The sequence below is a fragment of the Blautia fusiformis genome (assembly GCF_020686995.1).
In the GTDB taxonomy this organism is placed as follows: domain Bacteria; phylum Bacillota; class Clostridia; order Lachnospirales; family Lachnospiraceae; genus Blautia_A; species Blautia_A fusiformis.
This window is the reverse complement of sequence record NZ_JAJEPT010000001.1, coordinates 56,805-114,475: the sequence shown is the minus strand read 5'-3', so window position 1 is coordinate 114,475 and position 57,671 is coordinate 56,805. Positions and strand designations below refer to the sequence as shown.

The 57,671-nt window shown below is 36.4% G+C and carries 51 protein-coding genes (1 of these 51 only partly in view); 24 read left to right on the top strand and 27 right to left on the bottom strand.

Annotated features, from left to right (window positions below):
- Positions 1–287: 287 nt before the first annotated feature.
- From LKD46_RS00590 to LKD46_RS00560, 7 genes are all read right to left on the bottom strand, one after another.
- Positions 288–806 carry a ClbS/DfsB family four-helix bundle protein gene (locus tag LKD46_RS00590; protein WP_054338129.1) on the bottom strand — a complete coding sequence of 173 codons (519 nt, stop codon included), beginning with the start codon at positions 804–806 and terminating at the stop codon, positions 288–290.
- Between the two features lie 53 nt (positions 807–859).
- Positions 860–1,276 carry a DUF3788 domain-containing protein gene (locus tag LKD46_RS00585; protein WP_054338130.1) on the bottom strand — a complete coding sequence of 139 codons (417 nt, stop codon included), beginning with the start codon at positions 1,274–1,276 and terminating at the stop codon, positions 860–862.
- A 50-nt stretch (positions 1,277–1,326) separates the two neighbouring features.
- On the bottom strand, positions 1,327–1,656 hold the full coding sequence (locus LKD46_RS00580) for a DUF1648 domain-containing protein (protein ID WP_054338147.1): 330 nt from the start codon (positions 1,654–1,656) through the stop codon (positions 1,327–1,329).
- A 181-nt stretch (positions 1,657–1,837) separates the two neighbouring features.
- Positions 1,838–2,605 carry a hypothetical protein gene (locus LKD46_RS00575; protein WP_114002467.1) on the bottom strand — a complete coding sequence of 256 codons (768 nt, stop codon included), beginning with the start codon at positions 2,603–2,605 and terminating at the stop codon, positions 1,838–1,840.
- Positions 2,606–2,753: 148 nt separating this feature from the next.
- A complete protein-coding gene (locus tag LKD46_RS00570; RefSeq protein WP_054338131.1) occupies positions 2,754–3,296 on the bottom strand; it encodes a hypothetical protein in 543 nt (180 codons plus the stop codon).
- Positions 3,277–6,387 carry a type 2 lanthipeptide synthetase LanM family protein gene (locus LKD46_RS00565; protein WP_117843977.1) on the bottom strand — a complete coding sequence of 1,037 codons (3,111 nt, stop codon included), beginning with the start codon at positions 6,385–6,387 and terminating at the stop codon, positions 3,277–3,279. The genes LKD46_RS00570 and LKD46_RS00565 overlap by 20 nt, the downstream gene beginning before the upstream one ends.
- A gap of 54 nt (positions 6,388–6,441) precedes the next feature.
- Positions 6,442–6,615, bottom strand: coding sequence for a plantaricin C family lantibiotic (locus tag LKD46_RS00560; protein ID WP_114002469.1), 174 nt, complete (start codon positions 6,613–6,615; stop codon positions 6,442–6,444).
- A gap of 400 nt (positions 6,616–7,015) precedes the next feature.
- On the opposite strand from LKD46_RS00560, the gene LKD46_RS00555 reads away from it, so the two are divergent.
- The 5 genes from LKD46_RS00555 (at position 7,016) to LKD46_RS00535 (ending at position 12,416) form a co-directional block, all read left to right on the top strand.
- Positions 7,016–7,546 carry a DUF5697 family protein gene (locus LKD46_RS00555; RefSeq protein ID WP_054338136.1) on the top strand — a complete coding sequence of 177 codons (531 nt, stop codon included), beginning with the start codon at positions 7,016–7,018 and terminating at the stop codon, positions 7,544–7,546.
- 7 nt (positions 7,547–7,553) lie between these two features.
- Entirely contained in the window at positions 7,554–8,219 is a 666-nt protein-coding gene (locus LKD46_RS00550) for a DUF6100 family protein (RefSeq protein ID WP_227573664.1), read from the top strand.
- A 139-nt stretch (positions 8,220–8,358) separates the two neighbouring features.
- Positions 8,359–9,465: a hypothetical protein gene (locus LKD46_RS00545; protein ID WP_226854332.1), complete on the top strand. Its 1,107-nt coding sequence runs from the start codon at positions 8,359–8,361 to the stop codon at positions 9,463–9,465.
- Positions 9,455–11,461, top strand: a complete 2,007-nt coding sequence (locus LKD46_RS00540) for a VirD4-like conjugal transfer protein, CD1115 family (protein ID WP_025579348.1) — start codon at positions 9,455–9,457, stop codon at positions 11,459–11,461. Before LKD46_RS00545 ends, LKD46_RS00540 begins: the two co-directional genes overlap by 11 nt.
- Before the next feature lie 25 nt (positions 11,462–11,486).
- Positions 11,487–12,416: a hypothetical protein gene (locus LKD46_RS00535; protein WP_059085305.1), complete on the top strand. Its 930-nt coding sequence runs from the start codon at positions 11,487–11,489 to the stop codon at positions 12,414–12,416.
- A 680-nt stretch (positions 12,417–13,096) separates the two neighbouring features.
- Here LKD46_RS00535 and LKD46_RS00530 read toward each other — a convergent pair.
- The 9 genes from LKD46_RS00530 to LKD46_RS00490 all read right to left on the bottom strand — a co-directional run bounded on the left by LKD46_RS00530 (position 13,097) and on the right by LKD46_RS00490 (position 23,953).
- Positions 13,097–13,762: a DUF6973 domain-containing protein gene (locus LKD46_RS00530; protein WP_025580954.1), complete on the bottom strand. Its 666-nt coding sequence runs from the start codon at positions 13,760–13,762 to the stop codon at positions 13,097–13,099.
- A gap of 54 nt (positions 13,763–13,816) precedes the next feature.
- Positions 13,817–15,913: a peptidase domain-containing ABC transporter gene (locus LKD46_RS00525; protein WP_025580955.1), complete on the bottom strand. Its 2,097-nt coding sequence runs from the start codon at positions 15,911–15,913 to the stop codon at positions 13,817–13,819.
- Between the two features lie 42 nt (positions 15,914–15,955).
- Positions 15,956–19,093: a type 2 lanthipeptide synthetase LanM family protein gene (locus LKD46_RS00520; RefSeq protein WP_173684412.1), complete on the bottom strand. Its 3,138-nt coding sequence runs from the start codon at positions 19,091–19,093 to the stop codon at positions 15,956–15,958.
- A 116-nt stretch (positions 19,094–19,209) separates the two neighbouring features.
- The gene (locus tag LKD46_RS00515; RefSeq protein WP_025580957.1) at positions 19,210–19,410 is read right to left on the bottom strand and encodes a plantaricin C family lantibiotic; all 201 of its coding nucleotides are present in this window, start codon (positions 19,408–19,410) and stop codon (positions 19,210–19,212) included.
- 274 nt (positions 19,411–19,684) lie between these two features.
- Positions 19,685–20,470: an ABC transporter permease gene (locus tag LKD46_RS00510; RefSeq protein WP_117843975.1), complete on the bottom strand. Its 786-nt coding sequence runs from the start codon at positions 20,468–20,470 to the stop codon at positions 19,685–19,687.
- A gap of 5 nt (positions 20,471–20,475) precedes the next feature.
- On the bottom strand, positions 20,476–21,285 hold the full coding sequence (locus tag LKD46_RS00505) for an ABC transporter permease (RefSeq protein ID WP_117843974.1): 810 nt from the start codon (positions 21,283–21,285) through the stop codon (positions 20,476–20,478).
- Complete coding sequence (locus LKD46_RS00500; protein ID WP_055151469.1) at positions 21,278–22,201, bottom strand: ABC transporter ATP-binding protein; 924 nt, start codon at positions 22,199–22,201, stop codon at positions 21,278–21,280. The genes LKD46_RS00505 and LKD46_RS00500 overlap by 8 nt, the downstream gene beginning before the upstream one ends.
- Positions 22,202–22,340: 139 nt before the next feature.
- Positions 22,341–23,258 (bottom strand): sensor histidine kinase, encoded by a 918-nt coding sequence (locus LKD46_RS00495; RefSeq protein WP_117843973.1) that lies wholly within the window; start codon positions 23,256–23,258, stop codon positions 22,341–22,343.
- Between the two features lie 5 nt (positions 23,259–23,263).
- Positions 23,264–23,953 (bottom strand): response regulator transcription factor, encoded by a 690-nt coding sequence (locus LKD46_RS00490; RefSeq protein WP_025580962.1) that lies wholly within the window; start codon positions 23,951–23,953, stop codon positions 23,264–23,266.
- 317 nt (positions 23,954–24,270) lie between these two features.
- Between LKD46_RS00490 and LKD46_RS00485 the strand changes: the two genes are divergently transcribed.
- Positions 24,271–24,525, top strand: coding sequence for a hypothetical protein (locus LKD46_RS00485; RefSeq protein ID WP_226824571.1), 255 nt, complete (start codon positions 24,271–24,273; stop codon positions 24,523–24,525).
- A 176-nt stretch (positions 24,526–24,701) separates the two neighbouring features.
- Here LKD46_RS00485 and LKD46_RS00480 read toward each other — a convergent pair whose 3' ends face one another.
- The 5 genes from LKD46_RS00480 to LKD46_RS00460 form a co-directional block, all read right to left on the bottom strand.
- Positions 24,702–27,068, bottom strand: a complete 2,367-nt coding sequence (locus tag LKD46_RS00480; protein ID WP_161276371.1) for an ABC transporter permease — start codon at positions 27,066–27,068, stop codon at positions 24,702–24,704.
- A gap of 90 nt (positions 27,069–27,158) precedes the next feature.
- Positions 27,159–27,302, bottom strand: coding sequence for a hypothetical protein (locus tag LKD46_RS00475; RefSeq protein ID WP_173684410.1), 144 nt, complete (start codon positions 27,300–27,302; stop codon positions 27,159–27,161).
- A 58-nt stretch (positions 27,303–27,360) separates the two neighbouring features.
- Complete coding sequence (locus LKD46_RS00470) at positions 27,361–28,596, bottom strand: radical SAM/SPASM domain-containing protein (RefSeq protein ID WP_025580259.1); 1,236 nt, start codon at positions 28,594–28,596, stop codon at positions 27,361–27,363.
- A 1-nt stretch (position 28,597) separates the two neighbouring features.
- Complete coding sequence (locus tag LKD46_RS00465) at positions 28,598–29,698, bottom strand: radical SAM protein (RefSeq protein ID WP_117843972.1); 1,101 nt, start codon at positions 29,696–29,698, stop codon at positions 28,598–28,600.
- 18 nt (positions 29,699–29,716) lie between these two features.
- Positions 29,717–30,703, bottom strand: coding sequence for a S8 family serine peptidase (locus tag LKD46_RS00460; protein ID WP_025580261.1), 987 nt, complete (start codon positions 30,701–30,703; stop codon positions 29,717–29,719).
- A 525-nt stretch (positions 30,704–31,228) separates the two neighbouring features.
- Between LKD46_RS00460 and LKD46_RS00455 the strand changes: the two genes are divergently transcribed.
- From LKD46_RS00455 to LKD46_RS00400, 12 genes are all read left to right on the top strand, one after another.
- Entirely contained in the window at positions 31,229–31,609 is a 381-nt protein-coding gene (locus LKD46_RS00455) for a hypothetical protein (protein ID WP_025580263.1), read from the top strand.
- 24 nt (positions 31,610–31,633) lie between these two features.
- On the top strand, positions 31,634–32,344 hold the full coding sequence (locus LKD46_RS00450; RefSeq protein WP_004223652.1) for a conjugal transfer protein TrbL family protein: 711 nt from the start codon (positions 31,634–31,636) through the stop codon (positions 32,342–32,344).
- Positions 32,345–32,357: 13 nt separating this feature from the next.
- Positions 32,358–33,281 (top strand): hypothetical protein, encoded by a 924-nt coding sequence (locus LKD46_RS00445; RefSeq protein WP_025580265.1) that lies wholly within the window; start codon positions 32,358–32,360, stop codon positions 33,279–33,281.
- A gap of 2 nt (positions 33,282–33,283) precedes the next feature.
- Positions 33,284–35,107 carry a lysozyme family protein gene (locus LKD46_RS00440; protein ID WP_025580267.1) on the top strand — a complete coding sequence of 608 codons (1,824 nt, stop codon included), beginning with the start codon at positions 33,284–33,286 and terminating at the stop codon, positions 35,105–35,107.
- A gap of 11 nt (positions 35,108–35,118) precedes the next feature.
- Complete coding sequence (locus LKD46_RS00435) at positions 35,119–35,742, top strand: DUF5038 domain-containing protein (protein WP_025580269.1); 624 nt, start codon at positions 35,119–35,121, stop codon at positions 35,740–35,742.
- Positions 35,739–38,921 (top strand): TraG/VirB4 family ATPase, encoded by a 3,183-nt coding sequence (locus LKD46_RS00430; RefSeq protein ID WP_117843971.1) that lies wholly within the window; start codon positions 35,739–35,741, stop codon positions 38,919–38,921. Before LKD46_RS00435 ends, LKD46_RS00430 begins: the two co-directional genes overlap by 4 nt.
- 54 nt (positions 38,922–38,975) lie before the next feature.
- On the top strand, positions 38,976–42,959 hold the full coding sequence (locus LKD46_RS00425; protein WP_117843970.1) for a VaFE repeat-containing surface-anchored protein: 3,984 nt from the start codon (positions 38,976–38,978) through the stop codon (positions 42,957–42,959).
- Positions 42,960–43,019: 60 nt separating this feature from the next.
- Positions 43,020–43,382 (top strand): hypothetical protein, encoded by a 363-nt coding sequence (locus LKD46_RS00420; protein WP_054351054.1) that lies wholly within the window; start codon positions 43,020–43,022, stop codon positions 43,380–43,382.
- 446 nt (positions 43,383–43,828) lie between these two features.
- Positions 43,829–44,239 (top strand): zinc-finger-containing protein, encoded by a 411-nt coding sequence (locus LKD46_RS00415; protein WP_004223692.1) that lies wholly within the window; start codon positions 43,829–43,831, stop codon positions 44,237–44,239.
- A gap of 14 nt (positions 44,240–44,253) precedes the next feature.
- On the top strand, positions 44,254–44,823 hold the full coding sequence (locus LKD46_RS00410; protein WP_054337558.1) for a sigma-70 family RNA polymerase sigma factor: 570 nt from the start codon (positions 44,254–44,256) through the stop codon (positions 44,821–44,823).
- Positions 44,824–44,836: 13 nt separating this feature from the next.
- The gene (locus LKD46_RS00405) at positions 44,837–45,523 is read left to right on the top strand and encodes a hypothetical protein (protein ID WP_004223695.1); all 687 of its coding nucleotides are present in this window, start codon (positions 44,837–44,839) and stop codon (positions 45,521–45,523) included.
- Between the two features lie 13 nt (positions 45,524–45,536).
- Positions 45,537–45,977: a hypothetical protein gene (locus LKD46_RS00400; RefSeq protein WP_025580278.1), complete on the top strand. Its 441-nt coding sequence runs from the start codon at positions 45,537–45,539 to the stop codon at positions 45,975–45,977.
- 277 nt (positions 45,978–46,254) lie between these two features.
- Here the strand turns inward: LKD46_RS00400 and LKD46_RS00395 are convergent, their stop codons facing one another.
- The 5 genes from LKD46_RS00395 to LKD46_RS00375 form a co-directional block, all read right to left on the bottom strand.
- Positions 46,255–47,136, bottom strand: coding sequence for a sensor histidine kinase (locus LKD46_RS00395; RefSeq protein WP_227573663.1), 882 nt, complete (start codon positions 47,134–47,136; stop codon positions 46,255–46,257).
- Between the two features lie 13 nt (positions 47,137–47,149).
- Positions 47,150–48,751: an ATP-binding cassette domain-containing protein gene (locus LKD46_RS00390; protein WP_117843968.1), complete on the bottom strand. Its 1,602-nt coding sequence runs from the start codon at positions 48,749–48,751 to the stop codon at positions 47,150–47,152.
- A gap of 19 nt (positions 48,752–48,770) precedes the next feature.
- Positions 48,771–50,021 carry a radical SAM/SPASM domain-containing protein gene (locus LKD46_RS00385; RefSeq protein ID WP_025580532.1) on the bottom strand — a complete coding sequence of 417 codons (1,251 nt, stop codon included), beginning with the start codon at positions 50,019–50,021 and terminating at the stop codon, positions 48,771–48,773.
- 280 nt (positions 50,022–50,301) lie between these two features.
- Positions 50,302–51,111, bottom strand: a complete 810-nt coding sequence (locus LKD46_RS00380) for an ABC transporter permease (RefSeq protein WP_054337552.1) — start codon at positions 51,109–51,111, stop codon at positions 50,302–50,304.
- The gene (locus LKD46_RS00375; protein ID WP_015526838.1) at positions 51,098–52,027 is read right to left on the bottom strand and encodes an ABC transporter ATP-binding protein; all 930 of its coding nucleotides are present in this window, start codon (positions 52,025–52,027) and stop codon (positions 51,098–51,100) included. Before LKD46_RS00375 ends, LKD46_RS00380 begins: the two co-directional genes overlap by 14 nt.
- A gap of 221 nt (positions 52,028–52,248) precedes the next feature.
- Here LKD46_RS00375 and LKD46_RS00370 point away from each other — a divergent pair, with 221 nt between their 5' ends.
- The gene (locus LKD46_RS00370; protein ID WP_226824569.1) at positions 52,249–52,923 is read left to right on the top strand and encodes a response regulator transcription factor; all 675 of its coding nucleotides are present in this window, start codon (positions 52,249–52,251) and stop codon (positions 52,921–52,923) included.
- Between the two features lie 374 nt (positions 52,924–53,297).
- Here the strand turns inward: LKD46_RS00370 and LKD46_RS00365 are convergent, their stop codons facing one another.
- Positions 53,298–53,537, bottom strand: a complete 240-nt coding sequence (locus LKD46_RS00365) for a hypothetical protein (RefSeq protein ID WP_025580526.1) — start codon at positions 53,535–53,537, stop codon at positions 53,298–53,300.
- 390 nt (positions 53,538–53,927) lie between these two features.
- Here LKD46_RS00365 and LKD46_RS00360 point away from each other — a divergent pair, with 390 nt between their 5' ends.
- The 5 genes from LKD46_RS00360 to LKD46_RS00340 all read left to right on the top strand — a co-directional run.
- Entirely contained in the window at positions 53,928–54,566 is a 639-nt protein-coding gene (locus tag LKD46_RS00360) for a single-stranded DNA-binding protein (protein WP_015526835.1), read from the top strand.
- 99 nt (positions 54,567–54,665) lie between these two features.
- Positions 54,666–55,451, top strand: coding sequence for a hypothetical protein (locus LKD46_RS00355; protein ID WP_055151549.1), 786 nt, complete (start codon positions 54,666–54,668; stop codon positions 55,449–55,451).
- Positions 55,452–55,464: 13 nt separating this feature from the next.
- Complete coding sequence (locus LKD46_RS00350) at positions 55,465–57,282, top strand: AAA family ATPase (RefSeq protein WP_015526834.1); 1,818 nt, start codon at positions 55,465–55,467, stop codon at positions 57,280–57,282.
- Complete coding sequence (locus LKD46_RS00345; RefSeq protein ID WP_225084396.1) at positions 57,170–57,547, top strand: helix-turn-helix domain-containing protein; 378 nt, start codon at positions 57,170–57,172, stop codon at positions 57,545–57,547. Before LKD46_RS00350 ends, LKD46_RS00345 begins: the two co-directional genes overlap by 113 nt.
- A protein-coding gene (locus LKD46_RS00340; RefSeq protein WP_117843966.1) for a vWA domain-containing protein crosses the window boundary here: on the top strand, positions 57,544–57,671 show its beginning. The gene runs 2,002 nt beyond the window's last position; the window shows 128 of its 2,130 coding nt (coding positions 1–128); the start codon lies at positions 57,544–57,546; the stop codon falls past the right edge of the window. Before LKD46_RS00345 ends, LKD46_RS00340 begins: the two co-directional genes overlap by 4 nt.

Genomic DNA, 57,671 nt, shown 5'->3' with positions numbered 1-57,671 from the left:
AATTGAAAAAAACAAAGGAGGGTGCCTATTATGGATCAATTATCAAATTTTATATCCGAATATCTCAAAACATGTGAAACCATAAAAAAGTTAAATTCCAAAACCATTAAAGCATACCGTATAGATTTATCACAATTTCTTACCCTTTGAATCTGAATAATGTTTGTCTCTTTTATTTTATTAAAAAAGTGCATATCCTGAAACTGAATATGCACTCCAAATAGCATTATATATTTATTTTCTTTTGCACAAAAAAGCACGATATTTTCTAAAACTCTATCTGTGTGTCAAAGTAAAAGCTTCTTCCACTTCCTAATCTTTGTCCGAAATGTTCCAAAAGGGGCTACTGTATTTACATGAATAAACTTATAAACTTCCCATACTGCTGTTTTGGTAGCTTCATCTGCCCACTTTCTTTTATGTGGTAAAAATAGCTCCTCTTCCGTCATAGAATCAATCATTGTAAAAATTTTCTGTATATTATCATCCAGCATGCCCATTAGTTCTTTTAGAGATAAATGGGCATAGGTATCGGTAAACCACTGATACAATTCCCCCAATTGATTCCACTTAAAACCATCCGATGGTGTTTTCACTGGAAGTCCAGCCTGTTCATCATTTTCCCATTTCAATACTAATGCGGTCCACCCAACCTGATATGCAAGATTTTCTGCAGGTGTTCGATCTACCTCCATACATTGTTTGTCCTTCAAGGATTCCGGGATATCCTTAAACTCTGCAATATATTTGTCGTAAGCCCTCTTGATTTCTGCCTTTAGTTCCTCTTTATTTTCATACGTCTTCATCGTTTACCTCGCAGTCTTCCGTCTTTACTCCTTGTTCCACACTCCAAAATTGATTATCCCCTGCGAATTTCAATAAGCTGAAGTACATCCGCAAACATTTCTCCTTGATCTTCTAAATCAATCATAAGCCATTTTTGTCCATTTCCCCATCTTGTTTTTTCATAAAGTTCTCTTAATTCTGGGGCACAGTCGCATAAAATATTCTCAACTGCTTCTTTTACTTTTGAACCAATCACAACCAGCACTGTGAAATACCCTTCTCTTGGATATATCGTACACAGGCTTTTCCCAGACTTTTTAAATTTTACATTCCAACCACGTTCTAAACTACAACGGCTAAATTCTATTTTTTCATGGCACCTGTACTTCTTTTTAATCTCGGAACAAAATTTCATAAATACTGGATTTCTAATATATGCCGCAAAATCCTCTAAGATCGGAATTTCCTCTTGATTCTGCATATCAATCATGACCATTCTCCTTTGCTCTTTATAGAAACTGGAATTTTTTGTTGAAACACTTAAACAAATGAAGCATAAATAACATAAATTTCTGCAATCAAAACAATTCCGAGAACGCCATCTATCATCAAATTATACTGTATATCTGTCAAAAATGTTTTTGAATGTGTCAGGAAATATTTAATGTTTTCTTTTCCAGTCAAAAGTGTAATTATGATTAACAAAATAGGAAATAAAAAAATCTCTACCTTATTTCCAAAATCATCTGCTATCCCATTTGCAAAATGAACAGGAATAATCTGAGGTAAGAAAAACACGCTTACTATTGCTAATAAAACACCAATACTGCAAATTCCCCATGTTAATTTTCTGCTTCCTACAAGTTTCATAAAAATGCCTTCTTTCTGCAAAATTTAATTTTATATTTTTTCTCTTGGCTATCCCTATTTCTCCACAAATCTAATAATATGGACTTCAGTATATCATATCATTTATATCGCATCAACATCCAATCTTGTGAGGTACATTTGAAATAATTCCGGCTAAATACTCCTTGCTGTCTTGCCCCTTCTACTCTGTATCGGATTTCTCTTGATCTGCGTCTTCTCTTTTATTCCTCCTTTTCGTTAACCTGTTTTTCACTTCAACCAACCCTACAAAGGCAACAACCACTGTAGCCATCCCCATTCCTATCCCTGAAGCAATATCATTGATGATATTTTGAGCAGGAGATAACGCCCCTACCAGTAAAACGCCATATACCATCGCAAATAGTAGAGCAGAAAGAATGTCTTTGACCTTACGTTCACGAAATGTCTTCTTATACTTTTCCTCCCATTCTTCTTTCATACTTTGCAATTCTACTTTCCCTTTTTTCCCATCCTCTAATAATAATGTAAAAGGTACATAAGCTCCGATCAAAACGCTAATTGTTATATTTGGAATTTCTAAAGCCATTTTCGAAGCATCACGACTTGCAATAATAAATCCCGATATGCAGGCTCCCACATACGCCATAAAAATATAGCGTTTTTTTTCACTTATCCCCAAATCATTTTTTTTAAAACATAAAGAAAACAGATAGTCCATAGCCCAAATCAAAAGAAGTAATAGCACCGCACATATCACAGCATTAAAATCAGCCTTTATGAGTAACGAAAAGCATATATAGGCATACGATGATAGGAGCATAAGAAAAACATAAACAAGTTGCTGTATCGGCTTCTTTATTCTGTTTACAAATTCAAAAACCCAATATTTCTCTCTATAAATACAATAAATAAAGCCTGCCGTAAGTATCATACTGATAATATAAGATATTATTAAAACTCTCTCCATGTATTTCTCCTTTGTAAAATCTGTTTGATATAACCTATTTCTTATTTAGATAGATTCGTTAACTATGGAGGGACAAAACATTGCAGCTAAATATATTTTCTACCCTATATATCTCAAGGAATATGAAAAATCATATTCCCCAATTATTCTACCATCCAACACACCTACCACTTAGGTCGTAACTGTGCATTGGTAATTTCATCAATGATTCTTCACCATGTTCTGAGAACACAACCACTGCTCCTCTTAGTGAAAATTCAACTAAAATTTCCTCTATAGTATGATTCCAAACATTTTCAAACATTTCATGCAAAATAATAATGTCTGCTTCTTGAAGAAATGCCACTAATATTTCTAAGCAGTATCTCTTAGATATATCCAATCTGCTAACCATTTCGTCTTTACAATCGGACAACTTCCCCATTCCCAGAAAGCCTTCAATCACATAATCTTTGTTTATAATTGAACCTACATTTCTCTCTATATACCGAGATACTGTAACATTATCCTCTGGCTTCATGTTTTTCAGTTCAACTTCTTTTATGCTTTTTGTTGTTCCATAGCATTTTATAATGTCTGTTATCTTACGCTCTTGTTTACTACTACAATTATAAAATCCAACTATGTCTCTCGAACTTATGCGGAACAACCCATCTTCTTCATCATTTTTACTAAACTTCATTTCTATCATATATTCCCTCAACTCCTATAAGCAATGGTAATTTGGGCATCTTATATTTTAACAAAGCATAAGCGATTCCTGATAAACCAGTCATAAAACCTGGATTGTATAATTCTGTTGGTAATATATTTTCCTCATTAAGGAATTCCAAAATCTGTTCAAATCGAGAATCACAAATGCTTCTTACCTGCTTATCATCAAAAATTTCTGCATATCTTTTTAAAATCAATAAATTTCCCATGTTTCCATGGCATAGGCAGAAACCTGCATGTAACCCGTCTTCAATTAATTTATTTTTAGCAAGGCTTATATCTTTAATAGCTTGCTGAAGCAATGCAGTTTCTCCTAAATTCTTGATGGCATTATATAAGGTTAATCTGGATAACAGAATACCCGCAGCTCCATGGCACCACGCTATTGGTTGACTCTTATGCTGATCAACCTCTGAAAACTTTCTTAAATCAATCCAATTATTATCCTTTTCTGAGTATAAAGAATTTTCATATTCTACTAAACTTGAAAGGATATCTAAATATTTTGTTTGTGGATATACCTCATATAATCTTGAAAATAGTTCTATAAAACCACTGTTTCCATGTGCAAATCCCGCCAATACTTCAGGAACCACCTCTGATTTCCAACCAACTTTTCCATTTTCAGTAATCATATTCTCTATCAATTGTTCTGCTATTTGTATAGCTTTTTGTAGATAAATAGGCTTTTTTGTTTTTCTATACATATTAATCAGAACCAAAACTATTCCCGAATTTCCCGAAATCATATCGAACAAACGATCTTCTAAGATAAGTGTTTCCATACAATTTAGCCACTTATCGAAATATTCCTTATACTTGATATCATCATATATTTCATATAAAATACCCAACGTATATAAAATCGAACCTTCGCCGCTAAAGATTCCTGTATTAAAGTCTTCGATATTCTGTTCCCCTTCACTTATAGTATCAATATACCTCAACAAACGATTATCTAAAACCTCACAAATCTTATGATATTTTCTGTCATGGTATATCCATTCATATAAATGGAATACCAAATTAATCCCAACCGTACCATCATATAATGTATTCGGTAATGCCTGGATCATCCACTGATTTTCTTTTATACCAAATAATTTTACGCCAATCCAATTAACGTCTGCTCCATCTTCGCTATAAATCGCATTTGTTCCTATTTTATCTAGCAGCTCTTTTGCCAATTCTTCTGCCGTTTTGGCCATATTACTATAAAGATCTAGTTTTAACCTTTTATTCTTTATTTTCCTTGTTCCTGCATTCTCCATATTAAAAGTAATTTTAATATATTGCGTCTGTTGTTCTAAATTCTTATAGGACAAATTCTGTATATTTTCCTCAATTTGCTGCAAAGCTGGCTTACTAAAGAAATCCTTTACTTCTCTGCCATCCCAAGTATAAATGTTTTTTTTACTTCCACGAAAATAAAAATACGGTATATCACCACTTAATAAATCTTCAATTTCATACTCAATAAGAGATCTACTCCTTTGATTTTGAAGATTTCCATTTGCCAATGAATAAAAAAATAAATTTCGTGCTCCTCCATCCACTAATAATTCAGGATGATATGAACTACTCAACACAATTGCATACTGTTGTGTATTTCTAATCAGATATCTCACCTCTAATTCACCATATTGTTGTATGATTCTTAATAGTGTTTCTGTATTTTCCATTGCACCTAAGTATGCACTTTCAAATCCCTGGATAATTTTATCTGCAAATTCGGAGGGTTGAATAAACCTTCCTTTTAGCATTGCCAAATTGTGATTTCCTTTCGATACTGGATAATCATAGACAACCCTCATGTTAACCGACTTCGGATTGATAATAAAGGGGATTTTTATCGGGAATTTTTGTCCTTCTTCTCCACTAATGGCACTCATATTGATTCCTGTATCTCCTGCGTTATTCCATGAATAAAAGGGGAGTATTCCTGAATACAACACCGATTTTCTTAAAAGACTAGCCACTTTTTCTGCTGCACTTTTCCCATTATTCTCTTCTATATTTCCTATAAATGTTTCCGCATCAATAATAACTGGATATTCATTGCATGCAATGAGATTTTCAAAATGAATATCTCCTCCTTCCAAAAGATAATTTATAAACAAAATAATCCCTATTCTTTGATAATATCTTGAAAGTTCTTCTATAGACTTACAATCTCTTTGTATTACAATTTCGCACCAACCATACATTTCTTTATCAAGTATAGAATACTCATAACTTCCCAAATTACATATTCTATAGAAATAATTTGTAATCTCTTGTAGCTTAATCTCATTTTGCAAACTTCGTGGTTTATATAAAATTTTATCTCCCGATACAAATTCCACACAAAATACTCTTCTCCCTTTTTTATGCGAATCAGAAAAATCTGTCGAAAGATGGTTTACGACAAATCCTTTTTCAGTGATATTAAATTTTTTCATTAAAACATCTGCATCTTTCTCAATGCGCTCTATCACTTCTTTGTAAATATCTATCGCATTTTGTATAATTTCATTTATCCTTCTTTCTAACACTGGATAAAGCGAAAATAAATCATTCAAATATTGTTTATCCTTTAAAAAATGGTCGATATAATATTGATACTGTTCAGATTCATTTCCCCTTAACACGCCTTCTTGTCCACATATATGCATTTCATAAATTAAAGTTCGGATACAAAGATTATTAAGCGAATTAAACAAAAATTGCTGAAAATCAAATAGAATCGATTCATTGATATATCGTCTTTGTATAACTATTTCTCTAAGCTGTCTATTTGCCTCTTGCACAAAAGGATCATAAAATGCTCCGAAAACCATTTTCTCACCCTCATGCCTAAACGCCTTTTTGTTCAAAGACAATTTCACAAAATTTCGTGGTTGACTCTTCTCGTGGCTACTAAAAGCACAATTATTTATAAAACCAAAAAAATACTCAAGGTGGTTTTTCTTTACATATTGTAATCCTTCCTCCTTCAGTATTTTCTTCCAATACTCTAAAGACTCCATATTTATTTCAGACGGAATAGCATCATACACTCTTTCAGATAAATAACTAGATTTTTTCATGTTATCTCCCTTTCTCTTAATCCAGGCCCTAGTTCTAAAATCATCTTTGGTTAATTAGCAACAAGCAAGTGTAAAAATACTTCCGCATTCAACAGAAATTGTGCAAACCACACCTGATGAAGCTAAACTATCAACTTTGTTACTTGTCAAATCTGCTGCTTCTAATTCTGTCAAAAGATCTCCAGCCGGGTTGTTATATTTCATATTTGTTCTGTCAAATTTTCTCATAATATCCACCATTCCTTTCTTCAGAACTAGGGCCTTTTGATACCTAAGTATCTTGATTTTTATTATATCCTATCTCCGAATTTCGTCTTTATTTTTGGTATAGATTGACATTTTTTCTTCCTAATTGGTTTTCAACTGTCTTTATCATTTCCTAAATATGCCACAACTTGGCACACTTCTGCGATTGAAGGGTAATTTTACCCATGTTACAATAGGTATTGCTTATAGTATTCCTATTTTCCCCAGCACCTTAATCGGTGCTTTTTTTGTACCCGTAAACCTTTCGCTGACAGTAGCCAATACTTACACAGTACGTACAGCGTACTTCCCCTAAAATAAAACGTATTCTGTGCGTACAGTGTAAGTAAAACTTCCTATTATATAATGAAGGGAGATTACCATGAAAACAAGAAATGAAATCTATCAAGGGGAAGGTGCCCAACTGCTCCGGTTCATTACAACTTACCATTCGTTGCAATATGAACAGGTCTTACGGCTCTTTTCCAAAAACAGAGAGTCTATCAAATCTCTGATCACAAGTCTGGTAAAACAAAAACGCATTATCTATGATAAGGAGAACGGGCTTCTCTTCGACAGCCAGGAATCTGCAAACAATCCTGATTATGGCATGATTGCATCCTTTTGGGTGCTTTTGGACTTCAAAACAGCCATTGTGTACCATACTGACGGTGAATTTCCTGTGAAACTGAACTTTTTCTCTAAAGATGAGTGGTATGAAGTCCTCTATGTCCCCCAGGAACAAGAATATCTTATCAATCATGTCATGGAAAGCCAGACAAAAAGCGATGCGAAACGGCTGGTTGTATTAGAAACAGAAGAACAGGCTGCAAAAATTCATATCACAGGCGTGATTGCCTTTTGCCTTGTAGACTCCTCTACCGGATCTGTCAGCTATTATGCAAAGAAATGAGGTATGTATGAACACCAAAACTGTTTTTGACCGTTTACAGAGCATTGATGATGAAGTCCAAAAACTTCACAACACTATTTTTGCATTGAAAACAACAGATATTCAAGCGTATGCCGACAAATACGAAGAGCTGAGTATCAGTGCTGCCCTACGTTCTGAAAGGATTGCCTGCCAGCTCAGAAATCTGGTATATACCACAACTGACACTGGAAAGAAAGACTATCTGAAACAGGCTGCGGCTGTGCAGGGAATCAAAATCTCTTTTTCAAATAGTGTTCTTTCCATTACCATGCCAGGACTACTGCCCAAACGTAAATTGCGAACCAACACCGCTTTTCTACATGAGCCATTAAACCTTGCCTTGCAGACTTATGTGACAGAACATTCTATTCCGTTATATAAAAGATGTGTGGTCTGTTTTAGTCAAATTTATGACCAGAGCCTTTCTTTACAACGGATATGTGATTACGATAATTTGGAGTTCAAACAGATTTTAGATACTATCGCTTCCTATGTTCTGGTTGATGATACGGGACTCTTTTGCGACTCCTATCACACTACGGAACTGGGGAATTACGATCACACCGTTATCTTTGTAATGGAACCGGAAATCTTTCCTGGCTGGCTGAAAGATAGAAAAGAGTCTATCAAAACCATATCGGAAATTTCCTGATATTTTTCTTTCTTTTTCCGATATGGGTAATTTTTCTGCAAAGAAGCCATATTCTTTGCATTTTTTATGCTTAATACCGCCCTTACTTTACCCAAGTATAGGCTGTCATAGGTAAAAATCGAACTGAGGTGATGCTTATTTGATAAAAACCGATTCTATAAAATATCAGCTTTTGGAAATGGTTGGGCTATGTGGGGAATTCCCTTCCGGACAGCTTAACAGATTGATTGAGAGTGATTCCTATGCAGAGAAGGTGGTTACAGATTTAAAGCAGAGTAAGCTTATAAGAACACACTATAAAGATGGCCTACGAGGTTATCGCCTTACCAAACGGGCAAAAGAACTGCTGCTTTCGCAAAATCCCTGTCGTTTTCAAAACTATTTAACCGGAAATGCAGAAACCAACCTCATACGTAGTGAATTACCAAGACGGCTGCGACTTCATCAAAAAGCAGAAACCTATTTAACGCTTTCACATGCCGGAATCCCATTCTTTCCAGATGAAAAGCCGCTGCTTTTTTCTGAATCCAGCGAAGCGGCTACGTTTCCTGTGCGAAGCCTTCCTCTGTTTTACTCTTCCAGAGAAATAAAAAATCTTGGAGCATCCACTACCAAAATTAAAAATTCCCGTTGTATAGGAATCCTGATGGCTCCTCACTGTGTCTATGCTGTTTATAATACCGGAAATACACTTCTAAAATGGGAATACAAAACGGAAGTCCGACTCAATGCTTTTTTGCAGCACTATCTTCAGGGACTTCCTTACCATGGGCCACCTACCGTTTATGCCATCATGACTGGCAGTGATATGGATATGGCTTTCCGGCTCCTTACCAGTACCGGTGGATACAAAAAAACACTGTTCATGCTGGATACTTCGTATGAACACTTCTATTTCCTGCCCAATAACAGCTACGGAGAATACCTGCTCCGTTTATTGGTACAACCCCAGCGTATGATGCAGCTCAATCAGCTACTACTGTCCGACTGTTTTCCCCAGCGTGAGGATCTGCCAATTGAACATGATGGAATAGACAGCCAGGAAAATCCTATTTTGCTTGCGTATGATTTTGACATGCAGCGTATCAACCGCTTCAATACTGGATTAAATGTATATGGGCTATCCGGGAACCTGATTTGCTTTGACTTTCAGCTTCCCTGCCTGAAAAAATACCTAACTGCAGATATACACTTCTCCAGCATTGATTTTCAAAAGTTTAAAAGGAGGTTTTTCAATGAACCGTAAATGGTGGAAGTTCCTGTTTTTGCTTCCCATAAGCGTCTGCACTCTGTATGCCGGAGGATACGCAGCACAATTTATTAAAAACTATCAGGAATGGACTTCTGCCGGAAACTTTGCCGGCAACGGAACCTATCCGCAAGCAGCTTCTTTACACCCATTGGTCTGCTTTCATACCGCCCTTACCGATTTCCCATACAATTTGTATGGGATTTTTCTTTGCCTGGTTCTCTTTGGGCTTCTTACTTTTTTACTTATGCGTATGGGATATGACAGAAACGGGGAAATTAGTGACCATGACCGGAACTTAAATTACTCTACAAAAGGAACCTACGGTACATCCGGATTCATGACTCCAGATGAAATGATGAAAGTTTTGGAACTGACCGGAGATGTCAAGAAAAATAAAGGAACCATTTTAGGAAAATTAAATGGCAAAGCCGTATGTCTTCCATATCAAACACGAATGAATAAAAATATCGCCGTGTATGGTGCCAGCGGTTCCATGAAATCCAGGGCATTTGCCAGGAATATGATTTTCCAGTGTGTCGCCAGAGGGCAGGAAGGCAACAACGCTTCCGGGGAAAGTTTAATCATTACCGATCCCAAAAGCGAACTCTATGAAAGCATGTCTGCTTATCTGGAAAATGAGGGCTATGTAGTAAAAGCATTTAATCTGGTCAATCCGGAAAACTCGGATAGTTGGAATTGTCTGGGTGAAATCAATGGACAAGAAACGATGGCTCAGGTATTTGCAGATGTCATTATCCAGAATACAGGTTCCGGAAAAGGAGATCATTTCTGGGATAATGCGGAGATGAACCTGCTAAAAGCCCTGGTTCTCTATGTAGATCAGGGCTTTCCGCCGGAAGCCAGAAATATTGGACAGGTTTATAAGCTGCTGACCATGAGTTCCGAAAAGGAGCTGAACAGTCTTTTTGATCTGCTCCCAGTGTCCCATCCAGCAAAAGTTCCTTACTGCATCTACAAACAAGCCAGTGATACCGTGCGAAGCGGAGTTATTATCGGATTGGGTGCCAGACTTCAGGTATTTCAGAATAAACTCATTCGGCAGATTACCTCTTATGATGAGATTGATCTGACACTTCCAGGGAAACAGAAATGTGCTTACTTTTGCATTACCTCAGACCAGGACAGCACCTTCGATTTTTTATCTTCCCTGTTTATGACCTTCATCTTCATCAAACTGGTCCGTTATGCAGATAAGTATGGAGAAGAAGGAAAACTTCCTGTTGCTGTACATATACTGGCTGATGAGCTTGCCAACACCGGAGCTATCCTGGAACTGAATAAGAAAATCAGTGTAATCCGAAGCCGGAATCTCAGCATTTCCTGCATCTTTCAGAATTTGCCCCAGATGCAGAACCGCTATCCTTATAACCAATGGCAGGAAATCATTGGCAACTGTGATACCCAGCTCTTTTTGGGCTGCACAGATGAAGTTACTGCTACCTTTATCAGCAACCGCAGCGGCGATGTGACCGTAGGGGTAAGCAGCGAAGCCAAGCAGCTCAATAGCTGGCGGGTATCCGACTATACACCGGAATACCGGCAGACAAAATCTATCGGCAAACGAAAACTCTTAACACCAGATGAAATCTTGCGGCTCCCGCTTGATACTGCTTTGGTTATCCTACGTGGGCAAAAAGTCCTAAAAGTAGAAAAGTACGATTATACCCTGCATCCAGATGCCAAAAAGCTGACACCAAGAAAAGCATCGGAACACATACCTGAATGGCGCAAAAATGGGTCTTCGGAAGAAACAGAGTATCGACCACAGCCCTCACCCGGATCAGCCAAAAGGAAACGCCGTTCATCTTCTGCGTCAATAGCAAAACAGAAACCACATTTTACATCCGAACCCGTTTATCAGGAACCTACTCCCGATGATTTTATGGAGGATTTCTTTCAGGAAAATTTTATAGAAGATTCCCCCGACTCTGGCATGGTTCCTTTAGATAAAGATTCCATCATGTCATAACACATTTTGAAAGGAGATAACATTTATGGCAAACGAAACAATGAACCTGAACACCCCTATTTTAACCCTTGACTCCGATACTGTATTAGAAACTGCTCAATCAAAAGCGGATTTAATCTGGCATGACATCCAAAATGCCTATCGTACCCGGAAAATTCTCACCGGCATTCTGGGAGGTATTGAAAAGACCGAAGCCGGCAGCTTAATAGCAATTATTTACTATAAAGATTATCGGGCAGTCATCCCTATCTCGGAAATGATGATCAATCTGATCCAAGATGAAACTCATGATTACGGAGATTTCTCTCTTAGACAGAACAAAGTCCTTAATAACATGCTTGGTAGTGAAATCGACTTTGTAATCAAAGGACTGGATACCAAATCCAGAAGCATCGTTGCCAGCCGGAAAGATGCTATGCTGAAGAAACGTCAGATTTTCTATTTTGATCAGGACTCTTCCGGACAGAATAAAATCCACGAAGACCGTATTGTGCAGGCCAGAGTCATTGCCGTTGCTGAAAAAGTAGTCCGGGCAGAAATCTTTGGTGTAGAAACTTCCATCCTTGCAAGAGATCTGTCTTTTGACTGGCTGGGTGATGCCAGGGAACGATTCCAGGTAGGGGAACATATTCTGGTCCGGATCTTAGCTATCCAGGGAGATTCCCCGGAAACGCTCTCTATCCATGCAGATGTAAAAAGCGTGGAAGGCAACACCAGCAAAGAAAATCTGAAAAATTGTCGGGTACAAGGAAAATATGCCGGTACGGTGGAAGACATCCACAAAGGAACTGTTTTTGTCCGGTTAGAATTGGGTGTCAACGCCATTGCTCACAGTTGCTACGACAGCCGCACCGTTGGGAAGAAAGATAAGGTGTCCTTTGTTGTGACACATATTGATGAAGAACGGAATGTTGCTGTTGGCATCATTACAAGGATTATCAAACAAAATATCTGATTACCAAAAGCAATATGAAAAGGAGCTCACTACATCCATTTCTTATTGCGATACAAGATATTCCATGCTATACTGAGCGAGTATAGCTAATCGAGAAAGAGATGCGGATGCAATTTCGACCAGCCCTCTAGTTTTTAAAGGAGGGTGATGCCCATGAACACAATGGAAGTACTCACATTGCTTTTAGTAGTTTTTGCGGCTCTGACTTACATAGATAATCGACATGATAAGAAATAGCATCCACGATAAACCCTGAGAAAGTTTGATGGATGCTATGTCTTAACATAGAAAAAAATTAAATTTTACTGAGGGCATCAGATCTTGCATCTGATTACCTTTCTTAATTAGATTATACACTGGGGGATATGAGAAATCAAGTCCCCCTTTATTATTGTTATTGTCATTACTTAAACTAAATCGACAAATAATATGTTGATAAATATTTTTCTACAGCCCCCTCATTCTCATTTGACCATCATTTAACAGATTTCACATCTAATTCATGGCTATACATTAGTACTTGGTTCTCATTCTGATTCTTCTTTCAAATTTAGTCAGAGCAGACATTTTTAACGACTATTATTTCTATTCAAAAACAGTCACAGATATCTAAACATCAATAAAATATCTGCGACTGTCTTAGAGATATATTTCATTTCAGTTCATACGTTCTAACTTTTTCATTCATGCAGCCATACAAACAGCGAATCTTCTCTCATTATCTCGTCATATATGATTTCCGCCATTTTCTCTTCTGGTGCAGATAGGTTATCTGCACCTAATTTCCTCCCTATTTCATTGTTATGTAAATCCATTTTTTTGTGCTCATCTTTTGTATATCCATCGCTTTCGTTTCCAGTAGTATCTTTATCTTCATGTGCTGTCGCAAAAAGCTCTGCTTTTTCACTTCCTATCAAAACTGTCATTTCGGCATTCCATATTCCGTGTCTAAATGCGTCACTCCTGTCACCCAAACCATTTTTTCCGAATTTTCTTTCGGTTTGTTTAGTGGCAATTTCCTTTGCTTTATTGACTTTTAGTGCATCAAACGGATATCGAATCACTAATTTTTTCTCAGAAGAAGTAAGTGCGTTCCAAATGTCTATGACGCCATCTTTCTTAATAGCATGAATCTGATCCATAAAATCACTTATCTGCTGTTCACTCCATTCCGGATGTTTTGACTTAACATCTAAAATTTGCTTAACGATATCCTCAAACTCATTAGTTTCATCAATTATAAAACCTCTAGAACTCATACTTTCATTTGAAGCAGCATAAACTGAAATGGGAAGTGATGCACTAATCAGTACGCTCACCCCAATAACTATCTCTTTCTTCTTCATCTGTAATACCTCCCCATACAATGGCTTTTCATATCATAATTTAATTCCTATCTGTCATTGAATACTCTCAAAATACCATCCCTTTTTCTTCATCAAATCCAAATGTGTTCCCTGTTCAATGATGCTTCCCCTGTTCAATACATAGATATAATCCGTATCTCGAATAGAGGAAAGTCTATGAGTAATGATAATTTGCGTTTTATTGGTAGACCTTAGGTTATCATAAATTTTCTTTTCTGTAAGCTGATCCAGATTACTGGTAGCTTCATCAAAAATAACTACCTCCGTATCGCTAAGCAGAGCTCTTGCTATGGCAATACGCTGTTTTTGACCACCTGAAATATTTTGTCCTCCTTCTCCAACAAGTGTATCCAATCCCAACGGCATACTTAAAACTTCCTCTTTTAATGCTACAATGTCTAGTACCTTCCATATTTTCTCATCCGGAGCATCACCTATAATATCAATATTCTTTCTTATACTTGCATTTAAGCACATAGGATTTTGAGTAACTACTGAAAACCATTTATAAATCTGTTCCTTCGACATTGATCTGATATCATAATTATTTATCTCAATACATCCTTGATTAATATCCACGGCACCCAGTATGGCTTTTATCAAGGTTGATTTTCCACTACCCGATAAACCAACAATAGCAATTCTCTCGCCTCGCCTAAGATCAAGAGAAACATTATTCAATGCGTATGCCTGCCCACTATTGTAGCAATATGAAACCGAACTTATTTTTAAATTTTCAAATTTTCCAGGTACAAGAACTCCCGTATGATAATTTTCTCTAAAAATCATTAGTTCCTTATAACGTAAAAGCACTTCTTTAATACTATTGATACTCGGTAACAACAATACAACGGTAGTAAAAGGTGCTGTAAAATATCCCACTAAGGTTGCATAGGCTATAAGTTGTCCTATCGTTAACCCTCCTTGCTTCACACTATAACTTCCAATCACGTAAATCATTAAAGGGAAAATCAAGTTTAAGGTTGAGGAAAAACTATTCATCAAATTACTAATTCGAGTTTTTCCCTTGAATCTTTCTATTAACTTACTATAAGAATTTTGTAAATTTGATTTAACTGCATTATCCATCCCCATACATTTTATTTCCATTATATTCTCCAGAGTATCTATCAGTTCTCCCTGTATTGTACTCTGTGAGTATATATACTCTTTCGTCTTTATGAGATTTTTACCATTTAATAAAATCATTATGGCGATCTGTATAATAGAAACAACTAGAACAAATGCAGTCAAATATGGAGATATACTGGTCATAACAGCTAAACATACCAAGGATGTAATCCCTTGGATTATAATGTTTATAAATCCATTGGTAAGAATGTCGTTCAACTGATTTATACTATTGAAACGGTTCCCTATGTCACCTGCGGAATGCCATTCAAAAAAACTTACATCCAAACGGAAAATTTTATGAATCATATTAGAAATCATTGTTTTAAAAAGTTTCATGTTAATATTCAATAAAATTTTCTGTCTTAGTAAGCTCAATACAAAATGGGCACACATAATCAGAAGAACTAAAAGTGTAATTTTCCATATATGAATTGTAATATGGGCAGAAGATAAACTATCTATTACTTTTTGCACAACCATTGGAACAGCTAATGTAATAAGTTGACACATAAGCATCAACATAATTGCAATCATAAATTGAGAGAATTTTACCTCTATTTTAAATTTGGTTTTTTTTATTTTCTTAATATTTCTACTTGGAATAACGGATACAAGAATATCCTTGTATCCGTTTTTTAATTCTAAAAAATCGACAACTCTTTTTCCATTTGCTGGATCAAACAGAATATATTTTCCTTTCTTCTTAGTTTTATCAACTACCACATAGTGGGAATCATTACACAAAATGGCTGGAAGATACTCTATTAAGTTTTTTTCTTCATGATTATACTGGTATGCAGCAAATTTAAATCCATACTTTTCTGCTAATTCTTTCATTTGAGCTAAGGTCATACCGTCTCTGCCAATCTGAATCTCTGCCCCTATGTCCACGATATCACTTTTACACCCGTAATAATTAAGAATCATTGTCAGACATGCTATGCCACAATCCATGCTTCCTAGCTGTGAAACATAATGCACTTTTTTTTGAAACATCAAGTTCCTCCCTTTGTTAAATATTACTTAGCAATTACGCTCCTAAATCTCCAGAGCCAAAATGCATGGTAATTCTGGGTACAAATCTCTTAATAGAGAGTATCCCATTCCTGAGATTCCTGTCATAAATCCTGGTATCTTATACCCATGCAAATAAGACCTTGCACAATCGTAATTTTCATTTATAATATCCATAGCAATTTGTGTTCTCGCAGACAACATCATATGTCTTACTTCTTCATCATTACATTCTTTTGAATATTCAAGTAATATTTCTGTATTCCCCAAATTCCCATGACATAGACAGTCATTATCTGTAAATCCATACATTTTTGTCGCAAATAGTGCACGTTCAATATCACATTGTACTGTTATATAATCACTACTGTCTTTAACCAGGTTATACATCTTACTTCTTGCCAATAAAATCCCTGGTGCCCCATGACACCATGCTGCCATGCATCTATTATCAGAGTTTTCTTCTTTTTTTGCCTCCTCCCGATTGTCTAACCAATTATTATATTTATCAGAATACATGGTATTTTCATATATTAATCCAGAGTGTATTGCCTTTTGATATTCAATATGAAATTGCTCATTATTTAACTTTGTAAGAGCATAAATTATACCTGTAATTCCATGTGACAGCCCAGATAAGCTCTGCCCGTTTCCGCAGCACCACTTACCCTTATTCTGATTTTTTATAAGAATGTTCCCTGCTTCGCACGCCAATTGCAAATATATATCCTTTTGAGCTAAGTGATAAAGATTAAGAAGAACAATAACGGCACCTGCATTACCATAAATCAGATCATTATTTTCATCTGCTTTCAATGCATACTCTAAAATTTTGCAATGTTTTTCTGCATATTCTAAATATTTTTGTTTTCCTGTTATCTTATATAAAACTTCGTATACATATATAACAGAAGCTTCCCCCGCATAAGCACCGCTACTTTCCTTTTCTAAATCCGTGGATCGTTCCAACATATCATCGGTATATTGAAACATCATGGTCTCAAATGCTTTGCAGGCTGCTGACAAATCCACATCAAAATCTGATTGCTGTAGTGCATTATAAAAAAGGGCAATTCCTCCTAATCCTTCATATAAATAAACCCCTAATGGTTGGATATTCCAAGAAGAATTTTCAGAATTTCCAATAGATGTTATTCCTATCCAATTTATATCCTGCCCATCATCACCATAAAAAGCTTTTTGCTCTAATGTATGTAAAATTTTTAATATGGCATTTTTTTTATATTCCTTTTGTCCATGTTCATTATCGCTTCTACTTATACAAAGTTCATTTATATCTTTTTTAGGTTTCTCAACTTTTACATCATTCAAATCTGTTAAAATTATTTTTATAAATCTAATCTGTTCTTCTCTATCTTTCTTGCCCATAGAACAGATCTTATTTCTAAGATGTTGAATACTAGACTCAGCAAAATAGTTCTTCACCACTTCCCCTTCTGATCCATAAAGATCTTCTTTTGAAGTATTGCTATAAAAATATGGAATATCCATATTCAGCATATCCTTTATTTCCAGTTTTGCAATTTCCATATTCCCTTGCATCTGTTCCACATTTTTTAACACTGCACACAAAAATAGTTGCCTATCTTTCGCATCTTGAAGAAAATCCGGATTGTATGATGTGTGCAATAGCATGGAATACCGCTGAGTATCTTGGACTAAATGCCTAACTTCAATATTTTCAAATATCGAAACATAGTTTAATATAAGCTTCTTATTGTCCAAACAAAATGTATATGCGTCAAAAAAACCTTCGCATATCTCATCTATATACTGATTAGGTTCTTTTACCTTTTCCCCCAGTCTCAGTAAATTATTACTAGCTTGAGTAATAGGTCTTTCATATTCATAATGCATATTTGATGTCCCAGCATTTTTTAATCTTGGAATCAGTATTGGATATTGCTCTCCCTCTTGGCCATTAAGAGCACTCATATTTATACCTTTTCCATTTTTAGTGTATTTATAAAAAGGCAGTACTCCAGAATACAACACTGATTCATGTATCTTATCGTAAATTTTTTCTCTACCTGATTTTTTCTTTTTGTCCCTTTTATTATCTAAGACAGTCTCGGCATCTACAACAACCGGATATCCCCCATTAGCAATAAGATTTTCAGTATGTATATCATTGACATTTAATATATAATTGCAAAAAACAAGCACTCCTATCCGATAATAATAATTCCTGACTTCAGCCTCACTGTTACAAGGAAGATTAACTACAAATTCTTCCCATCCATAGTCCCCACAATCCAGAATCAAAAATTGCCTAAAGTCCTTTTTACAATTGGAAGAAATAAATTCCAAAAATGACTGATATGCTTTCTCCACCTTCAGTCCGTGTGGTTTATAAACTATTTTTGTTCCATCTTGAAACTGAATTAAAAAAACACTATTTCCTTTCTTATGTGAATCTGAACCACTCGTTCTTATATCTTTTACTTCAGTCCAGCTCTTTTTCCCACCAAATTTATCTTCTAAAAGTAAAGTATCCTTTTCCATTCTTTCCTGCAATAATATATAATTATTTGCCAAATTTTCCATTAATTCTATCAGCATTCTTTTAAGACCTGGATATATGGAAAATAATTCTTTTATATACTTATCATTACCAAGAAATCTCTGATTATAGTCGTTATATTCTTCTGCTTCATCATTTCCTCTAAGTTCTCCTTGTTCTTTTGCTAAATACATTTCAAAAATAAGAGTGCTTAAAGAAACATCTAAAATCCTTTCCGCTAAATTTTTCAAAAAACAGTCCTGAATTACTTTAACAATATATCCTTTTCTACTCTTTCTTTCTAAAACCCGTTTCCCATATCCCAGAAACCTGAGAACAAATTGATCAAATAATACTTTTGTCCCTTTTTTAGTCAAATAGGATATAGCCTTCTCATTACACATATCAGAATATTCCTGATTTAACGTTGCAAAGCTAATATATTTATGATTTAACGAATACTCTGAAAATAATATCTGCTCTATAGAAACCCCATAAGCCTTATCTATTGATTCAATAACATCTTTACCTAAAATGTTATTCCAATATTCTAATATTTGAGTATCTTTGATTGGAACATCCTTATAATAATTTCTTTCATAAAAATAGGAATTATTGTCACAATTATTTTTATCCATAATAATCTCCTCCATTATGTAAAAAATTTTGAATTTGCATATGATATCTATGCATAGAAGCCAAACCTATTCATTCAGTAGTCATCATACCTGTGGTTTCATACCACTCTCATAAACTAACAGCAAACAAACATAATTGTTCCCCAGTTACATTCTTTTGTTGATGTACAGAACTGAGACCCATCGGAAACTCTTGGTTCACCAGCACCTGCGGAAAAATTGTTTAAATCCGCCTCTTTAATTTCCTTCATTACATTTCCTGCCGGATTCATGAAATTTTCTGGTCTTGTCATTGGATTTCTATAATTTTTCTTCATAAGGCACGCTCCTAACTGCTTCTTGCATAGATACCATATGTAAATTCAAAATGTCTATATCTATACGATTTAATTTTTCACAAAATACTGCAGGAATACAGAACCCTTCAGGTTCATCCTAAGATATTTATTTTTTCATTTCTCATTTCCTTAAAAGGTTCTGTTAAGTTCACTTGACTAGCAGTATGTATTTTCTCTTCTCCTTCCTTACAAACATATATTAAAATTGTTTATGATTACGGACAACATTTCTTTACATTCAATCCACCATTTTTTACCACCCTTTCCGTCTTGTTTGTTTTACCTTTACTTTTCTTTTTGATTTCATATAAACATTCTTTTTGGTTCTGTTTAGCATTTGAAACAATAGTATGGAAACCACCAAAACCCCAATTATAGACATCGCCGCAGGAGGAATTTTATATGTTATTCCATATTCGCTTCCGCATTTAGGATCAACAAGTATCATTGCAGCCTTGATTGGAAACCAATTAAGCATACTTCCTTCCATTGTTGCAAAATATCCGTAGATGAATGCAACGGCAACTCCCAGCAATGATTTTCCTTCTGCAAAAGCACAAACAATAATAATGGGAAGTACTGATATATACACCAATATGTCAGATACAATAATCTGAGCGGCTGACATCAGCATCATATGAATATTCATTCCAGAAAATCCTAAAAAAGCATTAAAACATATTGACAAAAGAGCGTTAAAAATACTAAAAACTATAGTTAAAAATAAAAGCAGCCAAAATTTAGCAATAAGTAACTTTTTATATGAAATAGGTACTGTTAAAATAGATTTTAATGTATCATCTGTTGTTTCCCTGGAAATAATGTACACAGCGACTAATGTAATAATAATCGGGAAAAATAATGTACAATTACTAATAATTACCTGCTGTATAAAATACTGAAAATCCCATACTTTATTTGTGCTTGCAATTGAATAAAAGCAACTCATTAACACAGATAGCGACATCATAACTAATCCAGCTTTTACAACTGAATATCTTTTAATTTTTAATAACTCTGTTGATATAATATTTCCCATTTAAATTACCTCGTCCATTTTTTATAAAATCTAATCATAAGCATTAAAGATAAGAACAATGTTACTCCTAATACCAAAAATGCATAAATATCTGACGGAAACATAATATATGCTTCTTTTGACAAATTATCTTTTATTACATGATCTACCAGTTTACCGCTTGTCCAGTCCATCGCACATATAACTGGAAATAGATTTAGAAATTTTGCGGTACCTTTCACTGCCATTGTTTCAAATAAACCGATAATTCCCCAATTTAGAATCGAATAAAAAAATGCCAACAATGTAGACACTAAATAGGATTTATTAAAATATACTATTATAACCACAATAGGAAGTGACGCTATCGTTATCACAAGCCCAAATATAATACTAAATCCTAGCTTGTATGCTAAATCATATATAATACCAACCTTCAATATCCATGAAAAGAATATTGTAAATGATACACTCGCCAGGCTAAAAAGAGTACCATATATAAAAAGTACACAGATCTTTGCAAGGATCATTTTGGTAATTGTCACGGGCACTGTTCTAATATTTTTAAATGTATCATTATCTCGTTCCATAAAGAACAAGATTGTCGCAAGCATTCCTATTAAACAAGGTGCAAGGAATACAAGACCATAGCCCTGTGTCATAGTAAAGGATAAATCAAACCTCATTTTCAAATAATGTGTGCTCAGATCACCAGACATCCCGTTCTTAGTTGTCATAACCACAATTAAGGGGAAAAAACATGATAATACAATCAGCATGAGCGTGATTTTCCTTCTTTTCAATTTTGTAAACTCACATCTGACTAAATCAAGCAATTCCTTCCCCTCCTGTCACTTTTTTAAAATAGTCCTCTAAAGTATCTTCACACAAATGAGCGTCCATCACGTCTACTCCTTCTTGAACAAAGGAACGAACTATATCTGGTATTGATATACTGAGATTATACACATTTATATCTTGGTTTCCTGATACCTTAAAATTTGATTCTTTATAATACACTGACAGTATTCTTGCTGCTTGGGCATTATCAGAAACCTTGAAGTGTATATATTTTCCATTTTTTTCTTCTAATTCCTTCATACTTCCCTCTTCAATGAGTACGCCTTTATCAATGATACCAATATCGTCTGCTAAAACAGCAATTTCTGAAAGTATATGGCTAGAGATCAATATAGTTTTCCCTCTATTTTTAGATAAATCTTCTATAAATGTTCTTATTTCTGCGATTCCTATCGGATCTAAGCCATTAATTGGTTCATCCAAAATTAATATTTCTGGATCATGCATTACCGCTAATGCTATAGCTAATCGCTGTTTCATTCCTAATGAATACTGCGAATATAACTTTTTATCTTTATATGGTAAATTAACAAGTTTTAATGCCTGTTCGATAGCATCAGTTCTTGGGATTCCTCTCAATTTCGCAAAAATTCTAAGATTTTCCGTACCTGTCAAATTAGGGTAAAATCCAGGACTTTCAATCAGTGATCCTATTCGAGGTAATATTTTTTTCTCTTCAAGCCTTATATCTCTATTAAAAATACGTATGGAACCTGATGTCGGTTCTATGAGGTTTAGCAGCATTTTCATAGTTGTGGTTTTTCCAGCTCCATTTCTCCCTAAAAGTCCATATATCTTTCCCTTTCTTACATGCATATTTAGATTGGAAACACTTTTCTGTTCTCCATATGTTTTAGTTAAATCACGTGTTTGTATAATGTATTGTGACATTTGGTTTTTCTCCTTTCAGAATCTTCTATGTTTTACAGTATAATATATTTTTCTGACAGGAACCTGACAGAAACCTGACAAGAACCTTGTAATTTATTTAATACGAAAAAGATGATACTCGAACGTATCATCTTTTTTGTTACCTTTGTATAACTGAAAATTCAATACAAAATACTGTTCCTTTACCCGGTTCACTAAATGCACTAATTGTCCCACCCATTTTCTCTAGCAATAATTTTGAAATATTTAATCCCAGTCCATTCCCTTTTCCGGATCTTCCTTTATTACACCGGTATAATCTTTCAAAAATATAATTCAAATCTTCCTTTGCTATCCCTATCCCATCATCACCTATCTCGAGTCTAAATTTACCATTCCCCTCTGATGCTGTTATTGATATGTTTGCTGCTTTGCTATGAGTAAAAATATTCTGCACAATATTATTTATAGCCCTCATATAACAATCCTCATCAATCTCAACAATTATAGCTTTCTCAGGAATTTCTATATTATATCCTATTCGATGTTCTTCTATTATAGGGATCCAATCCAAAAAAATCCTTCTGGTTTCTTCAGTAATGTCAACTGCTTTTATTTCCAACTGTTCCTCATCTGAATTAATCCTAAACCACTCGAATAACACTTCGATATATTTTTTTAAGTCATACGCCTTTTCTTTCGCTAGTCTTAGATATTGTTCCTCTTTATCTGAACTTACCAGTTTTAAATCTAGAGCGTCCAAATACCCTATTAAGGTTGTCATGGGTGTTCTGACATCATGTGATAAACTTGTCATGAGTTGCTTATTTGCTTCCAACTCTATGTTACTCTCTTCGATCCTTTTTTCATATTTATACAATATAGAATTTACTCTAAATCCAACTTGATCTATCCTATTATTTTTTTTCAATAGAAACTTTTGTTTGCTTTGACCTTTCTCTATTTCTAAAAGTATTTGATTGAACTCTTTTAGTCTTCTATTAATTTTAAACACATAAAGTGTCAATCCCAAATTATAAAATAAAAGTATGACTAGCACCACATAAAATAATTTCATTTATCTCATAACTCCTTATTGAATCTATATCCAAGACCTCTTACAGTCTGAATATACGAATTTTCTGCTGTTCGCTCTATTTTCTTTCTCAATCTGCTAATAACTGCCATTATGTTATCATCATCATATACATACTCTTCGTTCCAAACATTTTCGTATATTTGTTTCTTCGTGAGAATTTTTCCTTGATTTTTTGCAAGATATATAAGTACATCATATTCTTTTGCAGATAATTTAAGCTCTTCACCAGACAATTCTACTATGCCACTTTCTAAGTCAATTCTTAAATCGCCATATTTCAAAATTGCTTTACTAGCCATATTATTTAAACGTGTGTAACGTCTTATTAGAGATAATACTCTTGCAAAAAACTCTTCCATTTCAAAAGGTTTTGTCAAATAATCATCAGCTCCCGCCCGCAACCCTTTTACTTTTGAGGTGCTGTCATCTTTCGCTGTAAGCATTAGTATTGGTACATTACTCATGTCTCGTATTCTTTCTAAAACTTCAAAACCACTGATTCCTGGCATCATCACATCCAATACAACTAATTGATATTCCTTATCTTTTACTGATTTTATCCCATCAAAACCGTTGCATGAAATATCTGCACAAATATTTTCTTGCAAAAGACTCTCTTGCAAGAGTGTACATAAATCCCTATCATCATCAATAATTATAATATCTTTTCTCATCTCAAGCCTCCAGTAATATGTATATCTCTTCAAATTGATTGCAACAATTATATTGGTAATTATTTTATCACTATATTAACCGTTTGTATCTTACAATATTCTTGTAATTCATATATCGAACCATTTTGGCTAACTCTTTATATATCAAATTTTTATTTCTTCATCTCAACTTGACAAACCTCTACAATTAAAAAAAATTCACCCATACTAGAATAATCTGACAACGATTCCAGGTAGGGGAACATATTCTGGTCCGAATCTTAACTATCCCGGGAGATTCCCCAGAAACGCTCTCCATCCATGCAGATGTAAAAATCGTGGAAGGCAACACCAGCAAAGAAAATCTGAAAAGTTGTCGGGTACAGGGAAAATATGCCGGAACGGTGGAAGACATCCACAAAGGAACTGTTTTTGTCCGGTTAGAATTGGGCGTCAACGCCATTGCTCACAGTTGCTACGACAGCCGCACCGTTGGGAAGAAAGATAAGGTGTCCTTTGTTGTGACACATATTGATGAAGAACGGAATGTTGCAGTGGGGATTATCACTCGTATTATTAAACAGAGTATTTAACAGTCCATAATGTGAAAGGTAGGAAATCAACTGAACGCTTTCCTACCTTTTCTGTTATCTTTTCTCACCCTCATACTCAATTTTCAAACCAAAAATATATTGCAGTTTATGAAGCAAAAGAACAAATACAATGCCCATATATTAATTTATAAAATTCTTTTATTAGTAGATATACTCTATTTTATTCTATCTATCAGACTCTCTCTCTTGTAAAAATTAATAATTATATAGGCAAATATCATTTGAACAATAATAAGTATTGAAAAATATACCGTCATTTCTTTAAATGGGAAGTGATATATCACTTTTCCAAAAACACTAAAGGAACTAAATACATTACACAGTATAATCCCAAAAATAGTTCCAAAAATCAAAGAAATTGAAATCGAACCAACGGAATATAAGATTCCTTCTTTTACTACTATAGATGATAATTGTTTATCAGTTAGACCTACACATTGTAGCATTCCATATTCTCGTTTACGTGTTGCCATATTTGAAAACAGCATATTTAGCAAATTAACAATACCAAAAATTCCTACAAATATAACTAAACCATAAACTGGCTTTCTATATGCATCTATCCTTTGTTTATATGAAGCAGCAACATCATCTATGGTAGTAAATTGGATAGGCATTTCATTTTGAAACATCTTTCTAATCATATCTTCTGTTTTTGAAACATTTGTATCACTTGTTGTTTTTATACTCAATTGATAAGTTAAATTTAATACATCTTTTCTTAATTCTTCCATATTAGATAAAGGCATATACACCATATTGTAGCCGCCATAATCAGCACCATTTTCTACAATTCCTACAACCTCATATTTTACTGGTACACCCTCGCTATCTAAAATATTAATTGTATCACCAATTTTAACTTCCCAATCCCATAAAGTTTCCCACTCACTTGCTTCCGAAACTACAATTCCATTTTTCTGTTGCATTTTCTTAAAATCTATTTCACCATCTACTAAAAATTTCTTTAAATTAGTAATATCCCCCGATTGTATTCCGTCCACAACAAAAATATCTGTATCGCCATTCGGTAATGTTATGTCACAAACTGTTCCTTTATACTGTTTAATTGATTCGACAGCTTGCATATCCTCTAATTTTTTTAGCAACTCTTGATTTAAAATATTATTTTTTTGTAAATCAAAATATTGTTTACTCGTATAAGACTGTGGTCCGTATGTTCCAAGTTCAATTTTTATTTCACCATTTGGCATTGATTTTTTTGCCATATTATATGGATCAATAGAATTTAAGTAGGAAGAGCTAGCCATAAGAACTATTCCACAAATTCCTAAAGAAAGTATTGTTAAAAACGTTTTTTTCTTATTACGCTGCACACTTAACAATGCTAATCTCCACAATGTAATTTTTTTATATGAATGTTTCCTATTTATATTTACCTCTGTATCTGCAAAATATCGTAATGCTTCTATTGGAGAGGCTGCAGATGCTATTTTTGCTGGTTTATAAAGAGATAACATTACAACAAAATAAACAAACGCACTCGCCATACCTGATATTAAAATAGTATTCACTAAATACCATCCTTTTGGTTGAATAAAGTAAGCTATAATACCCCCAAAAACACATCCCCAAAAACAACCTTTTAGAGTTAAAACATTCCCTTCTATTTTTATTATTTTTCTGATTTGCTTTTTAGTCATACCCAATGTTCTCATCTGTCCATATTTTCCAATTCTCTCCAAAACAGAAACAAAAAATATACTATAAATAACTATACTTGATATAATTGCAATGACTAAACTCACGCCCAAAATAACACTTATATATTGAATACTTTTCTGACTAATAAGAGAAAAATAATAAGATGAATAAACAATGCTATCCTTTGGTACATCTAATTGTTGTGCTATTTTATCAATTTCACTCTTTATTCCGGCTTCGTTCCAGCCTTGAGTATCGTTAATTTTAAAATATATGCTATATAAAGCCCCTGGCATTTTTCTTTCAATCAATTTATCAGATACATATATCGAATGTGTATCTGCAGTACTCTGCATAGGTAAAATTCCTGCAATAACATAGCTTTCTTTTCCATCTCCTAAATCTATCTCTATAGAATCACCTATTTTGGCCTTTGATTGAACCTCTTCTAAATATGAATCAGTTACTACAACTTCTTTTTCCATTTCAGGTAATTTCCCCTTTAATTCGGGATATCTTCCTAACTTTAGTAACGACTCTGTCATTGTTCTTATAGTAATTTTATAAGTCCCCTGGTTTAATGTCCCCAGTGTTCTAGTTTCTCCCATTTCAACATTCTTCATGGCTTTCATTTTATTGACAACCTTAGAATTAACATCCATAAATGTCGCTTGATACCGACCTTCAGCATCTTGAATTGAAAAACGTTGTGTTTGTACAAAATAAAGTGTTACCACTATAATTAATGCTGTTGACAATATTATCGTTAAAATGCCACAAAACTTCTTTAACCTCACACTATTCAAATCCTGTCTTGCTAAATGCCCTATTACCTTTTTTTCATTATTGCCTTTCATTTTTCCTACCTCAATTCTATATAAATTTACGAAAAATCCCATTTTCAAAACCAAATTCTGATTTTGAAAATGGGTTTTTCCTAGCACATCTTACTGCTCTGGTGATAACCAATAAGTACCGTCTAAGCAATCAGTTAAGCAATCTTTTCTCAGTTTACCGTAGCAAATAATGACGAGATCATACGCATTAACTTCTGCCTCTGTTAATTCCTTATTCTCTTTATGTTCCAGCATTTTGACTCCTCCTTTCATTAAAAATTTATATAAATAGTTTTCACTAATTATATACATATCACAAAAATTGCTGATACTCTTCCTCTTCACAAAATTTTATAAATCTTTCCAAATTTATTGCTATATTTTCATTTTTATCAAATATAAACATGCTATATATAAACATAATTTTTCTTAATGTGCAGTCAGAATCTACTCCTTCTTCTATAAGTGCTGGACACATTCCTCCACAAACACAATTAAATTTGCAAGTCTTACATTTTTCATTAGGCATATAAAATAACTTTTCCACATTGTCATTAGACAATATTTTTTCGATCGATTGCTCTATATCCGTCTCTTGTTCTATACTGCCTATTCGATATTTTTCTTTAACCAGAGAATGACACAAATATATATTTCCATCAGGGAAAAAAGCAGCCATTTTTCCAAATGCTGAACATGGATGGCTCAATTCTACCGCATGAAAAAGATTTCCGGCAAAACGTTTATTCGTATAGCCCTTTTCTATGATATATTTAGCAAAATAGCAGTATACCTTTAACCTTTCTTGATAATTTAATAATGGATAACCTCTATCTGCTGCACTCCCTGCATAATCTACAAAATGCAACAAAAAATCAGCATCGTAATATGCAGCCATATCTATGATTTCTCGAAGCAACATCTTTTCCTTTTCATTCTGATATGTAAATGTTAACACTACATCTATTTTGTATTTATTCAATAAAGCAATCTTTTCTTTTAATTGCTCAGTATTTTTATAATGGGCTGTACTAATTTCTATGGAATTAATAATTCCATTAAGGCTTTTAATAGTCTTTTCTGTTAATAGAGTCGCATTTGTCTGAACAATTATTTTTGTATTAATATTTTCCTTCAACTCTTTAAGAATATCTAGTATGTCCTCTAGGACAAACGGTTCCCCACCACTGACTATTAACTTTCTAGGGTTAGCCTTCCTAATTTTATCAATTACATGTTCTTTTACTTCAAGTTGAGACAATTTCTCTTTTTTGATATCCTTATTATTAGAACGCATAGCACAAAATTCACAGTTCAGATTGCAATAATCCGTAACAAATAGATAAATTGTATTCATCTGTTTTTTATTCTCAGGAAATGTCACATCATATTTCTTTCGCATTTTTGAAATTCCATCTATAATTTCCCGAATCTTTATGTCACCCTCTTCTTCAAATTCTTTTTTCTTCATTTTAAAACAAATATTTTTTTCTCTTTGGATAATTAGAACATATTCTCCAATTTCCACCACCCTATATTTATATCCCATACTACAACTCTCTCCTATAATGCTTTCGAAGCATTGCTACTTGTTCTTCACTATATTTTTCTCGAAATATATTGTTTACATGTCGAGTAAGTTCACAGTTAATTTCAGAAGGTATATAACAATTTCCTGTATTTTCGTAATTTCCAAATAAACAACTGCAAATTCTACATTTATTTTCTTTATACTCTTTACACTGTAAACATCTCGTATTTTGCGTTTTCTCTATTTTAATAATTTTTCTTATATACTCTGCATCTAACCCCTTGTCTACACTTCCTATCATATATTTTTTCCCAGTTTCTATACAAGGATATAACTCTCCTTTCACTGTTACAAATAACGAAACCAATCCTGCTTTACAAGGGAAAAAAGGCAAATAATCTGCTACAAAGCCTTCTAACATATCATTATAAAATTTCCATACCCATAGTTGTCCTCTATTTCTAGAAGAAATGTAATACTCAAATGCCTCATCAATTTGCTGAAACAAACAAATTTTATCTTCCTTATTCCATTTCTGATAGGCATTTATCTCCGTTTCTATATATCGAAATCCCAATTCATGTAAATGCCTAAATGAAGCTGAAAATTTAGTATACGTATTAGTATTAATAAGTTGTGCTGCATGTACAGCAATTCCTGTCATTTTCTCAAATTCTTCTTTGTATACAAGTTTTTCTTTAACTTCACTATAACTTCCAACACCATTCACAAATTTCCTGTTTTCATTATGAACATCCTCTAAACCATCTATGCTAATTTTGAATCGTACTCTTTTTTCAATCATAAATTCTATAATCTCTGTTGTAAATACAGTTCCATTTGTAGTGGTACTATAAAAAATATTTAATCCAATTTGTTCGTTTTTCTTTTCTATATAAAAAATAATCTCTTTCAAAAGCCCGAAAGCAAGCAAAGGTTCTCCACCAATAAAATACACACTTAAAGTTTTATCTTTCTGCTTGATGGCCTCACGCATAGCTATATCTATTGCCAATTGTGCTGTTTTCCATTTCATATTCACTTTTTCTTTATTTTCCACGTAGCAATATGAACAATTCAAATTACATCTTTTAGTAATTTCTAATGTTAATGAATACATTTACTCTCCTATCATCTACTAAAAATATAGCTGTTCTATTAAAATTCCTTTCTCAGTCAAAAACCTGTATCTATCATAATACCCCAAAAAAGGATATCGAATATAACAGTGCTTATAAGCATCACGGATATCATATACAAAATTTAGCAAATCCTTTTTAGCTGACATAAAATCGCTATATTTATCAATATCTATAAACAACTTATCGTAATAACCAACTATTTTTTGTGCTTCTAAATTATTTATGTCTATAATATGAACTTTAGAAAAACATTGTTTGATAAATTCTTTTTGCCTCTGGTTATCACTCCTATTAGTTACCAAAATTGCATTTTCAGAATTATTCTGTTTAACGCTACTTATCTGGTTCAGACTAGAAGACATTATTAAATCAACTATATCTTCAATCCCCAGATTTTTGTTTTCTCTAAAACAACTTATTATTCCCGTAAGTTTCGCTGTATACCAACTATTGCCTTGCATCAAATGTTCTTGATCTAACTGTTTAAACGAAACATAAGTCTTATTATTCAATAATAAATTCTGATTTCCACTCCTTTTGAGAATAACATTTCCGTCAAACTCACGCCTAATACCAATAACATTATCATACGATGCAGGATATGCAGTTTGGTTATTATTTGCATGTGCTGCCACTATTGGCACTGGACTTTTTTTACATAAATCATACAGCTCTTTTGAGAATGGAATCTCTACTCCTAAACTAATATTAATAATATCTACATTTTTTTCAATTAATGCTTCCAAACTTCTGTAAAGTAGTTCTCCCTCATTCCCAGCATTGCCACCTATTATATTATAAAGTAATATCTCAGACGTAGGATTTTCCAACAAAATACATGCACATACATATTCCGCATGAGAAAATGGGAAATTTTTATTTTTAATGCAATATCCTGGATTCATTCTTTTTATTTCTATCTTTTTGCCATAAAAAAACGGGTGTTGAAATATGGCATCTGAATCAATCACACCAATCCTCATTATACTCATTCCCCCTTTCATTTTAGATCTTATTCCATACGTTCATTCTCTTTTTTAAAATTCATATTCACATAAACATAAATCCTAATCCCCGAAGCTATATCCCAGTATCAATCTATATGCTTATTTTTTATGTTCAACTATCTAAGACATTTTCAATATACCCTTATTCTTTTTTTTAGTAATATTTTTTGTCTACATTGTCTTTTTTCTTTCCTCGTTGGCGCATACTATTCCTTTTTATGTCCCAACTTGGCACACTTCTGCGATTTACAGGGAAATCTACCCATGTTAGAATGATACTGTCAAAATTATATGTAGCGAAAACGTAGCTTTCCAGGGAATGCCTCTTCTCTGGTACAAGCTGCGTTTTTTAGTGCATGGAAAGGAGTATCACAACTAAATATAGAATAAGCGTTCCTCCGTATTGACCGGATTGAAGCTTTTATGAGGCAGGAAAACTATAAGCCAGGGCAAAGTGAAAGATCTCACTTTGCCCTCTTTTTATGAAGGAGGTTCATTTACTTGAAAAACCATGTACACAAAGAAGCCCCACCGGGCATGAAACATCATCGGAACTATGGAAAATATCTCTATACTGCCTTCCTCGCTTTCACTCTGATTGCCTGTAATGTACAACCCGTTATGGCTGCTACCATCTGGGACAAAGCTTCAGAAATCATGAAAGACGTATATAACCAGATTATTCTGATTTCCACCATTGCGGCTGTTGTAACTGCATCGGTTGCTTTGCTCTTGATGAATTTTTCCAAATCTGGAAAAACCGTGGATGAATCCAGGGCATGGCTCAAACGAATCATCATTACATGGGCGATTCTCAATGGTCTGGGATTTATCATGGCTTACATTACACCGTTCTTTGCCGGCGGGCAGTGGAATGGATAATGCAGATAAGGAGGTGGCTCTGTCATGGGAATACTTGACGGAATTGTAGAATGGATTGCCGAACAGGTCATGAACATTCTGGATTTGATTACTACTTCTGTTCTGGGTGCACTGGGATGTTCCATGGATACTTTTCTCCGTTATTTTCCAGCAGCGGAAACAATGTACCAGATTTTTCTGGCACTGGCTATCGGACTCATCCTTTTAAACTGGGTTTGGCAGCTTTTTAAGAATTATTTTATGGGGACAGGGATTGATGCTGAAGATCCAATCAAATTATCACTGCGGACATTTATGTTCCTTTTCCTGACATTCTATGCCAAGGACATCGTGGATCTTCTATTGAATATTGCAGGAACCCCGTATAGCTGGATTCTGACTGAAGATCTTCCACCACTGGAATTTGCCAAATTCAATTCTGTGATCACAGTAATCCTGGGGGTATGTGCCAATGGTGCTGTTGCCATTGTTGCCCTCATACTGGTACTGATCCTTGCCTGGAATTACATCAAGCTGCTTTTTGAAGCTGCGGAACGTTACATACTACTTGGAGTTCTGGTCTACACCGCACCTGTTGCGTTTTCCACGGGTGCTTCCCAGGCTACCGGAAATGTTTTTAAGAGCTGGTGCCGTATGCTCGGCGGACAGTTCTTTTTGCTTTTAATGAACGCCTGGTGTTTGCGGCTGTTTACTTCCATGGTCGGAACATTCCTTGCAAACCCTTTATCACTCTAGGAAGGAGGAGATTATGAAACATAAGAAAACACTGCTCTGCAGCCTGCTATTGATTTCTTGTCTGATTCTTGTAACTTCCATGCCGGTCTTTGCCGCTGAACTTACAGAAGCAGAGGTGCAGCAAGCTGTAGATGCACAGGGAAAAGAAACGGTCACCGGTAATGTCTTTATCTGGTTTCTGTGTGCCATTGCTTTTTTGAAGGTTTCTCAAAAGATTGACAGCTTTATGGCAAGTCTGGGAGTCAATGTTGGAAATACTGGTGGAAATATGATGGCTGAACTTTTAATCGCCGGAAGAGGTCTTGCAAGTTCCTTTCGAGGGCATGGAGGTGGAAGCCATAGTAGTTCCCATTCTTCCTCTCCCGGAAGTGCTGCAGTACAAAGTTCTTTCCTTTCCGGAGGATTAGCCGGAGCCGTTGGAAGGCAGACAGAGCGTTCTGCGGTAAATGCAGCCACCGGATATACCGAAGGACCAAGTATCGGAAATGCACTCTATCAGTCTTCCCTTGAAAAGGGCGGAGATTTTGCCAATAACGTTATCAGCAATATTGCTCAGGGAAACTATGGTCAAGTTGGCTCGATCAAAGGTGATGGGGCTGTTTCTGCATTTCAATCCTACATGGGAATTCAAAATGAAGATAAAACAGATCATTCCTATACCAATGTTGAAATTGGCGGCGGCAGGATAACAGGAGTTGAGTCCGGTTCCAATGGAGACAGCCGGGAATTTGCTATGTACCATGCCGATCAATATACGGCTCCTACCCATGGAACCTATGAAACTGTTCAATCTGTAGACGGAGCTACCTGGTACAAACAGTATGCTGAAAATACGGTATCCAAAATTCCTTATGATGCTGGCGATGGAAAGATAGCCTACAACGAATCCATTGTCCAAAAGCTTCCTCCTACTCCTCCAAGAAAGGATCGGATTTAGTGATGGATACAGAACGCTCTGGACTTGACGAAGCAATGGATGTAGGCTCCAGTACCATTTCTCACCTAAAGTCCTTAAAAACAGCAGCCACTTTCTCCAAAGCAGGATATGGTGCAGCCCTTGGCGGGCCTTTTTCAGCAGCGATTGGAGCAGTCATAGCCAACCGGAATCAGTTCGCTAAAATTCTCCTTGTTATTCTCGCCATACTGCTGCTTCCGGTTTTATTTATTGTGATGCTCCCTGGTCTGATCTTTGGAAGTCTGACCGAACAAAGCGATGTACTGAACAGCAACTCTATGATCAGTGAAAACATCCGTGCTTCCCGTGAAGCCATCGTTGAAGTGTTAGAAGAAAGCCATGAAGACATTCTGGCAGAGATCCATGCAGCAATTTCCCGTCTTCCACAAGGTGATACTGCATCCATCAATGACCCCTATACATACAGCATCTCCGTCAATGCCAATCTGCTGATTTCACAATTTTGTGCCAGCCAGGATGACTATAAAAACATCAACCTAAACCAATTAAAGAAACTCATCCGTGAAAACAAAGAAGGACTTTTTTCTTATGATGTAGCAACCGAGACAGTTACCATGGAAGTTACCGTTGATGGCGATGCAGAAGGAGAAGCCGGCACAGAACAGGGGCAGGCACAAACACAGACGGTTACTTTTACGAAACACACCTATACCGTTGTTTATGCTGGAGATTCCTATTTTGCAGACCATGTATTCCATCTTACAGACAAGCAGAAAGAACTTGCCAAAAACTATGCCGAAAACCTGACTGCTTTCTTTGGTACTGCTTCTTCCGGCATAGTAGCTGCTATCAATCTTAGCGATGAGGTATTGTCCTACCGCCCTGCTGTAGAAAGAGCTGCTGCGAAATATGGTATGAGTGATTATGTGGATTTAATTCTGGCAGTCATGATGCAGGAATCTGGCGGACGAGGGCTGGATGTTATGCAAGCAGCGGAAGGTGGATTTAATACCCGCTATCCCCATGTGCCAAATGGGATTACAGATCCTGAATACTCCATTGAATGTGGAGTACAGGAATTAAAATATGCCCTCGACAAAGCCGGCTGTACCGGACCTACGGACTTAGACCGGATTAAACTGGCTCTTCAGGGTTACAACTACGGTTCTGCATACATTGACTGGGCAATGGAGCGTGACGGTGGTTATACCAAGGAAAATGCGATTGCCTACTCTGATATGATGTGTGCAAGACCAAGCTGGCCTTATGACCTGTATGGTGATAAAGAATATGTGGATCATGTCCTTCGGTATTACCAAATTACTGCCAGTGGTGGCAGCTATCCCGCAAACGGTATGCAGATTCCACACTATCTCCAGACAGACTATGGAAACATTCCATACGGCGGGGGTTCCATCGCCAGCAGCGGATGCGGTCCGACAAGCTTTGCTATGATTGCCAGTTATCTTACAGGCACTACCATTACACCTATTGATGCAATATCCTGGTGCGGAAATTCCTATTACAAACCAGGAGTCGGCACTTACTGGTCTTATTTCCAGGCAGCGTCCGATCATTTTGGGTGTGGGGCTGTCACACAGACCAGTGATCCCAACCAGGTACTTCAGGCTTTATCTGAAGGTCATCCGGTCATCAGTTCCCAAAGAGCTGGGCTTTTTACCAGTGGCGGACATTTTATTGTCCTTCGTGGTGTAACGGCTGGAGGTAAAGTATTAGTCAATGATCCCAATGACAGTTCCTCCAAAAACTACATCAACCGTGAATTCGATATGATGACGGAAGTGCATGCAACCGCAAATGCCTATTGGATCTTCGCTAAAAAATAAAGGAGACACTTATGAACAGAAAAAAAGCAATTCTGGCTATCTTTATGATGGCCTTTTTAATTATCATCGGATTTGTCTTTCCCTCCATCTGGAAATCCCAAAAAGGAAACAAAAAATCCGAGACAGAAAATACTCAACACGATAATAATGAAAATACCGAGACAGAACAAGCAGAAAATAACGAATCCATAAGCTTTCAGGATTTTGAAGCTTTGGAAGACTTTTTCTCCAAGGAACAGGTGAAACTTTTTCAGGAAGAACTGACCTCCTATCTTAAAAACGTAAAACAGATGTCTCTAACTTCCATCCGTTTCCTTGCTGATGATACTACCTATCCCAATGCTTCTGATATTAATTTTTCGTTCCAGCTTCCGGATAAGTCCGTTCTTCCTGTGTACTACACTTCCTCTACTGGAAGATTCTTTTTCGGTGAGGAACGTACCCCTGATTCTGGAAAAGAAATCATCTATGAACGTCCGACAGATGACAAACTTCCTTCCATCACAACAGAGGAAATTGAACAGTTGCAAGAAGGCGGTTATGATGATACCTCAGTGAATTCGGAAAAAGCTGCCCCTGTCACAGAAGTTCCGGAAACTCCTTCCATGGAAGAACCAAAGGAGGTGCAGCCATGAACAATACTGAAGAACAACATCCTGTCTTCATCCCTCGCAATTTTATAGAAAAAGGGACCTTTATGGGCGGAATGTTTAAAATCCGTAATGCCATCGAAGGCGGTATCCTGGCAATCCTGATCACCATTCCTGTTATCAATCTGCCTCTGACACTCACTGTCAGGATTATTATTCTCTGTATGACTGCTCTGCCTGCAGCTATGATTTCTCTAATTGGAATCGGTGGGGAAAGCATTACTGCGTTTTTAATGAACGCTCTGCGTTTTCTGAAAAACCGCCGGGTTATTTACCGTATGGATGTACATCCGGAGCCGAAAAAAAAGTACCGGATAAAAAAGCCCCGCAACAAAGAACCAAAAACCAAGAAACGCAAACGGCATCCAAAACAACCTGCAGAATCTTCTTCTGAAGAGAACTGCTCACAGATGTCTTCCGAAGAGGAGACAAAAGAATCCTCTGCTATTAAAAAAAAAGAACGTCGGCAGTTTGATACTTCTACAAAACGTGGAATACGCAAACAGGCTCGTGAAGACATCCGGATTCTTAAATTTGAGTCCCGACAATTAAAAAAAGAACAAAACGTTGCACGTAAAAGTGCGAAAAGGCAGGCAAAACTTGAAAAACAACAGATAAAGCAGCAACTTTTGGAGGAACGAAAAAAAGAAAGAACTGCGAATAAAGCTTCCAACCAGTCATCTGCTGCTTCCGGGAAAAGCAAAAAGAAAAAACGAAAAGAAATCACCTTGGAAGATTATCTTCCTATTGATAAGATTGCCAATGGTGTTATCTACACGACAGACCATCGTTATGTAAAAATCCTGGAGATTGAACCGATCAATTTCCTCTTACGCAGTGCTAGGGAACAACAGGGGATCATTTTCAGCTTCATCTCCTACCTAAAAATCAGCCCTGTGAAACTGCAGATTAAGATGATCTCCAAAAAAGCGGATATCAACAAACATCTGGAACAGTCCCGTTTGGAAATGGAACGGGAATCAGATCCTAACTGCCGGCAGTTACAAAAAGACTATATCCAATTTGTCCGGCAGTTAAGTTCCAGAGAAGCGGTTTCCAGACGTTTTTTCCTAATCTTTGAATACGAACCTTTCAATGTGAATCGGAAGGTGGAGGAAAAGGAAATCCTGGCAGCTTTGGAAACTGCTGCACAGACCGCAAAAACCTTTCTATATCAATGCGGCAACGATGTGCTGGTTCATGACAATGAAGATGAGTTTACAACCGATGTACTCTACACTTTACTGAACCGTACCAAATGTACCGAAACCCCTTTGCCAAAACGGATTAACCAGGTACTGACCCGCTATATGGAATCTGGTCGTGAGCAGGAAGTGGATAACATCCATATCAATGAATTCATTGCACCAGAGTCTTTGGACTTTAAGCACAGTAACTATGTGCTGGTAAATGGCATCTACCATTCTTACCTGCTGGTGCCGTGCGATGGTTACAAAGCAAAAGTAATGCCAGGCTGGCTGTCCCTGCTTATCAATGCTGGCGAAGGAATTGACATTGACTTTTTTCTGCATAAACAGCCCAAAGATAAGATCCAGCAACGTCTTGGACAGCAAATCCGGATCAACCGTTCAAAGATCAAAGATGCCTCTGATACCAATGCGGATTTTGATGATCTGGATTCTGCCATCCGTTCCGGCTATTTCCTCAAACAGGGACTTGCTAATAATGAAGATTTCTATTACATGAATCTTTTGATTACGATTACGGCAGGTGATCTGGAAGAACTGCAATGGCGGATTCAGGAGATGAAAAAACTTCTCATCTCACAGGATATGGATCTGCGGTCTTGTTACTTCCTGCAAGAACAGGGATTTTTATCTTCCCTTCCTCTTGTAAACCTGGATAAGAAGCTCTATGAACTCTCAAAACGAAATGTCTTAACCACCGGAGCTGCCAGTTGCTATCCTTTCGTCAGCTACAGCATTTGCGATGACAACGGCATCCTATTTGGAGTAAATAAGCATAACAACTCTTTAGTGATTGCTGATATTTTTGACTCCAAACAATATAAAAACTCCAATATTGCGATTCTTGGCACTTCTGGATCCGGAAAAACCTTTACCATGCAGACTATGGCACTTCGTATGCGGCGTAAAGGAATCCAGGTATTTATCATCGCACCGTTAAAAGGTCATGAGTTTTATCGGGCTGCCAGAAATGTAGGAGGAACCTTTATCCAGATTTCTCCTGCCAGCCAAAACTGCATCAATGTCATGGAAATCCGAAAAGTAGATAACTCTGTCAATGAGCTGCTGGACGGTCCAACTTTAGACGCATCTGCCTTAGCCAGTAAGATTCAACGTCTGCACGTTTTCTTTTCTCTGCTCATTCCAGATATGAGCCATGAGGAAAAACAGCTTTTGGACGAAGCACTGATTAAAACCTATGCAAGAAAGGGAATCACCCATAAGAATGAATCCCTCATTGATCCCAAACACCCGGATCATTATAAAGCGATGCCAATTCTTGGAGATGTATATGATGTTTTGATGGAAACTGAAGATACCAAACGACTGGCTCACATCCTGAACCGTCTTGTCCATGGCTCTGCTTCCTCTTTTAACCAGCAGACCAATGTAGATCTGACCAATAAATATACCGTTTTGGACATTTCAGAGCTGACTGGTTCCAGTGATCTCTTAACGGTAGGGATGTTTGTTGCTCTGGACTATGTATGGGATAAAGCCAAAGAAAATCGTACCGAAGAAAAAGCCATTTTCGTAGATGAAGTATGGCAGCTCATCGGTGCCTCCAGTAACCGTCTGGCCGCTGAATTCGTTTTGGAGATCGCCAAGATCATCCGGGCATACTCTGGTGCCGGTATTTTTGCAACCCAGGACCTCAACGACTTTTTTGCTCTTGATGACGGAAAATATGGAAAAGGCATTATCAATAACTGTAAAACCAAAATTATTCTTAACATGGAAGATGAAGAGGCACAACGTGTAAAAACCATTCTTCGTCTTTCCGAAACCGAAGTTATGAATATCACCCATTTCCAACGTGGAAACGGACTGATTTCAACAAACAACAATAATATCACTGTGGAATTTAAAGCTTCCAACCTGGAAAAAGAATTAATTACCACAGACCGACAGGAACTCCTGGAAATCTTGAAACGCCAGGATAAAAAAGTCGGTTAATGTTACCTGCAGCCCGAATATGGCTGCTTTTCTTTTTAACAAAGGAGGAGATTTATGTTAAAACCAGCAAAACAACCTCATATCCGGCTAACCGCCCTTTTTCTTTGTGTCACGATGTTTCTTAGCACACTCTTTTTCAATGCCCATACCGCTTATGCTGCAGATGGAACCATTGATTATAAGGCAGGAGCCAAAATTCCATACGGGGACTATTATACTTCCCGCATGAGTTTTGATGGTAATAATACAGCTTATTGCGTTGAACCATTAAAGAAAACACCTGCTTCCGGACAATATCCTTATAATCTTTTAGGAAAGGATTCCCCGCTTAGAAAAGCACTCTACTATGTCAATGGTGGATACGGCTACGAAAAGCTCATAAAAGATCAATATTTCCAAGGATGGTCCGATGACAACTCTTATGTCATTGGTCATCTGGTCGTTTCCTATATCCACGCTGGAAATAACGGGGACACCGGTGCCTTCCATGGCGCACCTCAAAATTATATTGACAAAGCATTGGAAGTTGCCAACGCCATTGAAGGGCTTCCTGCCCCACCAGAATCCTTCCGTGCTTTTATCGTTCCTGGCAATGCTTCCCAAACTTTTGCAGGAAGCTGGTATCAGGTTCCAAACGGCTTTATCGAACTGCAGAAATCCTCTGCCAATACCGATATTTCCGATAAAAATGGCAATTACTCTTTAGAAGGAGCCAAATACGGAATCTACAAAGGGGAAGAACTGGTAGAAACTCTTGTTACCGATAAAAAAGGATATGCAAAATCCAAAGAACTGGCTGAAGGAAGTTACACCGTCAAAGAAATCAGTGCCCCAGAAGGATTTGCTATAGATACTTCCGCCCATAATGTTACGGTAAAAGCAGAAGGAACATCTACCGTAAAAGTAAAGGATATTCCTCAAAATAATCCCGTAAAACTGCTCCTTAAAAAGCTGGATGCTGACACACAGCAAAATTCTGCACAGGGAACCGGCTCTCTCGCCAATGCCGAATTTACAATAAAATTCTATACAGAGCAGTCAGCTACCGATCCCGGAGCAAATGGTAAGAAACCGGTTCGCACCTGGATATTGAAAACAGATGCCTCTGGAGAAATCCATTTTACAAAAGATTATTTGGTATCCGGGGATGAATTTTTCTATGCCAGTGATGGAAAGACCGTCTGCTTCCCACTGGGTACAGTAACCGTACAGGAAACCAAAGCCCCTGCCGGCTATCTTCCAAACGAATCTGTTTTCGTGCAGCAAATCACCAGTACCGGTACGGAAGAAACTATCTCTATTTATAACGCTTCTTCTGTCGAAGAACAGGTCTTCCGAGGCGGCGTCAAAATTCAGAAGCGGGATCTGGAAACTCAGGGAACACAAGCACAAGGAACCGCATCTCTTGCAGATGCCGAATTTACCATTACCACTCTGAACAAACAGCCAGTATGGGTAGGTGGAAAGCTCTATGAAAATGGTCAGGCAGTGCTTACAATCAAATCGGATACACATGGTATTGCTGCAAGTGCCGCTGATGCCCTGCCCCTTGGACATTACCGGATAGAAGAAACCAAAGCGCCTTCCGGATACCTAACCGATGGTGCAAAGGCTCTTGAATTTGACATCACCCAAAATGGAGAAATCGTAGATTTAACAACAGAAGAGACTTCTGTTTCTAACCAGATTATCCGTGGCGGTGTCAAAATCCAAAAACGGGATCTGGAAACAGGAGAAGCCAAACCACAGGGAAATGCTTCTTTAAAGGATGCAGAATTTACAATCACCAATCTTGGTCCAAATCCTGTTCTTGTGGATGGAACCCTTTACGAAAAAGATCAAGTAGTTCTCACTTTGAAGACAGATGAAAAGGGGCTTGCTTCCACCAAAAAAGATACGCTCCCTTATGGTCATTACCGGGTTGATGAGACAAAAGCACCGGAAGGTTATTTGAACGAGGGCAAACTCTCTCAGGAGTTTCATATCACAGAAAATGGGAAAATTTTGGATTTAACTGCAAAAGAAACAGCGATTTCCAATCAGGTAATCCGTGGCGATTTAGAATTCGTAAAGGTCTCTGACGGAGATTTAAACCGGCTGGCAAATGTCCCATTTTCCATTACCTCCAAAACTACAGGAGAAAGTCATACCATTGTAACAGACAAAAATGGCTATGCCAGTACTTCCTCAGAATGGAATAAGCACACTACAAATACCAATCGTGGGGAAACTTCTGAAGACGGAATCTGGTTTGGCGCTTCTAAACCTGATGATGCCAAAGGAGCCCTGATTTATGATACCTATATTTTGGAAGAACAACGCTGCGATTCCAATGAAGGTATGAACCTCTTAAAAATTGAGGTCTCTGTATACAAAAATCACGTAGTCGTGGATATGGGAACTTTAACGGATGATCAGATTACCATTGGAACTACTGCCCTTGACAAAGACAGCAACTCCCACTTTGCCAAACCAGAAGAAAAAATCACTCTGGTTGATACCGTAGAATACGAAGGCTTAAAGAAGGGACAGTCTTATAAGCTCATCGGTACACTGATGGATCAGGAATCCGGAAAGCCAATTGAAATAGATGGAAAACCTGTCACAGCAGAAACCACCTTCAAACCAAAAAAATCTTCTGGTTCTGCAAAAGTGACCTTTACGTTCAATGCCTCTTCTCTGAAGGGCAAAACAATCGTAGTATTTGAGGAACTGTACCAGGAGGATTTAAAACTGGCTGTTCATGCGGACATTACAGATCAGGATCAGACTATCTATTTCCCAGAAATCGGGACCACTGCAAAAGATAAGGAAACAGATATGAATCTTTCCCAAGCAGATAAAGAAGTTACCCTTGTAGATACGGTAGCTTACAAAAATCTTCTGCCCGGCGAAGAATATGTTATGACTGGAACCCTTATGGATAAAGAAACCGGAAAACCTGTCGAAATAGATAAGAAAGAGGTTACTGCCGAAACCACATTTACTCCTAAAGAATCCTCTGGAACGGTAGATGTGATTTTTTCTTTTGATGGGACCTCCCTTGCCGGAAAAACCGTAGTTGTTTTTGAATCTGCTACTTATGACGGCAAAGAATTTGCAACACACGCAGATCTTGAAGATAATGGGCAGACCATCTACTTCCCAGAAATCGCTACTACTGCAAAAGATAAAGCAGACGGAGATCATTTTACCAAAACCGATAAAGAGATTACCATCGTTGACACGGTTAAATATAGTAACCTAATTCCAGGAAAAGAGTATGCACTTACCGGTACCTTGATGGACAAAGAGACAAAAGAGCCTCTTCAGGCAGATGGTAAACCGATTACTGCCACTACGACCTTTACTCCTGAAGATGCCTCTGGCAGTATTGAACTTACCTTTACATTTGATGGCAGCATCCTGTCCGGCAAAACAATTGTTGTCTTTGAGTCTTTAACGTATCAGGAAAAAGAGATTGCTGTTCACGCCGATATAGAAGACCATGAACAGTCTATCTACTTCCCAGGAATTGGAACTACTGCGAAGGACAAAGCGGATGGGGATCAGGAAGCCGTTGCTACGAAAGAAGTAACCATCATTGACACCGTATCCTACCAAAATCTGATTCCGGATACTCCATACAAACTGGTCGGCACACTGATGGACAAAACAACCCAAAAGGAAGTTCTGATTGATGGAAAACCTGTCACGTCAGAAACAGAATTTACACCAAAGGATTCCAATGGTTCTGTCGAAGTCATCTTCACTTTTGATGGAAGCACATTGGCTGGTCATGATGTAGTCGTTTTTGAAAAACTTTTTTCCCTTGAAGGAGAAACAGCACTTGAAATTGCTTCCCATGAGGATCTGGACGATAAAGGACAGACGATAAAACTTACGGAAGTTCCAAAAGACACACCGGAACCTTCCAAACCAGTCAAGACTGGAGATGAAACAACCATTCTTCCTTATCTTTTACTGGCAGGTGCCGCACTCCTCTTTGCTGCCGGATTTGGTATTTTATATATCCGTAAGCGAAAAAAAGATAAGTAACTATCAATAAATATGCTCACAGGCAGCTTCTTACGGCTGCCTGCTATAAAGGTGATGAATATGGAACAATCTCGTTGTAATGCCGATGCCAAGCACATCCGGCATTTTTTAGATATTTGTGATGGAAATTGGCATTCCTGTATTTATGTTCGCTGCGTTTCCTGTAAAACCCCAGGTTATTGTAATGGCCCACACTTCTTATATCATCCAGATGAAAACGGCAGTCCTTGTATCCTGCCCATGGCAGATGCCCGTATGCTCTTCTCCCGCATACCGGAACCAACGGAATGCCTGTCCGCCATAACACTGGAACAGTTTCAGTCCTTATATGGACTCTACTTTGCAAAAGAAGCATTGACCGATAAGCCATGTCCTTGTTTTGCTTTACTGCGGCATCAGGAAGCATCCCATTATTACTGGTAAAAGGTTGCACTTTTGGTACTTTCTGCGTACAGGATAAGAAAGGAGGCGATTTTATGTTGAATTTCACTGCTATGATTCAAGGAATCGATACAATATTTACGAACTTAATTTTTATTCCTGCACTTTTAATCCTGTACCTGAAGTTTCGTCCGAGAAAGCCCTGGAGCAGACGCACCAGAAATCTGTATCGGCTATGTATAGCTCTGATTTCTGTTTATGTCATCCGGATTTTCTGTGCAGGGTTCATCTTTACACCAGTAAATTACTCACGTTTTGCAGACAGCGGTTTCTTTCCGCTTATCAAGGCACTGTTCTATTCTTAGATTTTCTGCCATTTTGTGCCATTTAGTCCGAATCTGGGAGTAGTTTCTATGCCCATCCTATGGGAATTCATCACCTGCTTTCTTACAATATACGTATAAAACACGTAAGCGAGGTGAATCTTTATGAAACAGAAACAAATCCGCTGCCCATACTGCGGCAGCATCGCAATTTTAAGGGATGCGTCCTATGTATATGGAAATAAAGCGAAAGATGGAAAACTCTATGTGTGCAGTCACTTCCCACAGTGTAATTCTTATGTAGGAGTTCATCCTGGCACTACCAATGCCAAAGGAAAACTGGCAAACAAAGAGCTTCGGCAAAAAAGGATCCAAGCACACCGGGTGTTTGACCAGATATGGCTAAACCACATCTTTACGAAATCGGAGGCTTACCGCTGGATTGCTGATAAATTCTGTCTGACTGCCAAGGAAGCACACATCGGAGAATTTAGCACTTATATGTGTGATCAACTAATTCTGGAATCCATGAAGATTCTGGAGAATAACCATATCCCTCTCAGGGCCATTGGTTGAAAGGGGGGATATGTATGATCATCCCGATGACAGATGATGAACGCCGATTGACAGAGGAGTACTTATATTTGGTACCTGAAATGGTAAAAAAATTGACTACTCGTTGTGCTTATGTCTCATACGATGAGCAGCAAGACCTTCTGCAAGCCGGAAACTTAGCTTTATGCAAAGCCGCCATGAACTATGACAACACCCGTCCCTTTGCAGTTTACGCCAGAGTTGCCATACGAAATGCCATTTACAGTTATTGGAGAAAACTGCAAAAAGAACGAAAATACACCTGTTCCATGTATGCATCTTCCGAATTTGACATGGAACCCCTGCTTGTAGACCAAAAAACCGAACTATGGCAGGAACAATGTATGAACCAGGAACCCATTTATAAGCACCTGCAGTCCTTAGAAGCGAGAAGCTGCAATACACTAAGAAAAGGAATACATGCCCTGCTCCTGCAGCAAAAAGGATATACCAACCAAGAAATTTCCAAACATTATGGTGTCCCAATGAATCATGTCCGGGCATGGCAAAGCAAAGCCCGGAAATACTTACAGCAGGATACCAAATTATATACTCTTTTATCTTGAAGGGAGAACGATTATGCTGACACTTTATACTGCAGTCGGAATCCTACGATTCCAGGATTCCATAAAGGAACATAAAACACCGACTGTTATCAATAACCGGCAGGAATACGGACTGACAGAAGAAGAATTCTTTCTGTGGAGCAGCCTCGCATTTCAAATCCGACAGATCCATGAATTGCAGTCTGCTTTTTCCGAACGCTTGAAAAAACATCACCGTTCGGAAAATATCCCCATTGAACCTTACCTGAATCGGCTGCTGCTTCGAGGACTGGTTGTAAAAGGGGATGGTTTAACTGGTGTGGATGCCCTGTACCGCCTCTTAGGAGAACTTTATATCAGCCCATTGCAGGACAGTTTTTCAGTACGGCTTTTTACCTGCATCTATCTCTGCATGAAGAAAAAACTGCACACAAAGGAACTGATCCATTATCTAAAAAAGCCGGCACGGACTGCTATAGAGGACACGGTACTCCAAATAGCAAAAAAAGTACAGATTTCTACGGCAGAGCTTGTAACCTGTGTAGAACAGGGCATCCATCCACAAAATACAGAGCAACTTTTGACGCAGCTCTATGAAACCTCGGATGCAACATTCCGTACCCTGGCACAGGATATCCAATTCACCCATGCCGGTTATCCTGTACTGGAAGCCATCAGTAATTTGTACCTCAATAAACAGATTGCATTTGAAAAATTATAGGAAGGAGCAAATTATGCCAAAACCATTTCTTAATAAGCTGATTGTCCATGGGGCAATCGGCTTTTTCTGTGTCCTATTTGGATGTATTTACGGATTTATAACAGACGACCAGATATTTCTCCTTATGAGTCTTTGCATCGGTGTTGGAACTGCCATACGAATTGTGAGTCTGCTACATACCATCAAGATGCATGACTATACCGAATTAACTGGAACCTGTACAAAACGTGAAGTCAGCCCACTTACCAAGAAACAGAAAATTATTTTCCGTTCCACTGACCAGAAAGAATATCACTTTACATTCGATAAAAATATCCGCCTTTTATCTGGACATTATTATCGCCTATATTTCCGGAATGTAGCAAACCTTTCGGGTGAAGAAAAGGTTACTCCGGATTTACTTGCGTATGAGGAATTATCCCTAAATGAAGATGTTTCCCCGAAGAACTCTTAGATTTCTTCTCTAAATACAATAGAAGTGGATATGCCACTTTCACATACCCACTTCTATTATGCTTTATAAGTTTTCCTTCTGCCGTCCCAGTGAAATGACAAAAACCACTCCGAACTACCACGTATTCTGTCTCAAGGATGACAGCATAACAGCAATCGCAGGGAATAATAATCTATTGTATTCCAGAAGACTCTTCAAAAAATGGACAGTGCTTTCACTTTCAGGGTTTCAAAATGCAGTAACCATATCTTTTATTTTTCTACTGTGACCAATTTTTTCATATTAAGGGCAACTTTATACTGACAGTGAAAATTCCCGCTTCATAATTCACTTGAATATCACCACTTATTTGTATTACTAGCTTTCTAGTAGCATACAATCCGATACCACTGCTTTTTGTCCTTGCTTCATCTTTTGTGTAAAACAAATCAAATATAGATTTTAATTCTTCATCACTAATATAATCAGAAGGATTGCTTATTTGTATATGACAATACTCGGATTCTCCCCACATGTAAAACATTATATCACCAGTACTATACTTTAAAGCATTATCTATTAAATTACATAAAATTCTAATTAATATTTTCTCTTGAGCAAGTATCCAAATGTTTCCATGTGGCAGTCTAATATCTAATTGTTCTGAGGCACGTTTTGAATTTTGAATATATTCCTTTAACAAAGAAGTGACTACCTCTGTAATATTGACTGATTTCATATCAACTTCGCTCTCTATTGCTTCACTCCAAAACAATAAATATAAATCGTCTACTAATTTTTTTAAATAATCCGCCTTTTTTTCAATATGTTCTATATAGCTATTAACAGGTTCATTCACATTTTTTTCTAATCTAATTAACTGCAAGTAACCAATAATAACAGTTAATGGAGTACGTAAATCGTGTGATAAATTTGCTACCATCTTTTTAAAATTTTTATCCTGTTTTTTTAGCTGATGTTCTTTTCGTTCATCTTCTGTAATTCGCTTGTTGATACTAAGTGCAAGGTTCTCAATATCTTTATCAAATACATTGACCGAGTAGATATGCTCATTATGTTCTATCCATTCTATAATTCTTCTAATTTCCCTCTTCAGATGAAAAATGTATAATATGCCTAATAATATAAACACTCCTGTTATTAAAAAGACAACTAGCAAACTTCATATCTCCTTATAATATTAGAATCTCATCACATGTATTCAAGATTGCATTATCATGTGAAACAATAATAATTATTTTATGATTTTTAATTTGATCGATCAACTGTAAAAATTGTTTTTTTCCACTCTCATCCATAGCTGAGGTAGGCTCATCAAAAATCATTACCTGACCGTCTTGCACTACTTGGCGAATAATTGCAATTTTTTGCTTTTCTCCACCGGAAATATTACTTGACTTTTCATTAATTTGCAAATCCCAATTATCTCTTTTCAAAATACTATCACCAAAGCAATCAACGGCTCTCTGTATACATTTTACATCAAGCTTTCGATATAAAGCAATATTATTATATATTGTATCTGCTATTAAAGTCGGCTCCTGTTCTGTTACACTGATTACATGTTCTCTTATATAATCCATATCTAAATTTCTCATTTCTGTATCGTTCCATATTATATTCCCTTGATATTCATCTACATACATACCCATTAAAATTTTAATAAGTGTACTTTTCCCACATCCGTTTTCTCCTTTCAATCCATAAACTTTCCCCTTTTTTAAGTTTGTAGAAAAACTTTTTATGGTTTCTTTCTGGTCATATGCAAAATTCAAATCCTGAATTCTAATTTGTTTGATTTCATTAAGTCTTATACACCCCTTAGACTGCTCCTTAATTTCTAAAATAGATTTTATACGTTCAAAGGATACATAAGCCTCTTGGTATTCTTGACCGTATGCCACTATTTCTTTTCCATATTCCAAAATCATATTAAAATATACTGAAATCATATAGAAATATCCTATTTGCATATCTCCAGTAAGTATCTTTTTTCCTCCAATCCAAAGTAAAATGCATACAGATATTGCCCCTACAATCCCTTCAAGATTTGCAAATGCCTGGATAGTCGCTTGTTGTTTAAATATAGATCGATATAATTTTTGATATGATGCTACTAACCTATTTGAAAAAAATGAACCCATACTATGTATTTTTATAAACTCTATTTTTTCTAATTGTTCCTGCAGTCTGGAGAAGAAATTGGATTTCTCCTCTTTCATTCCATAACTGCAATTATAAATACGCTTTTTGAAGCCAATATATATAAAAAAATAAAGTGCTAATAAAAACATTGTAACTATAAAAGCAATCGAATCCATTTTCCAAATCATAAATAAGATTATACCCGCTGAAAAAACTGAAAATATCAATTCAGTCAAGGAGCTGATGAAAAAAATAAGTACATCATTCGCATCATTGTTTATCCTTTGAGATAAGTACGATAAATCAGTTCTGCCAATTACGAGTGGCGAAACTTTTTTTAAATGATTTACAATTTCGAAATTTAATGAAAATGCTGCATTAGTCTGTATCCTTATATAAAGTATTTTATTGACATAGCAGACAATTTCCTTACCAACATACAATAACAGTAATAAAAATATGAATTTTAACATTGCTGAATATGTTGTTTCCACATTAAACATATTAATAAATTGTCCCATAGCAGCCGGTATAAATGTATTTAACCCGCACAGTATAATACCCAACAAAAAATATATCCCATATTCTATTTTATATTGAAAAACATATTTACTGCAAAATTTTATCATTCCAATTCTCCCTGCTATTTCATTGAGCCATTTCTTTCATCAGCTCCAACATCTCTTCTGCATTCCATTTTACTGAAGAACAAATCTTATTTTTATAAGCAGCACACCCACCATAACATACTGGAAAAAATGAACAATCTTTACATTCTTGATCCTTTACGACATCATAGGAAAGCCATTCTACAAATTTATTTGTAAGTTTGATTCCTTTTTCCAAATTACCGATACTTCGTTCACTATATCCAATATCATTCCAACATTTATACAACGCTCCATCTGGACCTATCACAAATGAATTTAAGCTAATTGCTCCACATACACCATAATTGCTCGGCTTAACACCTTGGTACATAAAGCCTCTCTTAATCCCTTCTTTATAAAACGCAATCTCTTCTTTTGCGTACTGTGGTCGTTCCATACATATATGATTATTACATACTCCATTAATATCATCTACTGGTGCTAAATAATAACCAACTCTACCTTTTAAACCATATCTTTCTAGCCAATCAAATATTTCTGTTGCTTCGTTTATATTTGTCTTGTCAACATTAATTCTTATCGAAATATTCAAAATATCCGCACATTCTCTTATATTGTCCAATATATGTTCGAAGGTAGGCTGATGATTATGGAGAATCCTTCTACTATCATGGGCTTGTTTTGAACCATCTAAAGTAACTTGAATATAGTGGATGTCCATGTCTTTTAATTTTTCAGCTACTCTTCTAGTCAATTTATAACCATTTGTGACCATATCCGCATTATATTTGCAACCAAGTGGCAAAACAGACTTTATCTTTTTGGTTAATTTTTCAATAGTTTCAATTGCCAATAATGGCTCCCCTCCATACCAAGATACCGTTAATTCATGTATATGCTGATATTTTTCTTTGAGCTGCGATGTTAATTGATCCTGAACAGTCTCAGACATAGTAATATATTCTCTCCCTTTTTCATAGCAATAGGGACAACAAAAATTACATGCCATAGTTGGGGCAATAGTTAATGTAAGATTTGAATCCGCAAACCTTTCTATTTTATTTCTTATAAGCAATTCTGCAAATTCATCTTTATCATCTTCAACTAGCATACCACCCTCTAATAATGCTGACTCTAAATCAGGCTTTGAACATTTTTTCCCTTCTTTCATTTCATAATATGATTTTTCATAATCAGTATCTAATTCCAGTATTGCAGATGTGACCGTATTGTAAATCAAACAACTTTTATCTTCTTTTTTCTCTATATTGTATCTTGATAATTTCATTATTATATCCTCTTTTCTTAATCTCTTGTTTTCACAGTGTTCTTTGCAATAATGAAAATGTGCCCAGCATATTGCTGAGCACATTTTCCTTTACTGACTACAAATATCTTTAGTAACGAATTACACATGTAGCCTTTTTAGATCCACAACCTTTATCATTGTAAACCCAGCAGATTCTTGTACTTTTGTCCTCTGATGCTTTGTTAATCCACTTCATTGCAATATCCTCCTGTAAAATATTTATTTATTTCAAAGTAGTAAGAGCTACTTGAAACACAAATTAAAGTTCTTGACGTTTCAATGCAAAATGCATTAAAACTATCCCCACCAGGCACGCACCCATACCATACATAATAGTTCCAACAACAATCCCATTTGTCATCCGATATCCACAAATATTATACATATAAGTGGTCGGGTTCATAACACAAAATGCTTTAAGAAGCACTGATTGATTTTGAAAATTCTCATATACCATAGGATAAGTAATCGCACCTGCAAAGAAATATACACATGATAAAGCTGCCACAATTCCTGTATTCTTTACTAAAACCGTAATCAAAACCGCCACAGCTTCCATTCCAATCATAGCTATCATATTTAAGGTAACCATTCCGATAAAAATCAAAAATTCCTCACCTTTATAATGAAAACCATACTTCCATGCTAATCCTAAGCCTAATGCAGTTTCCACAATATAATAGAGAATAAAAAAGTGAACATTTATCACCAGTAATTTACTTAAAAATAATTTGGTTCGATTTATCCCATATACGACAGAAGCTCTTATTGTTCCTTGATGAAATTCTGCAGATACCATTGTCGTAATATAGACAATTAATCCAATCCAAGAAAAAAAATTAATTGATAATGCAAATCTTGCGATTTCTGCAGCTTTTACATTATTCATGTCGTCTATGTAGCAAATCCAACCAATGCTATCTATATTTCTATAATCACCAAAAGTCATAAACAATGTATCATTTCCCACAACGAACGGTATAAAAAAAATAAATGCCATAAATACTAAAACCCACTTCGAGGCTCGCGAATATTTCATTTTATAGTACTCTGCTTTAAGCTGTCTCATTCGATTTCACCTCCGATAATAGATTTGTGTAATACTCTTCTAAGTCTTCTCCTTCATATCCTATTTTTTCTACACCAACTCCTCCATATACTAATTCTTTTGTTATATCAGAAATATTTTTATTATAACCAAATACCTTAATCACATTTCTTAAATAAACTTTTATTTGACTTTCTGGATACCTCTCATCTAAAATGCAACTAGCCTTTTCCACATTGTCTACTTCGATATGAACATGACGACGACATTTCTCATCTAATTCTTTATCTGTAATCTGTTGTAACATTTTTCCATGATGTATAAATCCATATACAGTTGCAAGTTGATGTAACTCTGGCAAAATATGACTGGATATAAGTATCGTTGTACCATCTTCTTCATTCATATTCTTTAAGACTTCTCGCACATATTTAATTTTGGTTGGATCTAAGCCATTTATTGGTTCATCTAAAATTAGCAACTGTGGGCGACCAAGCAATGCAATTGCAATTCCTAATCGCTGTTTCATCCCTAAAGAAAAAGCCTTCACTCTTTTATTTCCAGCGTCCTTTAAATCCATTATTTCCAGAACTTCATCAATACTACTTTTTCCTGGAATTCCTCGTTGAGTACGCTGGATTTCCAAATTTTGGCGTGCTGTCATGTCCATATACAAAGCTGGATTTTCAATTAAACATCCTATCTTATTTCTTTCATCTTCAAGATTTTTTTTACCAAATAAACTTATCTCACCTGAAGTCGGCTTTGTTAGTCCTGTAATAACTTTCATCAGGCTACTTTTTCCTGCACCATTTTCTCCAACCAGTCCATATATCTCGCCCGCTTTTATCGTAAGATTTACCTGATTAAGTACCATATTTTTTCCGTATGCTTTACAAATATCTTTTGCTTCCAATATTTTTTCGGGTTCTTTCATTCTAATCACTTCCCTCGTTTCTTAAATCCTATAATGATAATGATAATGTCTAATTCTAACATTTCTCTTAAATCAGTTCTTAAATTTCCATAAAATTATAAATTTATCTTTATATTTTCCCACTCGCCTATGAAACCTTCAAATTATTTAAAACAGTAACTTGTATGAAATTACAAATCATGTTAGTATTTTTACCATACCTATTACCAAAGGAGTTTATTATGATTGATATATTATTAGTAGAAGATGATAAAGAAATTTGCTTTATTCTTACAGAATTATTAAAAAGAAACCCTTACAATGTTTCAGCATATCACAATGGGATAGAAGCAATTGAAGCTCTTTCCTCTAAAAAATATGATTTAATGTTATTAGATTTGATGCTTCCCGATTTGCCTGGTGAAAAAATACTATTTCACCTAAAAAAACACAACAATTCTATTCCAGTTATTGTTATATCTGCCAAAAATCAGCCTGAGATTCGTATAAACCTTCTCCGATCCGGTGCAGATGATTATATAACTAAACCTTTTTATCATGAAGAAGTTCTCGCACGAATAGAAAGTGTTTTGCGCCGTTGCAGCGAAAGTCCCCAAACGGAATATTCCTTTAAAGATATTCGCATAAATGTGGATGATCACAAAGTACTTGTAAATAACACAGAGCTTACTCTGACTACTACCGAATATAACCTCTTACAGCTACTAATCAAACATCCAAAACAGACTTTTACAAAGGAATCTTTATATCAACTTATTTGGGGAAAAGATTATATTTCAGATGATAATACTCTCAATGTCCATATAAGCAAACTAAGAAAAAAACTAGAGCATATAGGAAACCAAGCCCCTTATATCGATACTGTATGGGGAATAGGTTATAAATTACACCGTTAGAATAAATTCACGCAAAAAATACCATTACAAAGATTAATCTGTAACGGTATTTTTTACCCTATTCACTTTTTTCATACTTTCAAACAACTAGGTATACCCTCAACAATTTTTTCAGGCACAAACACTTCATTAACTATCACATACGTCCAAGCACCATCTGAGTTATCCGTAGTTTTAGACACTACAATGGCTTAACTTCCACGCAGTATATATTAAATCTACGAATTACAAATGCAAAGACACAACTTCGAACCACTACATATTCCTTTCCAAGGTAACGGTGATTGTGGTCTATGAAAATCATTTGTATTTCAGCTGACCATAAAAAACACCGTTGCAGATTCACTCCCCCACAACGGCATCTTTCATTTTTTTTATTCGATTTTATCTTCTCCTGTTGCCTTTATAAATCTCATAACCTCATCAATGGTTTTCCCAGATGCTACCAAAGCCTTAAACAGCTCATCTTTCTGCTTCTCTTCTATCTCTTTTTGAATCTCTTTTGCTTTATGACGCAGTTCCTTTAAATCGGACTCTTTTGTACGAATCTCCTGTTCCACATACTCCAGTTGCTCTTCCAAAGATGTGTTTTCCAGTTTTTTTCGTCTTGCCATAATGCATCCTCCTAATAATTTTTCCTCATTCTACCACATTTTATCTACTCTGAAAAGGTAGTAGTGTTTTATGAAAATTTTATATCTATTTGGGATTATCCTCATAAAATACTACACTTCCAAGCATTTTGACACAAAAATTATTATTTCGAATCGCAAAATACTATATATGGTATTTTATCATTGACCTTCGCTATATCTTGTGTTACTATGATATTGTATTTAAGTTTTGTGTTATCCCTTTATAGGGTGTCTGGATACTATCTCCAGTACACATGCAGTTTAAGTTGGAAAATCGTGTCATTATAATGCCGTTTTATACGGTGCTATAATGGCACTTTTTTTATTTATCACTATTTTATCGCCCAAAGGGCAGAAAGGAGAATTTTTATGTCATCTATTATCATTGTAACAGGAAGGGTAACTGCCGATCCGGTTATGCAACAAGCAAAGAATTCCGGAACTGAATACATCAGTCTGGGGCTTGCTACCAACCAGAGAGGTCAAAGCGGAAAGGAAGAACCCATCTTCTATCAGTGTTACTGCAACAAGTTTCTTGCAGATCGACTGATAAAAGCCGGTGTCAAAAAATCAACGTGTCTCATGGTCTACGGAGATTTAGAACTCCATCCGTATATTCACCAGAAAGGCAATAATGCAGGTCAAGCAGCTATCACGCCGCAAATTATGGTAAAGGACTGGCAGTTCTTACCTGCGAATCGTAATGATACCAATGCAGCAACACCTGTACCGGGGAATCCAATGGTCGGAAATCCAAATGTTCCACCAGTACCAGCAAACGGTGCTACTTATAATGGAAACCCGGGAATGAATCCTTCCGGTACCGTGCCTACTGGCGCAATGCCAGTCAATAACAATATGATGCCACAGGCCGCACAACAGATGTCTTATGCTCCGGCAGGGGGATCGGCTTATGCACCACAGGGATTTACGGCTGGCAATGTATCTGGTGATGGATTTACCAATATTCCGGAAAATACACCACCACAGCAGCTTCCATTCCCGTAAATTATCAAAGATCCCTAAAATGAAGGAATTGCGACTTTCCAGTATCTACTGGTCTGCTGCAATTCCTTTTTCTATTGAAACAAACATGGAGGAAATGAAGTGAATACACAAAAGAAATTTCTTAAAGTTCTAAGTATGCTCACAATAATTTTGTTAATTGCAACTATATTCATACCAGGAAATGGAAATCGTAATGCAGTCGCAAGTATCGGAATCCTTGGCATCCTGCTGCTATTTCTTTCCACACTTCTTCCTAAAATCTATAAACTGACTCTAAACCTACTCAAGAACCAGGGCAAAACAAGCCCTTGGTCTTCTTTGAAATCATCTGAGCCAGTTTCCGAAACAGAAGAATTGCTTTGGAGACAAATCAGCTATCAGATTACCGACAAACTACAGGCTGCATTTCCAAATGCAACATGGGAATTCCAGAAGCCGCCATCCATGAAGCAGCTTCTTTGCGGAAATCCCATACGTCTGAGAACCTTTCATACGGAGGACTACAACTTTGCGGAAGCACGTATGAACCAATACGGATATCTGGAACTTCAAATGCTGACCATTGCCAGCCTCAAAAAGACTGTCACAGTTACCGATGAGGACGATGTTCCTTTTGCTGATCCGGAATCCTGGTATTCCTTAATTGGCAAGAAAAAACTGGAGAACCTTATCGGACAGCTCCATGCGAAAGGACACCATAAACTCTATATTAATGAAAACGGGCAAATTTACATCCAAAATGGTGATACAGCGGAAATCAAGGATTGTTTTGATTATTTCCCGCCACGAAACTATTGGGATATTCTCATTTCCATCTTCCAAAAAGATGAATTGACCGCAAAAGAAAAGGACCAGGCACTAGAATTATCCTGGATAAAAGAATAAAGGAGGAAATACTATGCCAAATACAAACTTTGTCCCTAACTGGACTTTTGAAAGAACGCTACCATCTCCATTTGACAGCTATTCCGGGAAAAGTGCAGTGATGAAAGACATCGCTTCCAAATACTGTAATCAGCCTAAAAAACGGGCTACTCTCCATTCTGCTACTTTGCAGGCAGTTTTTTCTTATATGAATTTGGAAAATCCACCTGCTGGAAAAGCAGAGGAAGAACTCGGAGCCATTGGAAGCCAGGCAAACAATTTTACAATCGCAGAATATCCAAGCCGTACCGGGTTGCTGCATGTAGTGGTCTACAACCGTATGACTGGGAAATTTATAGCCGGAAAGTATGAAAAACCTTTGGATCTGGACAGTAAACCAGAGCCATATCAGTTTAAAAAAGATGAAGATTCCGGAAGTGCTCTTTATTTTGCTTTAATGCCTACTTTCCTTTCAGATGACGAATTCAATGAAAAATATCAGGAATTAAAGCAACACCGTGATGACGGTTTTCCTGACCTGCCCAAAGCTGCAGAAACGGCTGCGGTTCTTTGTGATAACGTGTACCGCAGGATCCGTTATGGTGATTCCCTTCCTATCGGGAACATCAAAGTTGACACTCCTGCAAATGGCGTGCTCCAAAGACTTACACCACTGAATATCCAAAAAGGTGTTTATGCACCAACGGAAATTATCCAGGGTACCTTTCAGGTATTAAAAGGTGGACATCACTATACTGCTTCCGCCGTTTCAATTCCCAAAGAAGATTTTGTCGATAAATACATCCTGTCCAATTCTCGGACATTAACTCCCCAAGAAGAATCAACCGTTCCTATTCTCGAAGATTGGTATGTAATCCCAAAAGAAATCCAAAGAATATGCGAACATGCCAAATTAACAACTGACAGCAAGCAGCCTATGAGGAATTTTATGCTCCGTGGGCCTGCTGGAACGGGAAAGACCGAAGGTGCCAAAGCCATTGCTGCAGGACTTCACCTTCCTTACCGATGCATCACCTGCTCGGCAAATACAGAAATTTTTGACCTTCTTGGACAGATTTTACCTGATGTAGATGAAAAACAGCTTTCTTTGGTAGGGGAACTGCCCTCTTTTCAAGACATTACCCTCGATCCGGCTACTGCCTATGAAAAATTAACGGGTACTTATGATGAAAAGGTATCAGAAAATACAGTTTATGAAGAATTGATCCATCATATATCTGAGGAAATGAAGCAGAAACAAGCTGCTACCTCCAGCAGCCAACAGTTCCGCTATGTGGATACACCACTGGTTGAAGCCATCCGAAACGGCTATCTGGTAGAAATACAGGAGCCTACGGTGATTGCCAATCCTGGTGTACTGGTAGGACTTAATTCCCTATTGGACCGTTGTAACAGCGTATTTCTGCCAAACGGGGAAGTCATCCATCGGCATCCGGATACTACCATTATAGTCACAACTAATCATGACTATGCCGGCTGTCGTCCCATGAACCAGTCTGTCATTTCAAGGATGAATATGGTCATAGATATGGATGAACCGGATGAAGAGACCATGGTAGAGCGTGTTCTTGCTATTACCGGATGTTCCGATAAAAAATCAGTACGTACCATGACACAGATTGTACGTTCCATCGCACAGTATTGTCAGGATAACCTGATAACAGATGGCTGCTGTGGAGTCCGGGAATTAATTGCCTGGGTTCAGTCTTTTATGGTATGTGGCGATATACAGGAAGCTGCTCATTATACCATTTTATCTTCCGTCACTGCCGATTCTGAAAGCCGTATCGAAATTGAAGGTTCTTGCTTGGATACAGTTCTTGCATCATAACACACTATTGAGGAACACCTTTTATACCGAAGCCGAACTACGCAAAACTCTGGCAGAAAATCTCGTTTATTTAAGAAAATCCAAGCAGACGAAACTCTCTCAGAAAGCCGTAGCAAGACTTCTGCATCTACCGGAAAAAACAATTATGAACTATGAAAATGGGCATACGCTTCCATCTGCTTACGCCGTCTTTCGGTTAGCCCAGTATTACGGCTGTACAATGGAAGATCTCCTAACCCAAAATATGAAAAAGAAAGAAAGGTGAAAAAATTGAATAACACTCAAAAAGCTTTAAAAAGAATGATCCGGGATACGGAGTCAAAAATCACTGATGAAGAACTCTTTCTTTCATCGGCTTTCCAAAAATACCAAACATCTCTGGCGAAAGC

Excerpts from the sequence above, each read along its gene's own strand:
- LKD46_RS00400 (WP_025580278.1), top strand. The coding sequence starts at position 45,537 with ATGCCAAAACCATTTCTTAATAAGCTGATTGTCCATGGGGCAATCGGC.
- LKD46_RS00420 (WP_054351054.1), top strand. The coding sequence starts at position 43,020 with ATGGAACAATCTCGTTGTAATGCCGATGCCAAGCACATCCGGCATTTT.
- LKD46_RS00385 (WP_025580532.1), bottom strand. The coding sequence starts at position 50,021 with ATGAAATTATCAAGATACAATATAGAGAAAAAAGAAGATAAAAGTTGT.
- LKD46_RS00490 (WP_025580962.1), bottom strand. The coding sequence starts at position 23,953 with ATGAGAAAAGATATTATAATTATTGATGATGATAGGGATTTATGTACA.
- LKD46_RS00405 (WP_004223695.1), top strand. The coding sequence starts at position 44,837 with ATGCTGACACTTTATACTGCAGTCGGAATCCTACGATTCCAGGATTCC.
- LKD46_RS00590 (WP_054338129.1), bottom strand. The coding sequence starts at position 806 with ATGAAGACGTATGAAAATAAAGAGGAACTAAAGGCAGAAATCAAGAGG.
- LKD46_RS00480 (WP_161276371.1), bottom strand. The coding sequence starts at position 27,068 with ATGAAAGGCAATAATGAAAAAAAGGTAATAGGGCATTTAGCAAGACAG.
- LKD46_RS00530 (WP_025580954.1), bottom strand. The coding sequence starts at position 13,762 with ATGAAGAAGAAAGAGATAGTTATTGGGGTGAGCGTACTGATTAGTGCA.
- LKD46_RS00575 (WP_114002467.1), bottom strand. The coding sequence starts at position 2,605 with ATGGAGAGAGTTTTAATAATATCTTATATTATCAGTATGATACTTACG.
- LKD46_RS00500 (WP_055151469.1), bottom strand. The coding sequence starts at position 22,201 with ATGTCACAATACATTATACAAACACGTGATTTAACTAAAACATATGGA.
- LKD46_RS00570 (WP_054338131.1), bottom strand. The coding sequence starts at position 3,296 with ATGATAGAAATGAAGTTTAGTAAAAATGATGAAGAAGATGGGTTGTTC.
- LKD46_RS00380 (WP_054337552.1), bottom strand. The coding sequence starts at position 51,111 with ATGAGACAGCTTAAAGCAGAGTACTATAAAATGAAATATTCGCGAGCC.
- LKD46_RS00360 (WP_015526835.1), top strand. The coding sequence starts at position 53,928 with ATGTCATCTATTATCATTGTAACAGGAAGGGTAACTGCCGATCCGGTT.
- LKD46_RS00410 (WP_054337558.1), top strand. The coding sequence starts at position 44,254 with ATGATCATCCCGATGACAGATGATGAACGCCGATTGACAGAGGAGTAC.
- LKD46_RS00350 (WP_015526834.1), top strand. The coding sequence starts at position 55,465 with ATGCCAAATACAAACTTTGTCCCTAACTGGACTTTTGAAAGAACGCTA.
- LKD46_RS00465 (WP_117843972.1), bottom strand. The coding sequence starts at position 29,698 with ATGTATTCATTAACATTAGAAATTACTAAAAGATGTAATTTGAATTGT.
- LKD46_RS00535 (WP_059085305.1), top strand. The coding sequence starts at position 11,487 with ATGGCAAACGAAACAATGAACCTGAACACCCCTATTTTAACCCTTGAC.
- LKD46_RS00440 (WP_025580267.1), top strand. The coding sequence starts at position 33,284 with ATGGATACAGAACGCTCTGGACTTGACGAAGCAATGGATGTAGGCTCC.
- LKD46_RS00565 (WP_117843977.1), bottom strand. The coding sequence starts at position 6,387 with ATGAAAAAATCTAGTTATTTATCTGAAAGAGTGTATGATGCTATTCCG.
- LKD46_RS00430 (WP_117843971.1), top strand. The coding sequence starts at position 35,739 with ATGAACAATACTGAAGAACAACATCCTGTCTTCATCCCTCGCAATTTT.
- LKD46_RS00470 (WP_025580259.1), bottom strand. The coding sequence starts at position 28,596 with ATGGGATATAAATATAGGGTGGTGGAAATTGGAGAATATGTTCTAATT.
- LKD46_RS00520 (WP_173684412.1), bottom strand. The coding sequence starts at position 19,093 with ATGGATAAAAATAATTGTGACAATAATTCCTATTTTTATGAAAGAAAT.
- LKD46_RS00365 (WP_025580526.1), bottom strand. The coding sequence starts at position 53,537 with ATGGCAAGACGAAAAAAACTGGAAAACACATCTTTGGAAGAGCAACTG.
- LKD46_RS00510 (WP_117843975.1), bottom strand. The coding sequence starts at position 20,470 with ATGGGAAATATTATATCAACAGAGTTATTAAAAATTAAAAGATATTCA.
- LKD46_RS00560 (WP_114002469.1), bottom strand. The coding sequence starts at position 6,615 with ATGAGAAAATTTGACAGAACAAATATGAAATATAACAACCCGGCTGGA.
- LKD46_RS00515 (WP_025580957.1), bottom strand. The coding sequence starts at position 19,410 with ATGAAGAAAAATTATAGAAATCCAATGACAAGACCAGAAAATTTCATG.
- LKD46_RS00375 (WP_015526838.1), bottom strand. The coding sequence starts at position 52,027 with ATGAAAGAACCCGAAAAAATATTGGAAGCAAAAGATATTTGTAAAGCA.
- LKD46_RS00525 (WP_025580955.1), bottom strand. The coding sequence starts at position 15,913 with ATGTTTCAAAAAAAAGTGCATTATGTTTCACAGCTAGGAAGCATGGAT.
- LKD46_RS00495 (WP_117843973.1), bottom strand. The coding sequence starts at position 23,258 with ATGAAATTATTTTATGTGGTGCTAGTCATACTTTTATTTTATAATTTG.
- LKD46_RS00585 (WP_054338130.1), bottom strand. The coding sequence starts at position 1,276 with ATGATTGATATGCAGAATCAAGAGGAAATTCCGATCTTAGAGGATTTT.
- LKD46_RS00390 (WP_117843968.1), bottom strand. The coding sequence starts at position 48,751 with ATGATAAAATTTTGCAGTAAATATGTTTTTCAATATAAAATAGAATAT.
- LKD46_RS00540 (WP_025579348.1), top strand. The coding sequence starts at position 9,455 with ATGAACCGTAAATGGTGGAAGTTCCTGTTTTTGCTTCCCATAAGCGTC.
- LKD46_RS00450 (WP_004223652.1), top strand. The coding sequence starts at position 31,634 with ATGGGAATACTTGACGGAATTGTAGAATGGATTGCCGAACAGGTCATG.
- LKD46_RS00555 (WP_054338136.1), top strand. The coding sequence starts at position 7,016 with ATGAAAACAAGAAATGAAATCTATCAAGGGGAAGGTGCCCAACTGCTC.
- LKD46_RS00370 (WP_226824569.1), top strand. The coding sequence starts at position 52,249 with ATGATTGATATATTATTAGTAGAAGATGATAAAGAAATTTGCTTTATT.
- LKD46_RS00475 (WP_173684410.1), bottom strand. The coding sequence starts at position 27,302 with ATGCTGGAACATAAAGAGAATAAGGAATTAACAGAGGCAGAAGTTAAT.
- LKD46_RS00435 (WP_025580269.1), top strand. The coding sequence starts at position 35,119 with ATGAACAGAAAAAAAGCAATTCTGGCTATCTTTATGATGGCCTTTTTA.
- LKD46_RS00550 (WP_227573664.1), top strand. The coding sequence starts at position 7,554 with ATGAACACCAAAACTGTTTTTGACCGTTTACAGAGCATTGATGATGAA.
- LKD46_RS00460 (WP_025580261.1), bottom strand. The coding sequence starts at position 30,703 with ATGAGGATTGGTGTGATTGATTCAGATGCCATATTTCAACACCCGTTT.
- LKD46_RS00580 (WP_054338147.1), bottom strand. The coding sequence starts at position 1,656 with ATGAAACTTGTAGGAAGCAGAAAATTAACATGGGGAATTTGCAGTATT.
- LKD46_RS00415 (WP_004223692.1), top strand. The coding sequence starts at position 43,829 with ATGAAACAGAAACAAATCCGCTGCCCATACTGCGGCAGCATCGCAATT.
- LKD46_RS00425 (WP_117843970.1), top strand. The coding sequence starts at position 38,976 with ATGTTAAAACCAGCAAAACAACCTCATATCCGGCTAACCGCCCTTTTT.
- LKD46_RS00445 (WP_025580265.1), top strand. The coding sequence starts at position 32,358 with ATGAAACATAAGAAAACACTGCTCTGCAGCCTGCTATTGATTTCTTGT.